Annotated in this window: 53 protein-coding genes (2 of these 53 running past the window's edge); 30 read left to right on the top strand and 23 right to left on the bottom strand. The window is 64.6% G+C overall.

What is annotated here, in order from left to right; all coding sequences use genetic code 11:
• The 7 genes from ACSH0F_RS02670 to ACSH0F_RS02640 all read left to right on the top strand — a co-directional run.
• A protein-coding gene (locus ACSH0F_RS02670; RefSeq protein ID WP_435199632.1) for a peroxiredoxin crosses the window boundary here: on the top strand, nt 1-362 show its 3' portion. The gene continues 112 nt to the left of window position 1, outside the view; 362 of the gene's 474 nt are visible here — the last part of the coding sequence; its start codon lies beyond the left edge, outside the window; it ends in the stop codon at nt 360-362.
• Nucleotides 362-1,234, top strand: a complete 873-nt coding sequence (locus ACSH0F_RS02665) for a ferritin-like domain-containing protein (protein ID WP_435199630.1) — start codon at nt 362-364, stop codon at nt 1,232-1,234. The genes ACSH0F_RS02670 and ACSH0F_RS02665 overlap by 1 nt, the downstream gene beginning before the upstream one ends.
• A 77-nt stretch (nt 1,235-1,311) precedes the next feature.
• Nucleotides 1,312-1,992 carry a M23 family metallopeptidase gene (locus tag ACSH0F_RS02660; protein ID WP_435199628.1) on the top strand — a complete coding sequence of 227 codons (681 nt, stop codon included), beginning with the start codon at nt 1,312-1,314 and terminating at the stop codon, nt 1,990-1,992.
• A gap of 168 nt (nt 1,993-2,160) precedes the next feature.
• On the top strand, nt 2,161-3,708 hold the full coding sequence (locus tag ACSH0F_RS02655) for an acyl-CoA synthetase (RefSeq protein WP_435199626.1): 1,548 nt from the start codon (nt 2,161-2,163) through the stop codon (nt 3,706-3,708).
• The gene (locus ACSH0F_RS02650; protein ID WP_435199625.1) at nt 3,708-5,009 is read left to right on the top strand and encodes a cytochrome P450; all 1,302 of its coding nucleotides are present in this window, start codon (nt 3,708-3,710) and stop codon (nt 5,007-5,009) included. Before ACSH0F_RS02655 ends, ACSH0F_RS02650 begins: the two co-directional genes overlap by 1 nt.
• Nucleotides 5,010-5,216: 207 nt before the next feature.
• On the top strand, nt 5,217-5,855 hold the full coding sequence (locus ACSH0F_RS02645) for a YqiJ family protein (protein WP_435199623.1): 639 nt from the start codon (nt 5,217-5,219) through the stop codon (nt 5,853-5,855).
• Between the two features lie 12 nt (nt 5,856-5,867).
• Nucleotides 5,868-7,628, top strand: a complete 1,761-nt coding sequence (locus ACSH0F_RS02640; protein ID WP_435199621.1) for a flotillin family protein — start codon at nt 5,868-5,870, stop codon at nt 7,626-7,628.
• A gap of 258 nt (nt 7,629-7,886) precedes the next feature.
• Here the strand turns inward: ACSH0F_RS02640 and galU are convergent, their stop codons facing one another.
• Nucleotides 7,887-8,792, bottom strand: coding sequence for a UTP--glucose-1-phosphate uridylyltransferase GalU (gene galU, locus ACSH0F_RS02635; protein WP_435199619.1), 906 nt, complete (start codon nt 8,790-8,792; stop codon nt 7,887-7,889).
• A 128-nt stretch (nt 8,793-8,920) separates the two neighbouring features.
• Between galU and murA the strand changes: the two genes are divergently transcribed.
• On the top strand, nt 8,921-10,204 hold the full coding sequence (gene murA, locus ACSH0F_RS02630; RefSeq protein ID WP_435199617.1) for a UDP-N-acetylglucosamine 1-carboxyvinyltransferase: 1,284 nt from the start codon (nt 8,921-8,923) through the stop codon (nt 10,202-10,204).
• A 70-nt stretch (nt 10,205-10,274) separates the two neighbouring features.
• A complete protein-coding gene (locus tag ACSH0F_RS02625; RefSeq protein WP_435199615.1) occupies nt 10,275-10,499 on the top strand; it encodes a hypothetical protein in 225 nt (74 codons plus the stop codon).
• A gap of 21 nt (nt 10,500-10,520) precedes the next feature.
• Here the strand turns inward: ACSH0F_RS02625 and ACSH0F_RS02620 are convergent, their stop codons facing one another.
• The 3 genes from ACSH0F_RS02620 to ACSH0F_RS02610 all read right to left on the bottom strand — a co-directional run bounded on the left by ACSH0F_RS02620 (nt 10,521) and on the right by ACSH0F_RS02610 (nt 12,498).
• Nucleotides 10,521-10,790: a ribbon-helix-helix domain-containing protein gene (locus tag ACSH0F_RS02620; protein ID WP_435199613.1), complete on the bottom strand. Its 270-nt coding sequence runs from the start codon at nt 10,788-10,790 to the stop codon at nt 10,521-10,523.
• Between the two features lie 92 nt (nt 10,791-10,882).
• Complete coding sequence (phbB, locus tag ACSH0F_RS02615) at nt 10,883-11,608, bottom strand: acetoacetyl-CoA reductase (RefSeq protein ID WP_435199611.1); 726 nt, start codon at nt 11,606-11,608, stop codon at nt 10,883-10,885.
• Between the two features lie 131 nt (nt 11,609-11,739).
• Nucleotides 11,740-12,498: a hypothetical protein gene (locus ACSH0F_RS02610; RefSeq protein WP_305931382.1), complete on the bottom strand. Its 759-nt coding sequence runs from the start codon at nt 12,496-12,498 to the stop codon at nt 11,740-11,742.
• A 347-nt stretch (nt 12,499-12,845) separates the two neighbouring features.
• Between ACSH0F_RS02610 and ACSH0F_RS02605 the strand changes: the two genes are divergently transcribed.
• From ACSH0F_RS02605 to holA, 4 genes are read left to right on the top strand one after another with little or no spacing between them, the layout of a single operon-like run.
• Entirely contained in the window at nt 12,846-13,286 is a 441-nt protein-coding gene (locus ACSH0F_RS02605; RefSeq protein ID WP_435199608.1) for a DUF3576 domain-containing protein, read from the top strand.
• Nucleotides 13,287-13,327: 41 nt separating this feature from the next.
• A complete protein-coding gene (leuS, locus tag ACSH0F_RS02600; RefSeq protein WP_435199606.1) occupies nt 13,328-15,844 on the top strand; it encodes a leucine--tRNA ligase in 2,517 nt (838 codons plus the stop codon).
• Complete coding sequence (lptE, locus tag ACSH0F_RS02595; RefSeq protein WP_435199604.1) at nt 15,844-16,332, top strand: LPS assembly lipoprotein LptE; 489 nt, start codon at nt 15,844-15,846, stop codon at nt 16,330-16,332. The genes leuS and lptE overlap by 1 nt, the downstream gene beginning before the upstream one ends.
• Nucleotides 16,329-17,375 carry a DNA polymerase III subunit delta gene (gene holA / locus ACSH0F_RS02590; RefSeq protein WP_435199602.1) on the top strand — a complete coding sequence of 349 codons (1,047 nt, stop codon included), beginning with the start codon at nt 16,329-16,331 and terminating at the stop codon, nt 17,373-17,375. The genes lptE and holA overlap by 4 nt, the downstream gene beginning before the upstream one ends.
• Here the strand turns inward: holA and ACSH0F_RS02585 are convergent.
• The 4 genes from ACSH0F_RS02585 to ACSH0F_RS02570 form a co-directional block, all read right to left on the bottom strand.
• Nucleotides 17,372-18,409, bottom strand: a complete 1,038-nt coding sequence (locus tag ACSH0F_RS02585) for a nucleotidyltransferase domain-containing protein (protein WP_435199600.1) — start codon at nt 18,407-18,409, stop codon at nt 17,372-17,374. The genes holA and ACSH0F_RS02585 overlap by 4 nt on opposite strands.
• A gap of 121 nt (nt 18,410-18,530) precedes the next feature.
• Nucleotides 18,531-19,094 carry an LptA/OstA family protein gene (locus ACSH0F_RS02580; protein WP_435200539.1) on the bottom strand — a complete coding sequence of 188 codons (564 nt, stop codon included), beginning with the start codon at nt 19,092-19,094 and terminating at the stop codon, nt 18,531-18,533.
• A 2-nt stretch (nt 19,095-19,096) separates the two neighbouring features.
• Nucleotides 19,097-19,768 carry an LPS export ABC transporter periplasmic protein LptC gene (gene lptC, locus ACSH0F_RS02575; protein ID WP_435199598.1) on the bottom strand — a complete coding sequence of 224 codons (672 nt, stop codon included), beginning with the start codon at nt 19,766-19,768 and terminating at the stop codon, nt 19,097-19,099.
• 24 nt (nt 19,769-19,792) lie between these two features.
• A complete protein-coding gene (locus ACSH0F_RS02570) occupies nt 19,793-20,410 on the bottom strand; it encodes a ribonuclease D (protein WP_435199596.1) in 618 nt (205 codons plus the stop codon).
• 149 nt (nt 20,411-20,559) lie between these two features.
• On the opposite strand from ACSH0F_RS02570, the gene ung reads away from it, so the two are divergent.
• Complete coding sequence (gene ung / locus ACSH0F_RS02565) at nt 20,560-21,240, top strand: uracil-DNA glycosylase (RefSeq protein ID WP_435199594.1); 681 nt, start codon at nt 20,560-20,562, stop codon at nt 21,238-21,240.
• Nucleotides 21,241-21,255: 15 nt separating this feature from the next.
• Here the strand turns inward: ung and ACSH0F_RS02560 are convergent, their stop codons facing one another.
• Nucleotides 21,256-22,035, bottom strand: a complete 780-nt coding sequence (locus ACSH0F_RS02560) for an SDR family NAD(P)-dependent oxidoreductase (RefSeq protein ID WP_435199592.1) — start codon at nt 22,033-22,035, stop codon at nt 21,256-21,258.
• A gap of 89 nt (nt 22,036-22,124) precedes the next feature.
• Between ACSH0F_RS02560 and ACSH0F_RS02555 the strand changes: the two genes are divergently transcribed.
• Together ACSH0F_RS02555 and ACSH0F_RS02550 are read left to right on the top strand one after the other, a co-directional pair.
• A complete protein-coding gene (locus ACSH0F_RS02555) occupies nt 22,125-22,907 on the top strand; it encodes an enoyl-CoA hydratase (protein WP_435199590.1) in 783 nt (260 codons plus the stop codon).
• A 70-nt stretch (nt 22,908-22,977) separates the two neighbouring features.
• Nucleotides 22,978-23,952, top strand: a complete 975-nt coding sequence (locus ACSH0F_RS02550; RefSeq protein ID WP_435199588.1) for a hypothetical protein — start codon at nt 22,978-22,980, stop codon at nt 23,950-23,952.
• On the opposite strand, the gene ACSH0F_RS02545 is transcribed toward ACSH0F_RS02550, so the two are convergent.
• The 5 genes from ACSH0F_RS02545 to ACSH0F_RS02525 all read right to left on the bottom strand — a co-directional run bounded on the left by ACSH0F_RS02545 (nt 23,941) and on the right by ACSH0F_RS02525 (nt 33,048).
• On the bottom strand, nt 23,941-24,435 hold the full coding sequence (locus ACSH0F_RS02545) for an AAA family ATPase (protein WP_435200537.1): 495 nt from the start codon (nt 24,433-24,435) through the stop codon (nt 23,941-23,943). The genes ACSH0F_RS02550 and ACSH0F_RS02545 overlap by 12 nt on opposite strands.
• A 19-nt stretch (nt 24,436-24,454) precedes the next feature.
• Nucleotides 24,455-25,891 carry a glutamate synthase subunit beta gene (locus ACSH0F_RS02540; RefSeq protein WP_435199586.1) on the bottom strand — a complete coding sequence of 479 codons (1,437 nt, stop codon included), beginning with the start codon at nt 25,889-25,891 and terminating at the stop codon, nt 24,455-24,457.
• The gene (gene gltB, locus ACSH0F_RS02535; RefSeq protein ID WP_435199584.1) at nt 25,891-30,561 is read right to left on the bottom strand and encodes a glutamate synthase large subunit; all 4,671 of its coding nucleotides are present in this window, start codon (nt 30,559-30,561) and stop codon (nt 25,891-25,893) included. Before gltB ends, ACSH0F_RS02540 begins: the two co-directional genes overlap by 1 nt.
• A 248-nt stretch (nt 30,562-30,809) precedes the next feature.
• Nucleotides 30,810-31,790: a hypothetical protein gene (locus tag ACSH0F_RS02530; RefSeq protein ID WP_435199582.1), complete on the bottom strand. Its 981-nt coding sequence runs from the start codon at nt 31,788-31,790 to the stop codon at nt 30,810-30,812.
• Between the two features lie 49 nt (nt 31,791-31,839).
• On the bottom strand, nt 31,840-33,048 hold the full coding sequence (locus ACSH0F_RS02525; protein WP_435199580.1) for a TIGR04063 family PEP-CTERM/XrtA system glycosyltransferase: 1,209 nt from the start codon (nt 33,046-33,048) through the stop codon (nt 31,840-31,842).
• Nucleotides 33,049-33,129: 81 nt separating this feature from the next.
• Here ACSH0F_RS02525 and ACSH0F_RS02520 point away from each other — a divergent pair, with 81 nt between their 5' ends.
• From ACSH0F_RS02520 to ACSH0F_RS02505, 4 genes are all read left to right on the top strand, one after another.
• On the top strand, nt 33,130-33,321 hold the full coding sequence (locus ACSH0F_RS02520; RefSeq protein ID WP_435199578.1) for a hypothetical protein: 192 nt from the start codon (nt 33,130-33,132) through the stop codon (nt 33,319-33,321).
• A complete protein-coding gene (locus tag ACSH0F_RS02515) occupies nt 33,314-34,696 on the top strand; it encodes a DUF5935 domain-containing protein (RefSeq protein WP_435199576.1) in 1,383 nt (460 codons plus the stop codon). The genes ACSH0F_RS02520 and ACSH0F_RS02515 overlap by 8 nt, the downstream gene beginning before the upstream one ends.
• A 111-nt stretch (nt 34,697-34,807) precedes the next feature.
• Complete coding sequence (locus ACSH0F_RS02510) at nt 34,808-35,257, top strand: MaoC family dehydratase (protein ID WP_278329160.1); 450 nt, start codon at nt 34,808-34,810, stop codon at nt 35,255-35,257.
• Between the two features lie 56 nt (nt 35,258-35,313).
• On the top strand, nt 35,314-36,492 hold the full coding sequence (locus ACSH0F_RS02505) for an acetyl-CoA C-acyltransferase (RefSeq protein ID WP_435199574.1): 1,179 nt from the start codon (nt 35,314-35,316) through the stop codon (nt 36,490-36,492).
• A 71-nt stretch (nt 36,493-36,563) separates the two neighbouring features.
• Here the strand turns inward: ACSH0F_RS02505 and ACSH0F_RS02500 are convergent, their stop codons facing one another.
• Nucleotides 36,564-37,322: a head GIN domain-containing protein gene (locus ACSH0F_RS02500; RefSeq protein ID WP_435199572.1), complete on the bottom strand. Its 759-nt coding sequence runs from the start codon at nt 37,320-37,322 to the stop codon at nt 36,564-36,566.
• A gap of 135 nt (nt 37,323-37,457) precedes the next feature.
• Here ACSH0F_RS02500 and ACSH0F_RS02495 point away from each other — a divergent pair, with 135 nt between their 5' ends.
• On the top strand, nt 37,458-38,060 hold the full coding sequence (locus tag ACSH0F_RS02495) for a DUF4126 domain-containing protein (protein ID WP_435199570.1): 603 nt from the start codon (nt 37,458-37,460) through the stop codon (nt 38,058-38,060).
• 5 nt (nt 38,061-38,065) lie between these two features.
• Here ACSH0F_RS02495 and ACSH0F_RS02490 read toward each other — a convergent pair whose 3' ends face one another.
• Nucleotides 38,066-39,304, bottom strand: coding sequence for a polyhydroxyalkanoate depolymerase (locus ACSH0F_RS02490; RefSeq protein WP_435199568.1), 1,239 nt, complete (start codon nt 39,302-39,304; stop codon nt 38,066-38,068).
• Nucleotides 39,305-39,467: 163 nt separating this feature from the next.
• Between ACSH0F_RS02490 and ACSH0F_RS02485 the strand changes: the two genes are divergently transcribed.
• The 5 genes from ACSH0F_RS02485 to ACSH0F_RS02465 all read left to right on the top strand — a co-directional run bounded on the left by ACSH0F_RS02485 (nt 39,468) and on the right by ACSH0F_RS02465 (nt 45,145).
• The gene (locus tag ACSH0F_RS02485; protein WP_435200535.1) at nt 39,468-41,294 is read left to right on the top strand and encodes an ABC transporter transmembrane domain-containing protein; all 1,827 of its coding nucleotides are present in this window, start codon (nt 39,468-39,470) and stop codon (nt 41,292-41,294) included.
• 123 nt (nt 41,295-41,417) lie between these two features.
• Nucleotides 41,418-43,562, top strand: a complete 2,145-nt coding sequence (locus ACSH0F_RS02480) for a M13 family metallopeptidase (protein ID WP_435199566.1) — start codon at nt 41,418-41,420, stop codon at nt 43,560-43,562.
• Nucleotides 43,563-43,644: 82 nt separating this feature from the next.
• The gene (locus ACSH0F_RS02475; RefSeq protein WP_435199564.1) at nt 43,645-44,454 is read left to right on the top strand and encodes an undecaprenyl-diphosphate phosphatase; all 810 of its coding nucleotides are present in this window, start codon (nt 43,645-43,647) and stop codon (nt 44,452-44,454) included.
• A 95-nt stretch (nt 44,455-44,549) separates the two neighbouring features.
• Nucleotides 44,550-44,804, top strand: coding sequence for a GlsB/YeaQ/YmgE family stress response membrane protein (locus tag ACSH0F_RS02470; protein ID WP_435199562.1), 255 nt, complete (start codon nt 44,550-44,552; stop codon nt 44,802-44,804).
• A 74-nt stretch (nt 44,805-44,878) separates the two neighbouring features.
• Entirely contained in the window at nt 44,879-45,145 is a 267-nt protein-coding gene (locus ACSH0F_RS02465) for a hypothetical protein (RefSeq protein ID WP_435199560.1), read from the top strand.
• A 110-nt stretch (nt 45,146-45,255) separates the two neighbouring features.
• Here the strand turns inward: ACSH0F_RS02465 and phhA are convergent, their stop codons facing one another.
• Nucleotides 45,256-46,212, bottom strand: a complete 957-nt coding sequence (phhA, locus tag ACSH0F_RS02460; protein WP_435199558.1) for a phenylalanine 4-monooxygenase — start codon at nt 46,210-46,212, stop codon at nt 45,256-45,258.
• Between the two features lie 59 nt (nt 46,213-46,271).
• On the opposite strand from phhA, the gene ppk2 reads away from it, so the two are divergent.
• Nucleotides 46,272-47,042, top strand: a complete 771-nt coding sequence (gene ppk2, locus ACSH0F_RS02455) for a polyphosphate kinase 2 (RefSeq protein ID WP_435199556.1) — start codon at nt 46,272-46,274, stop codon at nt 47,040-47,042.
• Here ppk2 and ACSH0F_RS02450 read toward each other — a convergent pair.
• The 6 genes from ACSH0F_RS02450 to ACSH0F_RS02425 form a co-directional block, all read right to left on the bottom strand.
• On the bottom strand, nt 47,039-47,905 hold the full coding sequence (locus ACSH0F_RS02450; protein ID WP_435199554.1) for an FAS1-like dehydratase domain-containing protein: 867 nt from the start codon (nt 47,903-47,905) through the stop codon (nt 47,039-47,041). The two genes, ppk2 and ACSH0F_RS02450, sit on opposite strands and share 4 nt — an antisense overlap.
• Nucleotides 47,905-49,149 (bottom strand): acetyl-CoA C-acetyltransferase, encoded by a 1,245-nt coding sequence (locus ACSH0F_RS02445; RefSeq protein WP_435199552.1) that lies wholly within the window; start codon nt 49,147-49,149, stop codon nt 47,905-47,907. The genes ACSH0F_RS02450 and ACSH0F_RS02445 overlap by 1 nt, the downstream gene beginning before the upstream one ends.
• Nucleotides 49,146-50,402 carry a CoA transferase gene (locus ACSH0F_RS02440; protein WP_435200533.1) on the bottom strand — a complete coding sequence of 419 codons (1,257 nt, stop codon included), beginning with the start codon at nt 50,400-50,402 and terminating at the stop codon, nt 49,146-49,148. The genes ACSH0F_RS02445 and ACSH0F_RS02440 overlap by 4 nt, the downstream gene beginning before the upstream one ends.
• Nucleotides 50,403-50,587: 185 nt before the next feature.
• Nucleotides 50,588-51,748: an acyl-CoA dehydrogenase family protein gene (locus ACSH0F_RS02435; RefSeq protein ID WP_435200531.1), complete on the bottom strand. Its 1,161-nt coding sequence runs from the start codon at nt 51,746-51,748 to the stop codon at nt 50,588-50,590.
• A 26-nt stretch (nt 51,749-51,774) separates the two neighbouring features.
• Complete coding sequence (locus ACSH0F_RS02430) at nt 51,775-51,990, bottom strand: hypothetical protein (RefSeq protein WP_278329173.1); 216 nt, start codon at nt 51,988-51,990, stop codon at nt 51,775-51,777.
• A gap of 95 nt (nt 51,991-52,085) precedes the next feature.
• Complete coding sequence (locus ACSH0F_RS02425) at nt 52,086-52,391, bottom strand: hypothetical protein (protein ID WP_435199549.1); 306 nt, start codon at nt 52,389-52,391, stop codon at nt 52,086-52,088.
• Nucleotides 52,392-52,515: 124 nt separating this feature from the next.
• Here ACSH0F_RS02425 and recQ point away from each other — a divergent pair, with 124 nt between their 5' ends.
• The 3 genes from recQ to ACSH0F_RS02410 all read left to right on the top strand — a co-directional run.
• Nucleotides 52,516-54,300 carry a DNA helicase RecQ gene (recQ, locus tag ACSH0F_RS02420; RefSeq protein WP_435199547.1) on the top strand — a complete coding sequence of 595 codons (1,785 nt, stop codon included), beginning with the start codon at nt 52,516-52,518 and terminating at the stop codon, nt 54,298-54,300.
• A 78-nt stretch (nt 54,301-54,378) separates the two neighbouring features.
• Nucleotides 54,379-55,269 carry an SPFH domain-containing protein gene (locus tag ACSH0F_RS02415; RefSeq protein WP_435200529.1) on the top strand — a complete coding sequence of 297 codons (891 nt, stop codon included), beginning with the start codon at nt 54,379-54,381 and terminating at the stop codon, nt 55,267-55,269.
• Nucleotides 55,270-55,291: 22 nt separating this feature from the next.
• A protein-coding gene (locus tag ACSH0F_RS02410) for a toxin-antitoxin system HicB family antitoxin (protein ID WP_435199545.1) crosses the window boundary here: on the top strand, nt 55,292-55,434 show its 5' portion. The gene runs 49 nt beyond the window's last position; the window shows 143 of its 192 coding nt (coding positions 1-143); it begins with the start codon at nt 55,292-55,294; the stop codon falls past the right edge of the window.

Genomic DNA, 55,434 nt, shown 5'->3' with positions numbered 1-55,434 from the left:
TCTACCCCAAGGACAACACCCCTGGCTGCACGACCGAGGCGAAGGATTTCACTGCGCTCAAGCCCGAGTTCGACAAGGCGGGCGTCGCCCTGCTCGGCGTCAGCAAGGATTCGCCCAAAAAGCACCAGAACTTCATCGCCAAGCACGATCTCACGGTCGATCTTGCGACCGATGCGGAAGAGGACGGGCTGTCCGATGCGCTCGGCGTGTGGGCCGAAAAGAAAATGTACGGCAAGACCTTCATGGGCATGGTCCGCTCGACCTATTTGCTGGGCGAGGACGGGTCGATCGCCCGCATCTGGCCGAAGGTTAAGGTTAAAGGCCATGCCGAAGAGGTGCTGAAGGCCGCGCGCTCCCTCTGATGGCCATGACGCTGACGTCCCCGCGCCAGACTGTAGCTGCCGCAATTTGTGCGGCGTTGCTGACAGCCGACCCGACGGCGAAGGTCTTCGCCGCGCGGCAGGTGGCGCGCGACTGGCGGCTGGACCGGCTCGATTTCGCCTTCGACGTCGCCATGCCCGACCGGCCTGCCTGGCCGGAAAATCTCGAACTCCTCCCGCCGCGCGAGATGCCCAAGCGCGGCAAGATGGGATCGCAGCGCAACCGCATCGCGCTGTGGCATTCGCTCGCGCATATCGAATTCGTTGCCATCGACCTTGCGCTCGATATGGCGGGCCGCTTCGGCGAATCTATGGGTGAGGGCTTCGTGTCCGACTTCCTCTCGGTCGCCGCGGACGAGGCGATGCATTTCGCGCTGCTCGCGCGAAAGCTGGAGTCGCTCGGCTCGGCGTATGGCGCGCTGCCGGTCCACGATGGCTTGTGGAGCGCAGCGCAGGACACGGCGCATGACGTGACCGCGCGGCTCGCGATCGTGCCGATGGTCCTCGAAGCGCGGGGCCTCGATGTAACGCCCGCGACGCTGGAGCGCGTGCGCGCGCAGGGTGACGAGAACGGCGCGAAAATCCTCCAGCGAATCCTTGACGACGAGATTCGCCACGTGGGCATCGGGTCAAGGCACTTCCACGAGCTGTGCGCCAAGCGCGACGAAAGCCCGCCCAAAACGTGGCAAAATCTTGTCCGAATTCACTTTTCGGGGGGTCTGAAGCCGCCATTCAACGACTCGGCGCGTTTGGCAGGCGGCCTACCGCTGGAGTTCTACGGGCCTATTGCCTCATTAACTTCTTCGCCGTTACCCAATACTCACGAGACGCCGGGGGGTTCCGGCAGTGACTGAAAAAAGCGATCGAACGTCAGGGACGGCGTGGACGATCGCAGGGAAAAGGCGCCCTGAGGCGTCGGACGGGTTTAGCAATGGCAAACAAGCGCACCACGCTTGCACTGGCGATCATGTCTGCAGGACTTACCATCGCCGCCGCACCGGCACATGCCGGCGAAACGAACACCGCCGCTGCAGTTGGCGCCATCGACATGTCGAAGGTTTCCGGCGTTACCGAGAAGGGTGACGACGCGCAGTTCCAGCAGCTGTTCGCCAAGTGGGAAGAACTGGATCGCCCCGCACCGGCGCAGGCGGTGGTTTCGGTGCCGAGCCGCATGCCGCTCGACGATACCCGCCTGACCAGCGATTACGGCATGCGCACCCATCCAGTGCTCGGCGGCCGTCGCTCGCACAATGGCGTCGATCTCGCCGCGCCGACCGGAACGCCGATCTACGCCACTGCCGACGGCTACGTCAGCAAGGCCGAGTGGTTCTCCAGCTACGGCAAGTATGTTTCGATCGAACATGGCGCAGACCTGCAGACGCGTTTCGCCCACATGTCGGACATCGCCGTTACTTCGGGGACGCGCGTCAAGAAGGGCCAGCTGATCGGTTACGTCGGTTCGACCGGCCGTTCGACCGGCCCGCACCTGCATTATGAAGTCCGCATCGCCGGCAAGCCGGTCAATCCGGTTCCCTACATGGTCGAATCGGAAGCGCAGCGCGCCTATGCCCTCGCCATGGGTGAAGGCGGCCAGGGCGGCGGCGACGAATAAGGCAAACGCCTTTCGGGATTGATGTAAAGGGGCTGCGGAGCGATCCGCGGCCCCTTTTCTCATGTGCCCCAATTTTCCTTGCTCATGTGTGCATGTCAGGTAGGTTTCATCCGGCAACCGGACGAGTCCCGCCGATAGATGCGGACCGGCCGAGAAGAGAGGAAGCCCATGCACCCGATCGTTCACGCGCAGGCGCGCCCCGACCATCCCGCCCTTATCATGGCCTCGAGCGGAGAGACCGTCACATACGGTGAGCTCGATGCCTATGCCAATCGCTTCGCCCAGCTGATGCGCGCGCGCGGATTGGGCCGCGGCGATCACGTCGCGATCTTGATGGAGAACAGCCCGCATTATCTCCAGATGGTCTGGGGGGCGCAGCGCAGCGGCATCATGATGGTGCCGATCTCCACCCGCCTGACCGCGCCGGAGATCTGCTACATCCTGCAGGACAGCGATACGAAGCTGCTGCTCACCTCGACCTATTTCGACGACGTGCTCGGCGACATCCGCGGCGAGTGCCCGGATATCCCCATGCTGATTGCTGGCGGCAAAGGCGACGAGAGACTGGAGGATGCGCTCGCAGCCCAGCCCGCAGAGCCGATCGCGGACCAGTTGCCCGGGCAGTACATGCTTTATTCCAGCGGCACGACCGGGCGGCCCAAGGGTGTGCGACCCGCGCCTCCGGCGGATGACGACATCCAGGCGGTGAACCCGCTCGTCGGCCTGGCAGTGATGGGGGCAGGCATGCCGGCCGATGGATCGATGGTCTATCTTTCGCCCGCGCCGCTCTATCACGCCGCCCCGCTCGGCTGGTGCACCACCGCGCATCGCCTCGGCGGCACGGTCGTGGTGATGGAGAAATTCGATCCCGAAAGCGCGCTAGCGACGATCGAGAAATACAAGGTGACCGACAGCCAGTGGGTGCCGACGCATTTCGTCCGCATGCTCAAGCTCGATCCATCGGTTCGCACGAAATACGATCTGTCGAGCCACCAGCGCGCGCTCCACGCGGCAGCACCTTGCCCGGTCCCGATCAAGCGCGAGATGATCGAATGGTGGGGACCGATCATCAACGAATATTACGCCGGGTCCGAAGGCATCGGCATGACGCTGATCAAGGCGGAAGACTGGCTCGACCATCCCGGCAGCGTCGGCAAGGCGATCCACGGCACACTGCATGTCTGCGACGAGAACGGCGAGGAAGTGCCTGCCGGACAGGACGGGCTGCTTTACTTCGAAAACGACCTCATCCCGACCTATCACAACGACCCGGAGAAGACGCGCGAGGCGATGCATCCTAAGGGCTGGATGACGCTGGGCGATATCGGCCACGTGGACGAGGATGGCTATCTCTACCTCACCGACCGCAAGAGCCACATGATCATCAGCGGCGGGGTGAATATCTATCCGCAGGAGATCGAAAACCTGCTCGTCACACATGACAAGGTGATGGACGCTGCCGTGATCGGCGCCCCCTGCCCCGATTTCGGCGAGAAGGTCGTCGCCGTGGTACAGCCGATGGATATGGGCGAGGCCGGCGACGAGCTCGAGACGGAGCTGCGCGATTTCCTCGCGCCCAGCCTCGCCAAGATCAAGATGCCCAAGCTGTTCGACTTCCGCCCCGACCTGCCGCGCGAGGCGAATGGCAAGCTCTACAAGCGCGAGCTGCGCGACGAGTACCAACGCAAGGCCGAAGAACAGACGGAGCAGGCGTGATGGCGACCAGGGACCGGCCCACGCTTGACCCCGCCACTGCCCGGACGGTCATCGATCCGGCCAGCTACGCCGCATGGGATCTGCTGCTCGATACGTTCGACCGCCTGCGCGAGGAAAATCCGGTCGCCTGGGTCGAATCGCAGAACGACCATGCCCATCCGCCTTTCTGGCTGGTCACCCGCTATGACGATGTGATGCGCATGTCGAAGGACAATGCGACCTTCCTCAACAACCCGCACACGGTGGTCTTCAGCCTGACCGAGGGGATCGAATTCGCCAAGGCGATGACCGGCGGCAGCGAACACCTCGTTGCCAGCCTCGTCACCTTCGACGGCGATACGCACCGTAAATATCGCAAGCTGACGCAGGACTGGTTCATGCCCAAGAACCTGCGCACTGTCGAAGACGAGATTCGCGGGATTGCGCAGGATGCAGTCGATCGGCTGATTGCGGCTGGGCCGGAAGCGGATTTCTGCAAGCTCGTCAGCGCGCCCTATCCGCTGCATGTCGTCATGCAGATCATGGGCGTGCCCGAGGAGGACGAGCCGCGCATGCTGATGCTGACCCAGCAGTTGTTCGGCGGACAGGACGACGATCTCAACCAGTCGGGCATCAAGGATTTGCCGCCCGAGGCCGTCACCCAGCTGGTGGCCGGAGCCGTCGCGGATTTCGAAGCCTATTTCGCCAAGCTGACGGCGGAACGGCGGGCTAATCCGACCGACGATGTGGCGAGCACGATCGCCAATGCAGTGATCGACGGGGAACCGCTCAACGATCGCGACATGATGGGCTATTACATCATCCTTGCCGCTGCCGGCCACGACACTACCAGCGCCAGCACGGCGGGCGCCATGCTCGCATTGGCGCAGGACCCCGAGCAATGGGCGCGGGTCAAGGCCGACCGGTCGCTGCTCGGCGGGATCGTCGAGGAAGCCATCCGCTGGACCACTCCGGTGCAGCATTTCATGCGCACGGCGGCGGAAGACACCGAAGTCGGCGGGCAGGCGATCGCCAAAGGCGACTGGCTGATGATGAACTATGTCGCCGCTAACCACGATCCCAGCGTGTTCGCCGATCCGCGCAAGTTCGATGCAGCGCGAAGCCCCAACCGCCACCTCGCCTTCGGGGCCGGCGCGCACCAGTGCCTCGGCCTGCATCTCGCCCGGCTGGAGATGCGCATCCTGTTCGAAACCCTGCTCGACCGGATCGACAGCATCGAACTGGCAGGCGAACCGGCACGGTCGAAATCGACTTTCGTCGGCGGTTTGAAGACGCTGCCGCTGCGCTTCACCGCCGCCTGAAGTCCCGACGCTCGCGGCGGGGTCGCGGTCCAAGTCGCGCCACAACTCGCGCCCAGTAATCGCGGCGAAAATCGTACGCGCGAATTCCGATTCTCCTCGCCAATTCGCGCGTTTTCTGCTAAGTGTTCCACATGGTTACAACAGTAGGACGACGCGCTTTCGGCCCGGTCGGAGACGGGTAGTCCTGCGCATTCGGAAGGGGGTCACATGACATTGCTCGAACCGCACAACCTGCCCTTTGCGGCGGCGTTGGTGGTGATGCTCGTCCTGGCCGTCGTCCAGCTGATCGGTGTCGCGGATTTGGGCGATGCGGATCTCGATGCGGGCGGCGATGCCGACGGCATGCCGGACGCCAGTATGTTCGACGGGCTGCTTACGCTGCTCGGCATCGGGCGCGTGCCGCTGACCATCTGGCTGGCGCTGTTCCTGTTGCTGTTCGCCGGCATCGGCCTGTCGATCCAGGAACTTGCGGAAAGCCTCACCGGCAGCCCGCTCTATAGCTGGCTGGCGGCCCTGTTCGCCGGGGTGGCAGCCGTACCCGTGACGGGCGTCTTCGCGCGGCCGCTGGGGCATGTGATGCCCAAGGATCACACGACGGCCGTCAGCACGGAAAGCCTCATCGGACGCCGGGCGACGATCACCGACGGTGTGGCGCGCGTTAACTCGCCCGCCCGCGCCAAGGTGAAGGACATCCATGGGCAGACCCATCACGTGATGGTGGAGCCGCACGAGGTATCGTCCGAAATCCACGCCGGTGACGAGGTGCTGCTCGTCCGCCGCGAGGGCAACCAGTTCTATGCGACCGCGCTCGCCGAGCGCCGCCTGTCGCCAACTCACAGTTCGTAAGAAGGAGGGGTAATGGAAAGTATCTTAGGTTTGTCGGTAGTATGGTTCGGCGGTCTCGTCGTCCTCGGACTCATCATTCTCACATTTTTCCTCAAGATGTACCGCCGGGCATCCAAAGAGACGGCATTCGTGCGGACAGGTGTCGGCGGCGAAAAGGTCGTGATGAACGGGGGAGCACTCGTCTTCCCAATCTTTCATGAGACCATGCCGGTGAACATGAACACGCTGGTGCTTTCGGTCATCCGCCGCGACGGCGAAGCGCTCATCACGCTCGACCGCCTGCGGATTGATGTGAAGGCGGAATTCTATGTCCGGGTGAAGCCCGATAGCGAGGCTATCGCCATGGCCGCGCAGACGCTCGGCCAGCGCACGATGCAGCCGGAAATGCTGAAGGACCTGGTCGAGGGCAAGTTCGTCGATGCGCTGCGCTCGGTCGCGGCGGGGATGACCATGAACGAGCTGCACGAACAGCGTGCCGACTTCGTCCAGAAGGTGCAGCAGGTTTCGTCCAACGATCTCGCCATGAACGGGCTGGAACTGGAGTCGGTCTCGCTGACCGGGCTCGACCAGACCAGCATCGAGCACTTCAACGCCAACAACGCCTTCGACGCCGAAGGTCTCACCAAGCTGACCGAGCAGATCGAGGCGCGCAAGAAACTGCGCAACGATATCGAGCAGGATACGCGCGTGCAGATGGAGGCCAAGAACCTCGAGGCCGATGCGCGCAGCTTCCAGATCAGCCGCGACACCGAATATGCGCGGCTGGAGCAGGAGCGCGAGGTCGAGGTCCGGCGTGCCGCGCAAAGCTCGGAAATCGCCCGCGAACAGGCCGAGCGGACCCGCGAGGCCGATGCTGCGCGGATCGAGGCGAAGAAGCAGGTCGACGCCCAGCAGATCGAGGCCGACCGGCTCGTCGAAGAGGCGCGGATCGACCAGCAGCGCGCGCTCGAGATCGCCCGGCAGGAGCAGCAGATCGCGGTCCAGAACAAGTCCCGCGAGGAAAGCCAGGCCAAGGCCGAAGCCGACGAGGCGCGTGCCAAGGCGGTCGCTGCCGAAGAACAGGTCGCAACCAGCCGCGAAACCGAAATCGCCGAGCGTCAGAAGCGCATCGAACTGATCGAAGCCTCCAAGCAGGCGGAACGCGATGCGATCAGCGTCCGCGTCGAGGCCGAGGCGGAGAAAGACGCCGCCACCAACCGCGCCGAAGCGCTGCGCCTCGAAGCGCAGGGCGAGGCCGAGGCCGAGAAGCTGCGGGCCGAAGCCGCCCGCGTGCGCTTCGAAGTTGAGGCTGCCGGTCAGCGGGCGATCAACGAGGCGGCGAACATCCTCTCCTCTGACCAGATCAGCCTGCAGACCAAGCTGGCGCTACTCAAGGTCATGCCCGACCTGGTGCGCGAGAGCGCCAAGCCAATGGAAGCGATCGAGAGCATCAAGATCGTGCAGGTCGACGGCCTCACCAACGGTGGCGGCAAGTCGTCCGGCGGTGCGGGCGGACCGGGCGGCGGCTCGGGCAACCTCGCGACCGACGCGGTCAGCGCAGCGCTGGCCTACCGCGCGCAGGCCCCGGTCCTCGACGGGCTGATGAAGGAGCTGGGGCTGGACGGCTCTTCGCTCGACGGGCTGGTGAAGGGTCCGGCGCAGGCCGAGGCTCCCAAGAAGACCCCGCGCCTCGCCGAAGTGCTCGACGACATTGCCGAGCAGGTGGAGGAAGTCGACACCAAGCCCGACACATCGGCCAAGCCAAAGAGCGAGCGCGACAAGCCGGACGCCTGAGCTACGGTAACATCAAATACGAAGGGGCGCTTCGGCGCCCCCTTTTGTTTGCATGCGCTCGAATTCGGGCTGTCCTACAGCCGAAGGCCAGTGCTAGCCGGCAAGTCAATCGCTGGCGCGACTTCGAAGGGGTGCCCCCCCGGGGGAGGGTCCCCAAAACCCTCGCGGCAAGTCCAAGTAAAAGTGCTTAAACTACAATGGTATAAGGCTGAGCGTCGTCGGGCGACAGGGTGTCGCCTTTGTCGCCCAAGTGTCGCCCTATTCGGCCAGCAACCGCTCGGCCATGGTGCGAATTTCGGCGCCCATGTCATCGCGCTCCAGCGCCAGCGCCAGCGTCGCTTCGACGAAGCCGGTCTTGCTGCCGCAGTCGAAGCGGCGGCCGGCAAAGGTCACGGCGTGGAAAGCCTGGTTGCCGATCATCCGGGCCATGGCATCGGTCAGTTGGATTTCTCCACCCGCGCCCTTTTCCTGGTCTTCCAGCACGCGCATCACTTCGGGCTGGAGGATGTAGCGGCCGGAGATGATCTTGTTGGACGGCGCATCCGCGACGGGCGGCTTCTCGACCAGGCCGGTAACCTCGGTGAGCGTGTCCGACTTGGTTTCGCCCGGTGCGATCACGCCATAGCTGGAAACCTCGTCCTGGGGCACTTCGAGCACCGAGATCAGATTGCCGCCGACTTCGTTGTAGGCGTCGACCATCTGTTTCATGCAGCCGGTCCCGCCGCCCTTCTGCGCGACCATCAGTTCATCGGGCAGAAGGATGGCGAAGGGCTCGTCGCCAACGATGGCACGGGCGCACCAGATCGCGTGGCCGAGACCCAGCGGCACCTGCTGGCGCACGGTGATGATATCGCCCGGCGTCGCGCGTGTCGGGTCGAGCACGGTCATGTCCTTGCCGCGCTCTTCCATGGTCGATTCAAGCTCGTAGGCGACGTCGAAATGTTCGACGATCGCGGTCTTGCCACGGCCGGTGACGAAAATGATCTGCTCGATCCCCGCCTCGCGCGCCTCGTCCACCGCATACTGGATCAGCGGGCGGTCGACGATGGGGAGAAGCTCCTTAGGGATGGCCTTGGTCGCGGGAAGGAAGCGAGTGCCCAGGCCGGCGACGGGAAACACCGCCTTCCTGATCGGTTTATGCTGCGAAGTTTCGTGGTGGGTCATGGGCGAGGGCGTAGGTCCGCTATCGAAGGGGGTCAATTGCCATAGGTTAAGCGCGCGGCCCCGCTGGACGCTTTTTGTAACAACGGTGTGACGCTTGCCAGCAGCGCGCGTGCGACTAAGGAGACGGCATGGACAAACTGATCGTACGCGGCGGCAATCGCCTTTCCGGGACCATTCCCATTTCGGGCGCGAAAAATGCCGCGCTCACGCTGATACCCTGTGCACTGCTGACCGAAGAGGCGGTGACCCTGCGCAACCTGCCGCGGCTGGCGGATATCGATGGCTTCCAGCATCTGATGACGCAATTCGGCGTCAGCCACACGATTCCCGGCAAGCGGCCGGAGGAATTCGGGCGGAACGTCACGCTGGAGGCCATGCGCATCACCAGCTCGGTCGCGCCTTACGATCTCGTGCGCAAGATGCGCGCCTCGATCCTCGTACTAGGCCCGCTGCTGGCGCGCACCGGCGAAGCGACGGTTTCGCTACCCGGCGGCTGCGCCATCGGCAACCGGCCGATCGACCTGCACCTGAAGGCGCTGGAAGCGTTCGGCGCGCAGATCGAACTGGCGCAAGGCTACGTGAAGGCCAGTGCACCCGATAGCGGCCTGCCGGGCGGTGATTTCGATTTCCCGGTGGTGTCGGTCGGTGCGACCGAGAATGCGGTGATGGCCGCGGTACTGTGCAATGGCACCAGCGTGCTGCGCAATGCCGCGCGCGAACCGGAAATCGTCGACCTGTGCAATCTGCTCACCGCCATGGGTGCGGAGATCGAGGGGGTGGGTACATCCGAACTGACGATCCACGGCGTGAAGAAGCTCCACGGGGCGACTTATCGCGTCATGCCCGACCGGATCGAAGCCGGGTCCTACGCCTGCGCCGCAGCGATCACGGGCGGCGAGGTGATGCTGCAAGGCGCGGATGCGGGCGACATGGGCTCGACGTTGCATGCCTTGCGTAACATCGGTGTCGAGGTCGAAACCGAGAAGGATGGCGTGAAAATCGCCGCCAACGGACCGCTCAAGGCCCACAATCTCACAACGGCGCCTTTCCCGGGCCTGGCAACCGACATGCAGGCGCAGCTGATGAGCCTGTTGTGCAAGGCCGAAGGTACCAGCATTCTCAAGGAAACGATCTTTGAGAATCGCTTCATGCATGTGCCCGAACTGGCCCGGATGGGCGCGGATATCGAAACCGAAGGACGCACCGCGATCGTGCGCGGTCCCTGCGAGCTGACCGGGGCGGAAGTCATGGCGACGGACTTGCGCGCTTCGATGAGCCTGGTGATCGCCGGGCTGGCAGCACAGGGTGAGACGACGGTCCGTCGCCTCTACCACCTCGACCGCGGTTACGAGCGGCTTGAGGAAAAACTCCAGCTGGTCGGCGCTGATATCGAACGTGTGGGCGACGACTGAGCACAACCTCAGGACCTTTCCCGCCGCGCGCTCGTTGTTTTGGGGTAACCCAATTCAAGGAGTCGTAATCATGTTGCTCAAGCTTCTCGCCCTCGGCGGCCTCGGCTATGCCGGATATCGCTATTACGAAAAGATTCGTGTCGATGAAAACGGCGTCGCATTTGCCGGCGGCGAACCGGAAGGCTCGTTTCGCAATGCCGGGTCAGCGTCGACCGCCTCGCACGACCGGATGAGTTCGACCGACGAAGCGCTCGACGAGACATATCCGGCAAGCGATGCCACCGCGAAGTACTGACGCGGCACGATCAGTTTCCGGCTAGTTGCCGGACGGAAGAGCGGCAGGAGCGATCCAGCCGCTTTTTTCGTGGGTGACCAGCCAGATCCGGATCGCACCGGCGAGGCCGGGTGGATTGTCGGCCTGAATACGCTCGGCGTCGATCTCCGCGACCAGCGCATTGATCGACTGCGCGCGGGCATACGCCGCCTTGCCAAGCATTTCCCAGAACAGCGGCTCGAGACTGATCGACGTACGATGCCCGGCGATGCGGACGGAGTATTTCTTCGGCGGATGGTAAGGGGGAATCATCGCGCTCCCCTTACAAACCACGAGCCCCCGCGCCCACGAAATTTTTGGCTAGGGTGGCCAGCGGTGGCACCCGGTTCGCAGGTTCGCGGCGCTTAATACATATGCTGCCCGCCGTTGATGCTCATCGTCGAGCCGGTGACGAATTCGGCATGCTCGGAGCACAGGAAGCTCACGCCGCGCGCGATCTCGCTCGCCTTGCCGAGGCGGCCGACGGGAATCTTGGCGACAATCTTCTCCAGCACCGGCTCGGGCACGGCGGCGACCATGTCCGTGTCGATATAGCCCGGAGCGATGGCGTTGACCGTAATGCCGAAGCGCGCGCCTTCCTGCGCCAGCGCCTTGGTGAAGCCGTGGATGCCGGACTTGGCGGCGGCATAATTGACCTGGCCGTATTGCCCTGCCTGCCCGTTGATCGAACCGATGTTCACAATGCGCCCCCAGCCGCGCTCCTTCATCCCGGGAAAGCAAGCCTTGGCCATATTAAAGCATCCGCCAAGGTTTGTACGCATGACTGCGTCCCAATCCTCGTAGCTCATCTTGAGGAGCGTGCCGTCGCGCGTGATGCCTGCATTGTTGACGACGATGTCGATCGGTCCGTGCTTTTCTTCGACGGTCTTGCACGCGGCTTGCACGGCCTCGTAATCGCCGACGTCGAACTTGACCGTCGGGATGCCGGTGTCGTCGGTGAACTTCTTCGCCGCATCGTCATTGCCGGCGTAGTTCGCGATGACGGTGTAGCCACGCTCGTCACGTAGCCGTTCGCAGATCGCGCGCCCGATTCCGCGCGTTCCTCCGGTTACGATAGCAACACGTCCCATATTTCGCTCTCCCAAGCTTTCCGTAGCGTTTGCAACGGTCTTGGCAGAGAATCGATAGCACGCAAAGCCATTCGGCGGCGCGAGGGCTCCGAACAATCGTATTCAATCTGTTGGGGAGGGCTAAAGCCCGATCAGAAGCGCAGCTGCGTCCCGACGTAGACGGCCTGGTCGTCCTCGACCCCGTCGGTCAGCGGCGAGAGGCGATTGCGATCCTGAGACAGGCGGACACCTGCGGTCACGTTGAGATTGCCCTTCACACGATACGAACCCTGCAGATCGACGCTCTGTTCACCGAGGCCTTCCAGGGTGCGGGGCGAGCGTCCGGCCTTGCTGTCGCTCTCGATCGCAAGGCGCGATCCGAATCGACTCGGCTTGCCGGAGGTTTCTTCCGCCGGGCGATAGGTCGACAGGTCGGGCATCGACAGATCACGTACGCCAGTTGGCAGCGTCGCAGTCTTCTCCGGCTGGGCGAAGCCCTGATAACCGCGGGCGATGCCCAGATTGTAGCGAGTCGGCGCGATTTCGAGCGCGCGCTCCCGGCCCTGCTCTGCACCGACGGAGGTGGGCGCGGTGCGGAAGGAAATCGCCCGTGCAGTCGCATCGTCGACCCGCACGGCCACGGTGACCGTGCGCTCGGCCTGGCGCTGGATCTTGGTGGCGGGAGTGAAGCGTAAGCCATCCTCGCCGATGATCGCGGCGACCTGGCGGGCCAGCTGCGGATCGATATTGGCGGGGGTGAAAGGCAGCGATACGATATCGGCCGCTTCGATCGCGCTATTACCTGTGCCGACCGCAAGGCCCGCGCCCGGAATGGCCAGTGCAAGCCCGGCAGCGGCCAACGCCACGGGGATCGCCCGCCTTGCGCTGATGCTGTTGACCTTGCGTCCCATTATCCGTTCACTCTTCCCTGTCGGCGGCCATCGGAAATATCGGAATTTACCGAACAGGGCCTTAATGTACCCTGACGCGACTCGTTCCGCAGCCGTTATCGTTTTGGCAATCTATGGACGCATTGCACGCATGGCCAGCTTTTCCACAGGGCCCGCCTTTCGATTGCGAGAAAGTGTTGCGCTTTGCCCACAAAGGCTTCGGCGGCCTGGAAATTCAGGACGCATTCACGGCTGCCCGTGGCAGAACGGTGCGGGCGGTTGGGAAAACTTGCCCGTGCCCTCTCAGGCTTTATAGAGCCGGAAAGAACATCGCCGTGGAAGAGCGGCTGGAAATGCTAAGGATGAACATGAGCGCCAATCTCCCCCCCCCTGCCACCCTCGCCATGGCGCTGGCCGCCAGTGCCACTCTTGCAGCCTGCGGTGGCGGCGAGCGGCCCGAGGCAGATCTGGCCGCCTCGCAGGTCACCACGATCGGGGTGAATTCCTACCTCTGGCGCGCCTCGCTCGAAGCCGTCAGCTTCGCCCCGCTGCTGCAGGCGGACAGCAATGGCGGCGTGATCGTGACCGACTGGTACGCCAACCCCAGCAATCCGGGCGAGCGCGTGAAGGTGACGATCACCATCCTCGACCAGGATCTGCGCGCCGATGCGCTGCGGGTCGCCGCCAGCCGCCAGGTCGCGCAGGGCGGTGGCTGGGTCGATGCACCGGTGCAGGCCGCGACCGTACAGAAGCTGGAAGACATCATCCTGACCAAGGCGCGCGAATTGCGCCGCCAGGCCGTCAGCTAAACCGCCTTTAAATCACGCGCAAAACGGGTAAGGCCGCTCGCATGAGCAGCGATACCCGTTTCGATCCCGCCAGTGCCGATGCGCGCTGGCAAAATGCGTGGGAGGAGGCGCAGACCTTCCGCGCCGACAGCGATTCTCCCAAGCCCAAGAGCTACGTGCTGGAGATGTTTCCCTATCCTTCGGGGCGCATCCATATCGGCCACGTGCGCAATTACACGATGGGCGACGTGCTGGCACGCTACAAGAAGGCGACCGGGCACGAGGTGCTGCACCCCATGGGATGGGACGCCTTCGGCATGCCGGCGGAAAACGCCGCGATGGAGAAGGGCGTGCATCCGGGCGGCTGGACCCGCGACAATATCGAGCACATGAAGGCGCAGCTGAAGCGCCTCGGCTTCGCGCTCGATTGGAGCCGCGAGCTGGCGACCTGCGAGCCCGACTATTACGGCCACGAGCAGGCGCTGTTCATCGACCTGTACGAAGCGGGCCTCGTCTATCGCAAGGAGAGCGAGGTCAACTGGGACCCGGTCGACATGACCGTGCTCGCCAACGAGCAGGTGATCGATGGTAAGGGCTGGCGCAGCGGCGCGGAAGTCGAGAAGCGCAAGCTCAACCAGTGGTTCCTCAAGATCACCGACTTCGCCGAGGAACTGCTGGAGGGCCTGGGGAGCCTCGAGAACTGGCCCGACAAGGTCCGGCTGATGCAGGAAAACTGGATCGGCAAGTCGAAGGGTCTCGAATTCAGCTTCGACCTGTCCAATGGCGAGAAGCTGCCGGTCTACACCACGCGCCCAGACACGATATTCGGCGCGAGCTTCGTCGCGGTCGCCGCCGACCATCCGGTGGCGCAAGCGATCGACAGCGAGGAAGCGCGTCAGTTCATCGCGCTGTGCAAGCGCGGCGGCACGACGGCTGCCGAACTCGAAACCGCGGAAAAGCTAGGCTTCGACACTGGCATCACCGCCAAGCACCCCTTCACCGGCGCGGATTTGCCGGTCTACATCGCGAACTTCGTGCTGATGGATTACGGCACCGGCGCCATCATGGCGGTGCCCGGCCATGACCAGCGCGACTTCGAATTCGCGACGAAATACGACCTCGCCATTCCGCGCGTCGTTGCCCCAAGCGTCGAAGAGGCTGGCAAGCGATTCGATGGCGAGGCGGAGGCGGGCGAGGGTGTGATCGTCAATTCGGATTTCCTCGACGGCATGAGCGTCGAGGACGCCAAGCGCGAGATCATCCGCCGCATCGAGGAGCAGGGCCGGGGACAGGGCAAGACCGTCTGGCGCCTGCGAGACTGGGGCGTCTCTCGCCAGCGGTATTGGGGGACGCCCATCCCCTTCATCCACTGCGATGCCTGCGGCGTGGTGCCCGCGCCCAAGGAAAGTTTGCCGATCACCTTGCCCGAGGATGTCGATTTCCAGACGCCCGGCAACCCGCTGCTGCGCCATGCGACGTGGAAGCATGTCGATTGCCCCAAGTGCGGCGGCAAGGCGGAGCGCGAGACCGACACGCTCGACACTTTCGTAGACTCAAGCTGGTATTTCCTGCGTTTCGCCAGCCAGCCCGACGACAGGCCCTTCGACGCTGAGGAAGTCGCGAAGTGGCTGCCGGTCGAGCAGTATATCGGCGGCATCGAACATGCGATTCTGCACCTGCTCTACGCCCGCTTCTGGACCCGCGCGCTGGCGCATATGGGGCGGATCGAGGTGAAGGAGCCATTCGGCTCGCTCTTCACACAGGGCATGGTCACGCACGAGACCTACAGCCGGAAAAAAGGCGGCAAGACCGTCTATTACGCGCCTGACGAAATCAGCCGCGAGGCCGATCGCGCGCTGCTGACTGCCGATGGCGGCGAGGTCGAGATCGGCCGCGTCATCAAGATGTCGAAGTCGAAGAAGAACGTCGTCGACCCCGACACGATCATCGACAGCTACGGCGCAGACGCAGTGCGCTGGTTCATGCTTTCCGACAGCCCGCCCGAACGCGACCTGCCGTGGTCGGAAGCAGGGATCGAGGGTTGCAGCCGCTTTGTACACCGGTTGTGGCGGCTGTTCGCGGCGCATGACGCTGGCGCGCAGGGCGAGGACAAGGCGCTCGACCGCAAGACGCACCAGACTGTGGCTGCCGTCGCGGACGACATTGAGGCGCTGGGGTTCAACAAGGCGGTTGCGCGCATCTATGAACTCACCGGCGCGGTCGAAAAGGCAGCGTCTTCGGCCAGTCGCTCCGCTGCAATCCGCACATTGGTCCAGCTGGTCGCGCCGATGATGCCGCACCTTGCCGAGGAAGCCTGGGCGGGCATAAGCATGGACGGTCTCGTCGCCGACGCGCCCTGGCCCGAAGTCGATCCGGCGCTGCTGGTCGAGGACGAAGTCACTATCGCGGTCCAGCACAAGGGCAAGCTGCGCGACACGCTCACCGCTCCGAAGGGCGCGGCGAAGGAGGATCTCGAAGCGATGGCGCTGGCATCTGAGAAGGTGCAGCGTTCGATCGACGGCGCCGAAATCCGCAAGATCATTGTCGTGCCCGACAGATTGGTGAATATCGTCACGTGATGCGCGCGCTTCTCGCCTCTTTCTCCGCCCTGCTGCTGACCGCTTGCGGCCTTTCGCCCATGTATGCGGGCGGCGGCGATGGCGCAGTGGCGCGCGGACTGGCCGCAGTCGATGTCGCGCCGATCGAGGGGCAGGCCGGTTGGCTGGTTCGCAACGCGCTGAACGACCGGCTAGGCGCGGCAGGCGCGGCCAGCCCGCAATATCGCCTCGACGTCCGGCTCGATGATCAGCTCGAAGGGCTCGCCATCCTGCGCGACGATACCGTCAGCCGCGAGCGGCGCACCTTGCGCGCGCGCTACCAGTTGATCGACCTTGCCAGCGGAGAGATCGTACTGGATGCGACCGCGGGCTCCGATGCCGGGATCGATGTCGTCTCCAGCGAATATGCCACCATTGCCGCCGAGCAGACCGCGCTCGAGAATCTGGCCGAGGATGTGGCGCAGCGGATCGTGACGCGCGTGGCGCTGACGCTGCGCGGGGACTCGTGAAGCTCACCAGCAAGGATTTCGCTGCCAAGGGCCGCAACGCTGCGCAGGACTGCGGCGTGTTCTTCTTCTGCGGCCAGGACGAAGCCGGGGCGAGCGCGGCCGCCAGCGATCTCGCCAGCTGGCTACCCGAACCGGGCGAGCGCGTGGAAATGAGCGGCGCCGACTTGCGCGGCGATCCCGCCCGGCTGGGCGATGAAGCACGCTCTACCTCGCTGTTCGGCGACAAGCGCCACATCTGGGTCAGGGCCAGCGGCGACGAGGCGCATGATGCTTTGAAAACGCTGCTCGAAACCGGCGACATGGGCGCGGGCGAAGCGTGCCCAGTCATTGTCGTCGCCACATCCGCCACCGACAAGTCGCGCTCCGCCAAGCTGCTCGAAAAGCGCAAGGATGCCGTCGTGGCGCTGTTCTACCCGCCCGACCTACGCTCGGTTTCGCAGAGCGTGCGCGCGATGGGCGATGCGGCGGGCGTGCGGCTCGGCGGCGATCTGGCGGAGCGCGTGGCACGCGGCGCCAATCTCGATGTGCGGCTGGCGCAAAGCGAAGTGACCAAGCTCGCCACCTATCTCGACGCCAGCCCGCAGAGCCCGAAACCCGCGACCGCCGAAGACCTCGACGCGGTCGGCGCGGTGAGCGAGGAGGACGGCTTCATGCCGCTCGTCAACGCGGTGATGGGCGGACAGAGCGCCAAGGTCGCACCGGAGATTGCGCGGATGAAGCAGCTCGGCCTTAACCCGGTCGGCGTGCTGCTGGCGTTCGAGCGGCGCGCGGCGCAACTGGCCCGGATCGCGGCGGCGCTGGGATCGCGCGGCTATGGCGATCTCGACAAGGGAGAGAAGGCGCGGCTGGGCATCTTCTGGAAGGAGGATCGCGAGATTGGCCAGCAGGTCTCGCGCTGGCGCGGCAAGGGGCGGCTCGACCGACTGACGCATGGCCTCACCAAGATGCATCGCGATTTGCTGACCAACAGCCAGGCTGCCGAGCTGTTGCTTGCGCAGGGCCTCACCAATATCGCCCAGCTGGCAGGTGCCGGGCGTCGTTAAGCGCGGAGCCAGTCGTCGAGCCGGGCGACCGCATCGTGTCGCATGCGATCGCCGGGTGTTGCGCGCTTGGCGAAGGTGTTGCGGACTTCGCCCCCGACCCAGCTGCCATACTCGGCCAAACTGTTGTAACGCTCGCGCCGAGCCAGAACGCGGCGAAGTTTCTCGCCCACGCCGATGTCCCTGCGGGTCAGCTTGGCTGTAGCGATGTCGCTCTCGCGAGCGTCAAGCGGTTTTCCGATCAAGGTCGGCACGTCGGATAGCATCTCCTCCGGCAATATGACGGGACATGCGAATGCCTCCGCCGTTCCGGACTGCGTCCACCGATCGGCGGCGTTGATGCAAAGCGCCGCATGGCGGGCCCACCCCTCGCGAGCGGCGCGATCCCACAGGGTGGGCAGGTCCAGCGCGTCGGCCTTCTCGGCCAGCGTGGCGAAATCCAGCAGCATCAGGGGTCCGCCGTCGAAGCGATGGAATGCGGCATGGACCGCCAGATGCATCACATTGTCTATTGGGGAGAGCACGAACAGGCCCGGCATGGCTGCGCTCTCGACACGCCGCTCGAGCAGGCCGATGGGATGCGACGGCATGCGCCCGTCGTCGTCCCACAGCCGCGTGTGGATTTCGACCACATGTCCCTCGCGCGAAGCAAGTGCGGGCAGGTGTTTGAAGCGTGCCGTCCATTCCTCCAGCGGCAGCGCCGTCTCCTCGCATTGCTCATAGCCGAGGGCGAGCAGTCGAGTACGGGCCTCCAGCGCACGGTCCTGCGGAACGAGAATGTCGAGATCGCGCAACGGCCGCATTCCGGGTTCGGGATAGGCCGTCCACGCTAGCCACGCCCCCTTCAGCGCGACCATCGGAATGTCCGCCTCAGCCAGATCTCGCGCGATGCGGGCAAGTTCTGCTCGTTTGGCAAGCGCGGCAAGTGTCGAGGTGCGGAAGCTTCCGGCCCATCCCCTGCGGATGCTGTTCGGGATTATCCGCTCCCCGCCGCGAAGCCGGTGAAGGGCCGGGCGGCAGCGATGGTCGTCTGCCAACCGGTCGAGCACTTTTCAGTCGTTCGCCGATAGCCCGCGCCAGTGCTCATCGTCGAGCGGTCGTCGGCCGACCAGCTCGGTCAGCCGCAAATCGATCGTCAGCCCCTCCATGGGCTGCGCCTCAGTTCTCGGGGACGGAGAAGGTCCCGGTCACGCGGCCACCCGAAGTGGTCGAGCTTTGTCCGGTGACCGAAGACGAGCGGCTCGCGCTGCCGTCCACGCTGGAGACGCCGCTCGCAAGGTCGATAACCAGTCGCCCGCCGTTCAGCGTGTCGCCGCCGCGATTGAGGCGGACGTTGCCGGCCATGGTGATGATCCGCCGGTTGAAGTCGTAGACCGCAGTGTCGCCGCGTGCCCGCTCGTTGCCGCGCTGCACATCGACGCCGCCGGTGGCCATGATCCGCTGGATCTGGAGGCTGCCCGCGTCCGAATAATTGACGATGGTGCGACCGGCGTTGAGCGCCAGTCCGGCCTGCGTGATGCGGACGCTACCCGACAGCACCACGCGGTTCTGCCGGTCCTGCAACTCGATCCGGTCGGCGGCGTAGGAAACGGGCGCGTTGGAATTGTGCCCCGCGATCGCCTGCGCCTGCAATTGCATCCCGCCGACGGCAGCAAGTGTGGCCAAAAAACCGGCGATGCCCCAGCGGGTCATGGTGGGAACGAGCTTGGTCATTTCGGGCATCCTCAATTCGGCATTCTCAGCTTTCCGGGCACCATGCGCAAGCGCGCATTGCCGGACAGGGAAATAGTGCGGGCTTCGAGATCCGCATCGAGGCGATTCCCGCTGAAGGTCCCTGCGGGAATGGCTCCCTCGACACCGCCTTCGCCGGTCACGGTCTTCTCCGCAAGGTTCACCGACACGCCGCGCGCCACCATGCGATAGCCATCGGCAGCCACCATCAGCAGCGGGCCGTTCACCGACACGATCTGATCGTCGAGTTCATATTGCCCGCCATTGGCAGAGACGCGCGCAGGCCCGTCGTTCAGCAGCAATCGGGCGACCAGATCGTTCATCCGCACGATGCCCTCCGCGCTCGACCGCTGCACCGCCTCGCCGGCGGTCAGCGAGAACGGACGTCCGTCATTGTCCTCGCCGCGATAGAGCGCATTATCGACCCGCAAGCGCTCATCGATCACTGCGACCTTGTCCCGGTCGAGCAGGAAACTGATCTCGCCACGCGGGCTGAGCGGCGTGATGACCATGAAGGCCGCGAGCACGCCCACTGCCATCGGAAGTGCCTTGGCCAGGAAACCCACGAGCTTGTCGTGCGACCCACCGGGCTCGGCCCAGTCCTGCCGCCGGCCCCGCAGCGCCTTCGCATCGTCCGTTTCGATCCTGCGCTGCCGGAACACCATGGCGAGGGCCTGCCCTTTCGCGCCTTACGCGTGGCTGAAGATGTCGTGATCCGCCCAGCCGGCGATATCGAGACGGGCGCGAGTGGGCAGGAAATCGAAACAGGCCTGCGCCATGTCCATTCGGCCTTCGCGTTCGAGCCGCCGATTCAATTCCTCGCGCATGCGATGGAGGAAGCGGACGTCGCTCGCCGCATATTCGCGCTGCGCCTCGTTGATGTCCGGACCGCCCCAGTCGGAGCTTTGCTGGACCTTGGACATGCTCTCGCCGAGCAGTTCGTCGACCAGGTTCTTGAGCCCGTGCCGGTCGGTATAGGTGCGCACCAGCTTGCTGGCGATCTTCGTGCAATAGCAGGGCGCAGCCATCACGCTGAGGTAATGCTCGATCGCCGCGAGGTCGAAGCGCGCGAAATGGTAGAGCTTGAGTCGGTTCTGGTCGCCCAGCACAGCCTTGAGATTGGGCGCATCGTAATTGCTCTCCGGCCCGAAGCGGACGAGATGCTCGTCGCCCTGGCCATCGCTGATCTGCACCAGGCACAACCGGTCGCGCTTGGTAATCAGCCCCATCGTTTCGGTATCGACAGCTACGGGGCCATCGGCGAGCACGCCTGCGGGGAGGTCTTCTTCGTGGAAATGCACTGCCATGGGCCGGAGCCTTAGGCCGATTGGGGATTGCTGGGAAGGGGTGCTGGTTCATCGGTGTGCCTGTCTCTATCCCTTTCGGTCGCGAGCGAAGTGACGGGGCGGAAACGTCCACGTCTCGCCGCTTCGCTCGATCCCGCAGGACGATGGCCTTGGCAGAAACCATACCCGATAGCTGGAAACCGGCGCTCGACCCGGTCCTCGATAGCGAGGAAGCGCGGCGGCTCGGCGGGTGGCTGCGCGCCGAAGAGGACGCCGGCAAGACGATCTACCCCCCACGCGGTTGTCGTCTCAGGGCGTTGGAACTTACTCCGCTCAATGCGGTCAAGGTCGTCATTCTCGGGCAGGACCCCTACCACGGTCCGGGGCAGGCGATGGGTCTGTGCTTCGCCGTGCCCGAAGGCGTGAAAATCCCACCGAGCCTCGTGAACATCTACAAGGAGCTGGGAAGCGATCTCGGCATTGTGCGGCCCACGCATGGCGATCTGTCGGTCTGGGCGCGGCAGGGGGTGCTGCTGCTCAACAACGCGCTGACGGTCGAGGCGGGGCGGGCGGGCAGCCATGCCGGGCGCGGGTGGGACGCCATCACCGATGCCTGCGTTGCAGCAGTCGCGGCGCGCCCGGAGCCGAGCGTTTTCATCCTCTGGGGCAGCCATGCGCAGGCCAAGGCCAAGCGCATTCCCGGATTGCGCGATGGGAGGCATCTCGTCATCGAAAGCCCGCACCCCAGCCCGCTATCTGCCCGTCGCGGCTTCTTCGGGTCGAAACCGTTCAGCCGGACGAATGCGTTTCTCGAAAGCCGAGATCGCGGCGCTATCGACTGGCGGCTGTAGTTTTCGGCAGGCCGTTCAGAAAATCGAATAACCCCCGTCGATTACCACCGAATCGCCGGTGTGGAACTTGCTGGCATCCGAGGCGAAATAGACGGCGATGCCGGCGAAATCCTCGCCTTCGCCCCAGCGGCGCATGGGGACGCGGCCGATGGCCTTTTCGTTGAATGCGTCCCAGTTTTGCAGGCGCTCGGTCATTTCGGTAGCGATCCAGCCGGGCAGTACCGCATTGGCGCGAATGCCGTGACGGGCGAGCTCCACCGCCGTGCCGCGCACCATCGCCAGCACCCCGGCCTTCGTCGCGGCATAGGCTTGGTTCTGCGGCGCGCCGTGAATGGCCGACACGCTGGAGGTGACCAGCAGCGAACCACCCTTCTCGCCGTTCTCCGAGCGCTCGACCATGTGTTTCGATGCTTCGCGGAAGGTCCAGAAAACGGCGTCGAGATTGACCGTAGTGACCTTGCGCCACTGTTCGGTGGTCTGCTCGGTGAGCGGGGCGCCGCCGCCGACGCCCGCATTGGCGATGCAGGTGTCGATCCGGCCGAGGCGCGACAGGCTTTCCGCCATGGCATCGACAACGGCCTGCTCGTCGGACACGTCGACCTCCAGCGCCTCGACGCGTGTGCCATGCGCCTTTAGCCGCTCAAGAGCGGAGGCGTTCTTGGACGCGTTGCGCCCCCAGATGGCGACATCGGCCCCGGCGGCGGCGAGCCCTTCGGCCATGCCCAGCCCGATGCCGCCGTTGCCGCCGGTCACCACGGCCATCTTGCCGGTGAGGTCAAAGGGTTGGAATGCCATCTGCGCGTCTCCTCTCGTGTCTCTCGCGCGCACTCAACGCGAGTGACGGGCCGATTGCAAGCTGCAACCTATCCGCTAGGCTGGGCCGCATGACCGATCTCATCCTCACCGAAATGGCCGACGGCATCGCGACCGTTACTCTCAACCGCCCCGAAGCGATGAATGCGCTGTCGAAGGCGCTGCGCCGCCGGCTCTACGAGGTGATGACCGCGCTCGACGCCGATGACGAAGTGCGCGCAGTGATCCTGACCGGAGCGGGAGAGCGCGCCTTTACGGCCGGCCTCGACCTCAAGGAACTCGGCAGTGAGGAAGGCGCGCTGGGCGCTGCCAATGCCGAGGGCGCGGACGAAAACCCGGTCAAGGCAATCGAAGTCTGCCGCAAGCCGGTGATCGGCGCGATCAATGGCGTGGCAATTACCGGCGGCTTCGAGGTTGCGCTGGCCTGCGACGTGCTGATCGCCAGCACCAATGCGCGGTTTGCCGATACACATGCGCGAGTCGGGATCGTGCCGGGCTGGGGCCTGTCGCAAAAGCTCAGCCGCATGATCGGCATCAGCCGCGCGAAGGAATTAAGCTTCACCGGCAATTTCCTCGACGCGGAAACAGCCGAGCGCTGGGGGCTCGTCAATCGCGTGGTCGCGCCCGAAGAGCTGCTGGCGGAGGCACGCCGCATCGCCGCCGACATGGCGAGCATCGATCCGGCTTTCCTCGCACAATACAAGGCGTTGATCGACAAAGGCTATGCGGCGAGCTTCGGCGAGGGGCTGGCGATCGAGCACAAGCTGTCTTCCGCAAAGAACAGCGCGGTTAGCCCGGAGGAAGTCGAGGCGCGCCGGGCGGCGGTGCAGGCGCGGGGCCGCACGCAAGGCTGATGCGCCTGGCGCAACAGGCGGTGCCGGCTAAGCGTTTCGCCTGACTTGGGGAAAGGTGTAGGAGGTGGACATGGAACGGCAGCTCCCCGCCCGCCTGATCCGCCTCGCGCCGATTGTCCTCCCCCTGCTTGCCATAGCGCTGGCGCGCGCGATGACTTTTACGGACTGGGCAGCGGCCAATGCCGTACTCGCCGCGCTGCTGTTCGCGTGGATCGTCGCCGACAGCCTGCTGCTCGCAACCATCGCGAAGGCCGAAAACCGCAAACCCGGCCTGCGCGCGATGTTGGGCGCAGGCGCAGCGGCAAGCGTTATCGTGCTGGTCGGCGCCGCCGCGCCGGTGGGCGAAGCGATCTACGCCATGCCTCCGCTACTCGCTGCTGCCGCTCTGACACTGGCGCTGTTCGTGGCGTGGTGCGGCGCGCTGATCGTCCGTGCGTTGGCTGGCGGTGCCTCTGTCGAGGAGGCCGCCGCGCTCGTCCTGCCGCCCAAGCTCGTCCGCTTCATGAGCGCCGAGTCGCGCATCATGCGCCTCGCGCTTTGGGGCTGGCGACGCGGGCAGGACATTCCCGCGGGCACGCAAGGCTTCTCCTATCACCGCTTCCTGCTGCCGATGATCTATGTGTTCATCGCGCTGCAGGCGATCGAGCTGGCGGTGATGCATTTCCTGCTGATGATCTGGTTCGGCCTCGGCATTGCGGGCGGCTTGTGGATCGTCGGCCTGGCGCAAGGTTTCCGCATCCATCCGGTGCTGCTGGCCGAGCAGGGCCTGCGCGTCCGCAGCGGCGGGACGGTGGACCTGCTGGTGCCCTACGATGCGATCGCGGGCGTCATGCCCAGCTTCGGTGCTGAGCAGGTCAAGGCGGCAGACACGCTCAACCACGCGGTGCTGTCCTGGCCCAATGCGATGCTTGAGCTGGATCGCGAACTGACGGTGCGCCCGCTACTTGGAGCGGAGCAGCGAGTCCGCCGGATCGCCCTGCGGATCGATGAGAGCGCCGCATTTCTCGCCGCGCTGGCCGAGCGTGCACCCCAGCTACGCGGTTAGATTTGCCAGCACGAAATCGGCGCGCCCTGCGACGCCGACGAGTGGTAGCTCGACGGGCTCGTATCCGAGTGCCGGAAGCAGCGATGCCAGGTGGTCATATTCGGCGACCGCAGCTTCGAAATCGTGCCGCCGCGTCGAATCCTGCGCGTAGATTTCGGGCCAGGGCGGTGCGAGAAACACCCTGCTGCAATAAGGCCGATCCGAAGCGAGCGCCTCTGCAACCATCGGCCCTCTGTCCCGCTCCAGTCCGGCAAGCGCGTCGATCAGTCCGCGATCGTAGAACACCGGCCGTGTGGCCTCTGCGTGCCAGCCGAGATCGGCGCGGGCCATGTCCGCAGCGGCGTCAAGAAAGCCGCGCAGATCGCTCCATGGTGTGATGCCCGCCGCGATCAGGCGCCGCCCAGGTTCATGCACGACGGTGTGGCCGCAACGCTCCAGTTCATCGAGCAGCGTCGACTTGCCGCCGCCCGAACAGCCGGTAATCAGGATGTCGGCTACGCGCCTAGCGCGGCAGCTGGGTCTCGCCCATCAGCGCCTTGTCGACCGCATGAGCCGCCTGCCGGCCCTCGCGGATCGCCCACACGACCAGGCTCTGCCCGCGCCGCATGTCGCCGCAGGCGAACACGTTCGGCTCGCTGGTGAGGTACCACTCGGTGTCCGCCGCCACATTGCCGCGCCCGTCGAGATCGACGCCTGCCCGGTCGAGAAGGCCGCGCCGCTTGGGCCCGGTAAAGCCCATCGCCAGCAGGATGAGGTCGGCTTTGAGCGTGAACTCGCTGCCTTCGATTTCCTGCATCTTGCCGTCTTTCCACTCGACACGGACGCATTCGAGCCCGGCGACATCGCCGTTCTCTTCGACGACGCGCTTGGTCAGCACGGCCCAGTCGCGGTCGACGCCCTCTTCGTGGCTCGACGAGGTACGGAGCTTTACCGGCCAGTCGGGCCAGGTCAGCGCCTTGTCCTCGTGCTCGGGCGGCTTGGGCATGATTTCCAGCTGCGTGACGCTGGCCGCGCCTTGGCGGTTGCTGGTGCCGACGCAGTCGCTGCCGGTGTCGCCGCCGCCGATCACGATCACGTGCTTGCCGGTTGCCGTGAGCGAGCCACGCGGCGCGGCGCGCACTTCGTCGTCGCCGGCATTGCGCTTGTTCTGCTGGGTCAGGAATTCCATCGCGAGGCGAACGCCGTTTAGCTCGGAACCCGGAATGTCGAGCATGCGCGCTTCTTCCGCGCCGCCGGCGAGGACGACCGCGTCGAAATTCTCCTGCAACGCCTGGAAGCTGACTTCGACTCCCACCTCGCTGCTGGTGCGGAACTGGACGCCCTCGGCTTCCATCTGCACCGCGCGGCGGTTGATGAGGTGCTTCTCCATCTTGAAGTCGGGAATGCCGTAGCGAAGCAGCCCGCCGATGCGGTCGCTCTTTTCGAATACGGTGACGGCGTGGCCGGCGCGCGCCAGCTGTTGTGCGCAGGCGAGCCCGGCGGGGCCGCTGCCGATCACGGCGACCGATTTGCCGCTGCGCTTTTCCGGCAATTGCGGCTTGACCCACCCTTCCAGAAAGCCGCGATCGATGATCGCGCATTCGATCGACTTAATGGTTACCGGGCTGTCGATGAGGTTCAGCGTGCAAGCCGCCTCGCACGGAGCAGGGCAGACGCGGCCGGTGAACTCTGGGAAGTTGTTGGTCGAGTGCAGGACCTCGAGCGCGTTCCTCCAGTCGTCTTCATAGACGAGGTGGTTCCAGTCCGGGATGATGTTATTCACCGGACAGCCGTTGTGGCAGTAGGGAATGCCGCAATTCATGCAGCGCGCCGCCTGCTTGCGGAGCTGGTCTTCCGACAGCGGAACGACGAATTCCTTGTAATGGTTCAGGCGTTCTTCTGGATCGCGATAAGTGCGATCCTCGCGCTCGTATTCGAGAAAGCCGGTTTCCTTGCCCATTATTCCGCAGCCTCCATCGCTGCATTTTCGCGTTCGTCTTCGAGGGCCTTGAGCGCCTTGGCGTAGTCGCGTGGCATGACCTTGCGGAAATGCTTGAGCTCGCTAGCCCAGTTGTCGAGCAGCGCCTTCGCCTTGGCCGAACCGGTGTGCAGCTGGTGCCGCTCGACGAGGATCTTGAGCCGCGCGGCATCGTGATAGAGCGGGTCGCCCATGCCTGCATCGTCGACCGACCGGCCGCGCTGCTGCGGTTCGCCCCAGCTTTTCTCCGCGCCTTCGCCATCGCCGGGCGTCACATCGAGCAGATCGACCTGGGCATGGTTCAGGAGCTTTTCGAAATTGCCTTCGGGATCGTAGACATAGGCGATCCCGCCGCTCATGCCCGCGGCGAAGTTGCGGCCCGTGCTGCCGAGCACGCAGACCACCCCGCCGGTCATGTATTCGCAGCCGTGATCGCCGGTGCCTTCGACAACTGCGACCGCCCCCGAATTGCGCACGCCGAATCGCTCGCCTGCGACGCCTTCAAAATAGGCCTCGCCCGCGATGGCGCCGTAAAGGACGGTATTGCCGACGATGATGTTGTTGCCGGGCTTGCGCGGAGCTTCGTCCGGCTGGCGCACCACGATGCGGCCGCCCGACAGACCCTTGCCGACGTAATCGTTGGCATCGCCCGTCAAGCTCAGCGTGACGCCGTGAGCCAGCCATGCGCCGAAGCTTTGGCCCGCAACACCGGTGAAATCGATTTGGATCGTCTCGGGTGCCAAGCCGGCATGCCCATGCGCCTCGGCGATCCGGCCCGACAGCATCGCGCCGACGGTGCGGTTCACATTGCGGATGGTGCGCGTCAGCTGGACCGCCTGACCGCTTTCAATGGCGGGCTTGCAGGCTTCGATCAGCTCGACATCCATGGCTGCCGCGAGGCCATGGTCCTGAGTTTCGGTGTGATAGGGCTTGCGCCCATCCTCCAGCGGCACGGCATGGAGAATGCGCTTCAGGTCTACTCCATGCGCCTTCCAGTGCCGCTCCACCCGGCGCATGTCGATCCGCTCGACGCGGCCGATCATTTCCTCGACCGTGCGGAAGCCCATGGTCGCCATGATCTGGCGCAGCTCTTCCGCGACGAAGAAGAAGTAAGTGATGACGTGCTCGGGCGTACCGACGAAGCGCTTGCGCAGCACCGGGTCCTGCGTCGCGACGCCGACCGGGCAGGTGTTGAGGTGGCACTTGCGCATCATGATGCAGCCCGCCGCGATCAGCGGGGCAGTGGCGAAGCCGAACTCGTCCGCGCCCAGCAGCGCGCCGATGGCAACGTCGCGACCAGTGCGTAGCCCGCCGTCGACCTGCACCGCGATGCGGCTGCGCAGATCGTTGAGCAGCAGTGTCTGCTGCGTTTCGGCAAGGCCGATTTCCCAGGGGGACCCGGCATGCGTCAGGCTGGTCAGCGGGCTCGCGCCTGTACCGCCTTCATAGCCCGAGATGGTGATATGGTCCGCTTTGGACTTCGAAACGCCCGCCGCGACCGTGCCGACGCCGACCTCGGAAACCAGCTTTACCGAAATACGGCTCTTCGGTTGCACGTTCTTGAGGTCGTGGATCAGCTGCGCCAGATCCTCGATCGAGTAGATGTCGTGATGCGGCGGGGGCGAAATCAGGCCCACGCCCGGGGTCGAGTGCCGCACCTTGCCGATGCGCTTGTCGACCTTGTGACCGGGCAGCTGGCCACCTTCGCCGGGCTTGGCCCCCTGCGCCATCTTTATCTGGATATCGTCCGAATTGACGAGATATTCCGTGGTCACGCCGAAGCGGCCACTCGCCACCTGCTTGATCCGGCTGCGCATCGAATCGCCATTGTCGAGAGGGACGAAGCGCTCCGGCTCCTCGCCGCCTTCGCCGGTATTGGACCGCCCACCCAGACGGTTCATGGCAATGGCTAGCGTCGAATGTGCCTCGTGGCTGATCGAGCCGAAGCTCATCGCGCCCGTGCTGAAACGCTTCACGATCTCGACCGCCGGTTCGACCTCGTCGATGTCGAGCGGCTGCTCCGCCGGGGTCAGCTCCATCAGCCCGCGGATGGTCAGCAGGCGTTCGCTCTGCTCGTTTACCGAGCGGGCGAATTCCTCGTAATTCTTCGCATCCTTGCCGCGCACGGCGTGTTGCAGCTGCGCGACCGATTGCGGCGTCCAGGCATGCGCCTCGCCGCGGATGCGATACTGGTAGATGCCGCCGACATCGAGCATGCCCTTGTAGAGCGGGCTGTCGCCATAGGCCTGCGCATGGCGCATCACGGCTTCTTCCGCCACTTCCTTCAGGCCGATGCCCTCGATCGTGGTCGCAGTGCCGGTGAAATAGGTGTCGATGAAGTCGGAATTGAGTCCGACCGCGTCGAAAATCTGCGCGCCGCAATAGGACTGGTAGGTCGAGATGCCCATCTTGGACATGACCTTGAGAATGCCCTTGCCGATGGCTTTCACATAGTTCTTCGCGACATCACCCGGTTCGAGGTCGGGGAAGCGATCCGCGCGCAAATGCTCCAGCGTCTCGAAGGCGACGTAGGGGTTGATGCCTTCCGCGCCATAGCCTGCCAGCGCACAGAAATGGTGCACTTCGCGGGCCTCGCCGGTCTCGATGACGAGGCCGGTCTGCATCCGCAGGCCCTGGCGCACGAGCTGGTGGTGCACCGCTGCCGTGGCCAGCAGGGCGGGCATGGCGATCCGGTCCGGCCCCTGCCCCCGGTCGGACAGGATCAGGATATTGGCATCGCCGAGCACCGCCTCGGTCGCGGCCCAGCACATTTCCTTCAGCGCCATGGCGAGGCCGTCGGCCCCGGTGCTCGCATCCCAGGTGATGTCGATCGTGGCGGTGCGGAAAGCACCGTCGAGCGCGACTTCGACCGAGCGGATCTTGGCGAGATCCTCGTTCGTCAGGATCGGCTGGCTGACTTCGAGGCGTTTGTGCGTGCCGCCGTCGCGGCCCAGCAGGTTGGGGCGCGGACCGATCATTGAAAGCAGGCTCATCACCAGCTCTTCGCGGATCGGGTCGATCGGCGGGTTGGTCACCTGAGCGAAGTTCTGCTTGAAGTAATCGTAAAGCGGGCGGCTGCGGTCGGACAGCACGGCAATCGGCGTATCGGTACCCATCGACCCGATCGGGTCCTCGCTGCCACGCGCCATCGGTTCGAGGAAGCGGGAGATGTCTTCCTGCGTATAGCCGAACGCCTGCTGGCGCGTCAGCAGGTCGCTGGCCGAAAGGGAGCCTTCTGCCGCGGGAAAGTCTGACAGCTCGGCATCGATATGGTCGAGATCGGCGAGCTTGTACTGCGCCTTCTTCAGCCACGCCTCGTAGGGCTCCGCCGCGGCGAGGTGGGCTTTGACCTCCTCGTCCTCGACGATGCGGCCTTCCTCGAGGTCGATCAGCAGCATCTTGCCGGGCTGGAGGCGCCACTTTCGGGTAATGTCCTCGTCCTTGAACGGAAGCACGCCGCTTTCCGAGGCGAGGACGACGAGGTCATCCTTCGTCGTGCACCAGCGCGCCGGGCGCAGGCCGTTGCGGTCGAGGCAGGCACCGATCTGGCGACCGTCGGTGAAGCACACCGCCGCCGGGCCGTCCCATGGCTCCATCAGCGCGGCGTGATATTCGTAGAAAGCGCGGCGCGCCGGATCCATCAGCGTATTCTTCGCCCAGGCTTCCGGCATCAGCATCATCATCGAATGCGCGAGGCTGTAGCCGCCGGTGACCAGCAGTTCGAGCGCATTGTCGAGGCAGGCCGTGTCCGACTGGCCATGCGGGATCAGCGGCCACATCTTGTCGAGGTCCGCGCCCAGCAGGTCGCTTTCCATCGTGCGGCGGCGCGCTTCCATCCAGTTCACATTGCCGCGAACCGTGTTGATCTCGCCATTATGCGCCATGAAGCGATAGGGGTGCGCCAGCCGCCAGCTGGGGAAGGTGTTGGTGCTGAAGCGCTGGTGGACGAGGCCCAGTGCGGACACGCAATCGGAATCGCGCAGATCGTCGTAGAAACTGCCGACCTGGTTGGCGAGCAGCAGGCCCTTGTAGACGACGGTCCGGCTGGAGAAGCTCGGGATATAGGCAGTCGAAAGGGTCGGGATGCCGTGCTTCTGCTCCAGCGCTGCAAGCGGGTTCAGCGTCTGCTTGCGGATGACAACCAGCTTGCGCTCGAACGCGTCTTGGTCGGTGCAATTGATGCCGCGCGCGATCACGCACTGCCGGATGACCGGCATGGAATCGACCACCGCCTTGCCGAGCCCGTCCAGCGTGACAGGGACGTCGCGCCAGCCGATGACGCGCTGGCCTTCCTTCTCGGCGAATCGCTCCAGCTGGCGCTCGACGAATTCACGCGCTTCGTCGGCTTGCGGCAGGAAGCACATCGCCACGGCGTAATCGTCCGGCGCTGGGAGGTCGTAATCCCTCGCCTCCGCCCATTTGCGGAACAAGGGATCGGGGATTTGCAGCAGGATGCCCGCACCATCGCCGAGCAGGGGGTCCGCACCGACCGCGCCGCGATGGTCGAGATTGGCGAGGATTTCGAGCGCCTGGGTGACGATGCCGTGGCTTTTCGCGCCCTTGATATGCGCGACCATGCCGACGCCGCAGGCATCGTGTTCGTTGCGGGGATCGTAAAGACCACCATGATCGAGGGGCGGCTGACTGCCCATAAGCGAAGCGTCCTCCTCCGTGCCCGCCCGTCCGCTTCCTCAATGAAGCGAACCGGGGACAGGTTTCCAGGTGCCCTGTCGGCACCGCAAAATTGCGCGAAGCCTCGTCATGGCGGGGCGCTCGCCATTTTGCAACTGCGAAGAGAGTAGCATTATTTCACCTACGCGAAGATTTCCGCACGGATTGGCGCCATGGAACTGCTCAATCGGATTGAAAATTCGTGCCTGCGGCGGTCGCGGCGTGCGGCTCAGGGCCGCTTGCCGACCTGCGACAGACGCTCGAGCGCGCTTTTCAGACTGGCTTGCGTATCTTCTTCGTCCTCGCTCTCGGCCGATGCCGCAGGGGCGGTGCGGTCGGCTTCGCGGCGCAGGAAGGCGATCACAGGGTCGGCATCGGGAGCAATCGGTAATGCGTCCCCGTCCTCTGCCTTGCGCTGGGCGGCGAGGGCCCGTTCGAGCCGTTCGGTCAATTCGCTCAGCGACAGGTCGCCCGTCGCTTCGCTGCGCGGCGGGACGGGCTGGGTTTCCTGCTCGGCCGCCTCGAGCATATCGGCGGTAGTTACTGTCGGCTCTTCAAGCTCTTCCGAGCCGTGCCCGGACCCGACGTCGAACCACTCGTCCGCAGTGTCGGGTTCGGCATCTCGATCCTCATCGTCGGGTTCGAGTTGGCCGCACTCCGTGGCGGCTTCCACCTCTTCGAATTCGGCGTCGACCGGTTCGGCGGTGACGATGGCGTCGCGCTCGATATCGGCTTCGGTTTCGAGACCGTCTTCGGTCAAATAGTCGCGGGGATTGAACATCCGGCGAGAAGTTTCCTCAGGCAGCACCACTTCTGGCTCTTCGCCTGTATCATCGTCAGCCAGCCACACAGCGTCTTCGCTCGGTTCGCTGTCGCCATAGGCGCCGTCCCCGGGATCAACGGGCGGCTCGGCCAGTTCGGCATCGGCGCTTTCGTCGGAAAGCTTTTTCGCCTTTGCCCCCGAAACGCGCTTGGCGATCGCGACGCCGACTAGCAGGCCGAGGATGCCGGCCAGAACGCTCAGGACCAGCTTGGCCGCAAGGGCATTGCCGACCAGCGCTTCGATCCCCAGCCAGCTACGCAGGTTGGCGTGGACAGCGTCGGGCATGACGAACAGGCCACCGGCCAGCAGTACGGCGAAATAAAGCCCCACCACCCATGGAAAGGCGGGATGGCTGCTGATCGGCATTCTGGTCTCGGTGCCGCTCATCTTTCGTCGTCGTTCCTTCGCAAAAGTGCGTGCGAGCATTCCGGCTCGCCTACCTGGCTCTTGCGCTTAGCAGTTTTTGGTAAACGCCGAGATAACGATCCACGTTCCGCGCCCAGTCGTGGTTCTGGGCCACATGGCTGCGCGCTGCTTCGCGCATGGCAGGCCAGCCGGTTTTCGCCTCTACCAGCCCGGCGAGCGAATTGGCGAGTGCGCTGGGGTCGTCGGGCGGGAAGAGCATGCCCGTCTCACCATGAGCGATAAGCTCGCGATGGCCGCCGACATCGCTCGCCGCCACGATCCGGCCTTGCGCCATCGCCTCGAGCGGCTTGAGCGGGGTGACCAGTTCGGTCAGTCGCGAACGTTTGCGCGGATAGGCGAGGATATCGATCAGCGAATAATAGCGTTCGACCTCGCCATGCGGGACTCGGCCAGTGAAGACTATCGCATCTGCCGCCGGTGACGCCGCTGCCTGTGCCTGCAAAGCATCCTCCATCGGCCCGCCGCCGACCAGCAGCAGCTGGGCTTGCGGATGGTGCTCGCGCAGCATGGGGAGGGCGGCGATAAGGTCGTCGAGCCCTTCGTAGTCGTAAAAGCTGCCGACAAAGCCGATCACCGGTCCACTGCCGATGCCGATCTCGTCAGCGAGTGCGTCCTCGCGCGGGACCGGTTCGCCGAACAGCGTCAGGTCCACGCCATTGGGCGACAGGCCGATTTTCGCGCCGTCGTGCCCTCGGACGACGAGATCGTCGCGCAGGCCCTTGGCGATGGTGAAGACCGCGTCGGCCTCGCGCACCACGCGATCCTCCAGCCAGCGCGTCAGCCGGTATTTGAGCGATCCTTCGCGGCCCGTGCCATTGCCGACCGCAGCGTCCTCCCAGAACGCTCGTATTTCATAGACGAACGGGAGGCCAAGGTGCCTTGCCGCACGCAACCCCGCCATGCCGCAAAGGGCCGGCGAGTGGGCGTGAACGACATCCGGCTGCCACTCCGCAGCGAGCGTCTCGATCGCTTCTCGCAGCGCCTCGATCTCGCGCCATTCGCGAAGGCCGGGAGGGCCGGGCGGACGTCCGAAGGTGCGATGGAAGGTCAGGCCCTCCGCCTCCTCCATCGCCGGGCCCGCTGCCGTATGTCGCGGTCCGGTTATGCCGCGCACTTCCAGCCCCGCCGCTTTCTGCGCCTTCATGATCGCGCGGGTGCGGAAGGTGTAGCCGGAATGCAGCGGCAGCGAATGGTCGAGGATGTGAAGGACGCGTGTCATTTGTACAGGCTTGTGACACAACAGGCTTAAGAGCGCGTCAACCGTAAGCTGGTAGTGGCCGCGCAAAGGACGGACCGCAGCTTGATCGACTATATCGCCCTCGGATTGACGCATGCGCTGATCATGCTGGCGCTGCTCCACGTGCTGGTGCGGCCCGATCTCGACCACGAGGATCCGCTGGCGGACGAGCCGGAGACTGTCCCGCCGCCGCCGCCATCGCCGCGCGACAAGCGGCGGGCGCGGCTGGCCGGTAAGCGGGGCGGCAATGCTTGATATCGCGTTGTTCCTGACGGTGGCGATCATGCTGGCCATGGGGATCAGGCGGCCCTTCATCTGGGTGCTCGCCTATCTCTATATCGATATCCTCGCGCCGCAGAAGATGAGCTGGTCGCTACTCCAGTCGCTGCCGATTTCGCTGATCGCCTTCCTCCTCGCTTTTGCCGGGTGGATGATCGGCGATACCAAGGCGAACACGCAGTTCACTGTGCGCCAGGGCATCCTGCTGGCGCTGCTCGGGTGGTGTTTCATGACGCTGCAATGGGCCGATTTCCCGGATTCGGCGCAGGCGAAATGGGACTGGGTGTGGAAGGCGCTGGTGTTCGGCATCTTCCTGCCGGTGACGCTGATCACGCGGCTGCGGATCGAGGTGGCGACTCTGGTCATGGTGCTGACGGCAGGCGCGATCATCATCTCCGCCGGCATGAAGACCGTGCTTGGCGGCGGGGGCTATGGCGACCTCTACCTGTTCGTGAACGACAATTCGAACATGTACGAAAGCTCCACCCTGGCGACGGTGGCGATCGCGATCATCCCCATCATCCTGTGGCTGGCGAAGCATTCGACAATATATCCGCCCGACTGGCGCGTAAAGACCTTTGCCACCCTGCTGATCTTCGCCTGCCTGACGATCCCCGTGGGGACCGAAGCGCGCACTGGCCTCGTCTGCATCGCCGTGCTCGGTGTTCTCATGCTGCGCGATGTGAAGAAGCGCATGCTTTACCTCTCCGGCGCGGCGGTGCTCGGGCTTGCTGCGCTGCCGTTCCTCCCGGCGAGCTATTACGAGCGCATGTCGACTCTGGGCTCGGTCCAGCAGGACCAGTCGGCTTCCACCCGCATGCAGGTCTGGGGCTGGACGCTCGACTATGTTTCGGAGCGGCCTTTGGGTGGCGGCTTCGACGCCTATCGCGGCAACAGCTTTACTTACAACCTACCGGTGGTCGAGACCGACGGCACTACGACCTCGGTGGAGTACAAGGAGATCACCGACGGCGGGCGGGCCTATCACAGCTCGATCTTCGAGATGCTCGGCGAACAGGGCTGGCCGGGCCTCTTCCTGTGGCTGGCCTTGCACGCCATCGGCCTGTGGCAGATGGAAAAGATCCGCAAGCGCTGGCGCGAACGTAAGGCGGCGGGCGAGCAGTGGCAGGCACCGCTCGCCAGCGCATTGCAGTTCGCGCAGATCGTCTACCTAGTCGGCGCGACCTTCCAGGGGATAGCCTTCCAGCCTTTCGTCCTGATGCTGGTCGGCCTGCAGATCGGCCTGTGGACCTATTGCAAGAAGCGCGAGTCGGCGAAGGTCGAGCTCGCCCGCAAGGCCGCGCGCGACGCCCGCCGCGCGGCTGCCTCGGCCAATCCCGCGATGCCGTAAGGGCAGCATCGGCGCGGTTGCGCCGGTCCTGTCCATGCGCCATGAGTCGCGCCGCACGCGCGGCTGCGGAGTCGCGCAAACCCCAGGATTTCGCGAAGAGGAGACGCGTCTATGAGCCCGCAGGAACTGGCAGAGAAAGTCGGCGAGAATATCGGCACCAGCGAATGGGTCGAGATGAGCCAGGAGCGCATCAACCAGTTCGCCGATGCGACCGGCGATCACCAGTTCATCCATATCGACGAGGAAAAGGCCAAGATGACGCCGTTCGGCGGCACCATTGCGCATGGCTTCCTGACCCTGTCGATGATCCCCTATCTCGGCGCGAATTCGGACATGCCGAAGATCGACGGCGTGAAGATGGGCGTAAACTACGGCGGCAACAAGACGCGCTTCATCAGCCCCGTCCGCAGCGGCAAGCGCATCCGCGGCCACTGGAAGCTGGTCGAAATGATCGAGAAGCGCCCCGGCCAGTGGCAGCAGACCAGCGAGATCACGATGGAGATCGAAGGCGAGGACAAGCCCGCCCTGATCACCGAATGGATCACCCAGCTTTTTGTCTGATTTCCCCCTCCTCCCCAAGAGGCATCGGACCCCAATAGCAATTCAAGGAAATACCCATGCGTGACGCAGTCATCGTCTCCACCGCCCGCACCGCCATCGGCCGCGCCTACAAGGGCGGGTTCAACGACACCAAGGGCCCGACGCTCGGCTCCTACTCCCTGAAGCCCGCGATCGAGCGCGCCGGTATCGAAGCCGGCGAAGTCGACGATGTGCTGTGGGGCGCCGCGCTTCAGCAGGGCACGCAGGCCGGCAACCTCGCCCGCCAGGTCGCGCTGCGCGCCGGTTGCCCGATCGGCACCAGCGGCATGACCATCGACCGCCAGTGCTCTTCGGGCCTGATGAGCATTGCCACGGCGGCGAAGCAGATCATCACGGATCGCATGGACGTGGTTGCCGCCGGCGGCCAGGAAAGCATTTCGCTGGTCCAGACCAAGGAAATGCGCGTGATGCCCGATCCGGAGCTGATTGCGATGCACGGCGCCATCTACATGCCGATGTTGCAGACCGCGGAAACGGTCGCCCAGCGCTATGGCATTTCGCGCGACGCGCAGGACGAATACGCCCTCCAGAGCCAGCAGCGTACTGCCAAGGCGCAGGAAGAAGGCCGCTTCGACGACGAGATCGTGCCCGTCAGCACCACCCACAAGGTGCAGGACAAGGAAACCGGCGAGATTTCGGACGTCGACATCACCATCGCCAAGGACGAGGGCAATCGCCCCTCGACCACGCTGGAAGGCCTGCAGGGTCTGAAGCCGGTGATGGGTGAGGGCACCACGATCACGGCCGGCAACGCTTCGCAGCTGTCGGACGGCTCCTCGGCCAGCGTGCTGATGGAAGCTAAGGTCGCCGAACAGCGCGGCCTCGAACCGCTCGGTCTCTATGTCGGCATGGCAGTCGCCGGGACCGAGCCCGACGAGATGGGCATCGGACCGATCTTCGCAATCCCCAAGCTGCTCAAACGCTTCGACCTCAGCGTCGACGACATCGGCATCTGGGAACTGAACGAAGCCTTCGCGGTGCAGGTGCTCTACTGCCGCGACAAACTCGGCATCGATAACGACAAGCTGAACGTCAGTGGCGGTTCGATCTCGATCGGTCACCCCTACGGCATGACCGGCGCACGCTGCACCGGCCACGTGCTGCTCGAAGGCAAGCGTCGCGGTGCCAAGTATGGCGTCGTCACCATGTGCGTCGGCGGCGGCATGGGCGCAGCGGGTCTGTTCGAGATCTTCTGACGGCGCTCAGCGAGTTTTGAACTTAGGAGGGGAGCGGGCGACCGCTCCCCTTTTTCGTGAGGGCTGCCGCCTCAGCGCCGCGCGATGCGGCCCGAGCCGTTGCGTTCCTTGCGCAGGATGCGCTCCGCCGAACGGTAGCGGATTTCGCCCGAGCCGTTGAGCACGGCATCGAGTTCGCCCACGTCGCCCGCCTCGATCGTGCCGGAGCCGTTCAGTGTCGCGTCCAGCTTGCGCAGGGAGCCCATGCGGATTTCGCCCGAGCCTTCGATGTCGGCATCGACGTAGGACAGTCGCGCGGGGGCAAGGTCGATATCGCCGGAGCCACCGATCAGCGCGCGGACATCGCCCACTACGCCGCCCAGTTCGATATCGCCCGACCCGCCGATCGAAAGGTCGATCGCGCGGGCGTTCCACCCGTCGAACCGCACGTCGCCGCTGGCATTGATTGCGACCGCATCGAGGCTGGGCACGGTCAGTACGGCGCGGATACCGATCCGAGTGCGGAAGCTGCCGGCGGTGTCGAGCGACAACGTCCCGCCCCCGCTGCGCGCGCGGACCAAATCGATGAGATTGTCCTCGGCGGTAATCACCAGCGACCGGCTCGCGCCCTGGCGGATGACGACATCGACCGGTCCGTCGATCGCCAGTCGGTCGAAGCTGCCGATCGCGCGGTTCTCGGTCACGAGCTCACCCGAACCGGTGATCTGGGTGTCGCCGTAACCGTAAGTCGAGTCCTTCCAACCGCCGTTGTCACCCGCTGTCGCACCGCCGCAGGATGCCAACGCGACGAGAGCGCTGCAGGTCGCAGCCAAAATCGTGAATATCCTCATTTTCGATCTCCCATATGTTTACAGATGTAAACGTTAGGGCATCGAGGGAGCGGCAGTCAATTCGCGCATCGGCGCTCCGTCGGGCCACGAATGGCGTTGGACGAAGTGCGCCGTTCAGGCTTATGCTGCGCATCCATGGGCATCATGGAAATCATCGGCATCGCAGGAAGCGTCAGCCTGCTGGCCGGCTGGCGGCTCTATCTCTGTATCTTCGCCACTGGCCTCGCCATGCGGATGGACGTGGTGCCCCTGCCCGAGCATCTCGCCAGCCTCGATGTGCTCGCCAGCCCGTGGGTGATGAGCATCGCCGCGCTGGCTGCCGTGGCGGAGTTCTTCGCCGACAAGGTGATGTGGCTCGATTCGATTTGGGACGCGGTGCACACCTTCGTGCGACCGATCGGCGGCGCCCTTCTCGCGCTGGCCATCGTCGATCCGTCGGACCCGACAGTGCAGGTCGTCGCGTTCCTGCTCGGCGGCGGTGCCAGCTTTGCTGCGCACGCAGGCAAGGCCGGCGCCCGCGGCGTGGTCAATGCGAGCCCCGAACCGGTCAGCAATGTCGCCGTATCGACTGCCGAGGACGTGGCGACCGTCGGCCTGCTTTATCTCGCCTACGAATTCCCGCTGATTGCAGCGGGGATCGCGGTCGTGTTGCTCGGCCTGACGATCTGGCTGCTGGTGATTGCCCGGCGCATTATCGGCAAGTTGTTCGGGCGCGGCAAGGAACCACCGGTCGCCTAGGCCATCTAGCCATGCGCGGCGATGAATTCCTCGACCACCGGGGCGATTTTGGTGCGCCAGCGGCTGCCGTTGAAGATGCCGTAGTGGCCTGCGCCTTCCGCCATGAAGTAGCGTTTCTTCGATACGTCCAGGCCCGGCGTCAGCTCCAGCGCGGCGCGCGTCTGGCCTAACCCCGAGATGTCGTCGCGCTCGCCCTCGATCGCGAGGATCGCGGTGTCGGCGATATCGCCGAGATCGACGCGCTTGCCGCGATGAGCAAAGGTTCCGTTCGGCAAGGCATGGTCCTGGAAGACGACTTCGACGGTCTGGAGATAGAATTCCGCCGTCATGTCGGCGACGCTGCGATACTCGTCGTAGAAATCTTTGGTCGCCTGCGCGCTTTCCTCGTCGCCGGCAGTGAGGTGCTTGAACATCTCGTAATGGCTCATCAGGTGATTGCCGAGATTCATGCTCATGAAGCCGGCCAACTGCATAAAGCCGGGATAGACCCGCCGCCCCGCACCGCGATACTGCATCGGCACGGTAGCGATGACATTGTGGCGGAACCACTCGATCGGGCGATCCATGGCGAGGTCGTTGACCGTGGTGGGCGAACAGCGCGTGTCGATCGGGCCGCCCATCATGGTGAGGGTCTTGGGCGCGCAGGGGTGCTTGTCGCGGTTCATGATCGCAGTGGCGGCGAACACCGGCACCGACGGCTGGCAGACTGCCATCACATTAGCGCCTTCACCGATATGCTCGAGGAAGCCGATGACGTAATCGATGTAATCGTCGAGATCGAACTCGCCCTCGTGCAGCGGGACCGTCTTGGCATCGGCCCAGTCGGTCACGAAGACGCGGTAGTTCTGCAGCATCCGCTCCACCGTGCCGCGCAGCAGCGTAGCAAAATGGCCGCTCATCGGCGCGACCACCAGCAGGCGCGGCGCATCCTCGGGAAGGCTCTCTCGATAAAATTCCTTCAAGTCGCCGAACGGGCGATTGATGACGGTTGCCTCGATCACCGGATCGGCCTTGCCGTCCACTTCGACCGCCTCGATACCCCAGGCGGGCTTGCCGTAGGGTGCGGCGGCATGGGCAAAAACTTCCAGCGCGCTCGCAGCAGTCGAGCCCAGGCCCATATAGCCCATCGGGCCGACATAATTCATCGGGTTCGACGGGTTGGAGAGCATCTCCGCCCCGATCGAAGCCCAGGCGCTAGCGGAATTGAGCCAGCTGCGCTGGAGTTCGTAGGCGTGGTATAACATGTTCGTCCCCTGCTGGCCGGTGGTTCGTCTTTTACCGTGCCGCGACCTGAAAGTCGGGTATCCTGACGTCTGTGCGCCCATTGTGCAATGCACAAGGGAAGGAAATGTGCCGAATACCGCGTCCGCTGTGGATTTTCGCGTCCGCCGCGCTTAGGTGAGCCGCATGTACGGGCCGGCCAATACTGCACCGCGGAAAAAGCGGTTGTTCCAGCGCAAGGCGCGCGGGGACGAGGCGCAGCCGCGGTCGCTGAAGCCGCTGCGCATGGTCTGGCAGTCGGCGAAGCGATACCCCGGCCATGTCGCCCTGGCGATCCTCGCATTGTTCATCACCGCCGGCGCGACCCTGGCCATCCCGGCAGGGTTCAAGATGGTGATCGACCGCGGCTTTGCGGAGGGCGGCAATGCGGACGAAATGCGCTTCTGGTTCCAGTCGCTGCTCGGCATCGTCGGCGTGCTCGCGGTGGGCACGGCGATGCGGTTCTATTTCGTCAGCTGGCTGGGTGAGCGTGTCGTCGCCGACATTCGCCTGCGTGTGCAGCGCAACTTGCTGCGGCTCGCTCCGGGTTTCTATGAAGAGAATAGCCCCAAGGAAATTTCCAGCCGGATGACCAGCGACACGGCGCTGATCGAGACGGTGGTCGGCACCACGATTTCGGTGGCGCTGCGCAACACGCTGATGGCGATCGGCGGGACCGCCTATCTCTTCTGGCTCGTGCCGAGCCTCACGATGGGATTGTTCTTGGTAATCCCGGCAATCGTCGTCCCGATCACCTATTTCGGACGGCGCCTGCGCAAGGTCAGCCGCACCAGCCAGGACCGGGTGGCCGATATCGGCGCCATGGTGACCGAGGTGCTGTCCGCGATGAAAATCGTGCAGGGCTTCAACCAGGAAAGTCGCGAGCACGAGCGCTTCGAGGCCGCCGTCGAGCGGACCTTCATCGTCGCCAAGCGGCGCGTCATCATCCGCGCGATCATGACCGCAGTGGTCATTCTCTGCGTCTTCGGCGGTATCACGCTGCTGGTCTGGCGCGGCGCGGAGGCCGTGGGCGAGGGCACTATATCGGGCGGGACGATAGCCGCATTCGTGCTGACGGCGGGCCTCGTGGCAGGTGCCTTCGGCGCGCTGACCGAGGTTTATGGCGACCTGCTGCGCGGATCAGGGGCGGCCAGCCGCCTCGCCGAACTGCTCGAGGAGACGCCGACCATCACTCCGCCGGCCCGCCCGCAGACCCTGCCGGAGCCGCCACGCGGCAGCCTGTCGTTCCGCAATGTGACATTCCGCTACCCCACCCGGTTGGAGGCACCGGCACTGATCGACTTCAACCTCGAAGTCGAGCCGGGCGAAACGGTCGCCATCGTCGGCCCATCAGGGGCGGGCAAGTCGACCATTTTCCAGCTGGCCGAGCGCTTCTACGATCCGCAGGCCGGCTCCATCCGCCTCGATGGCGTGCCGCTGACCGGCGCGGATCCGGCGGAAATCCGCCGCCGCATGGCCTACGTCCCGCAGGAAGGCGTGCTGTTCAGCGCGAATGCCCGCGACAATTTGCGCTATGGCAATTGGGACGCGAGCGACGAGGCAATCTGGTCCGCCGCGCGGGCAGCCAATGCGGCGGAGTTTCTCGAGAAGCTGCCCAAGGGTCTCGATACTTACCTCGGCGAGAGCGGCACGCAGCTATCGGGCGGGCAGCGCCAGCGGCTGGCCATCGCTCGCGCACTTCTGCGCGATGCGCCGATCCTGCTGCTGGACGAAGCGACCAGTGCCCTCGATGCGGAAAGCGAACGGCTGGTCCAGGATGCGCTCGAGCACCTGATGGCGGAGCGCACCACGCTCGTTATCGCCCACCGCTTGTCGACCGTGCGGGCTGCGGATCGCATCGTGGTGATGGAGGACGGACGCATCGTCGAGCAGGGCACGCATGACCAGCTTTCGGCGAACGGCGGGCTTTATGCGCGGCTCGCGAAGTTGCAATTCGTGCTCGAAACTGCCTGATTCCTCGCTCAAAGCGTTGTTTGAGCCGATAAACTGCATCGCACGCGCGACGAAAGCTGTTAGTTAATGATTATCCGATTCCGGCCCCCCGGCCGGGTGACTGCGATTGGGAGACTGCACATAATGATCCGTACCATGCTTGCCGCCGGTGCGAGCGCTCTTGCGCTCGGCCTGGCGACCCCGGCCCTCGCCGACGACCATACCGAAGCCAACATGGCCGAGGAAACCAACGAACTGCCCACCATGAGCTTCGGCGAATGGGGCTTCGATCCGGCGACGCTTTCCCCGGATGTCGATCCGGGTGACGACTTCTTCGCCTATGCGAACCAGGAATGGCTCGACGCCAACCCCCTGCCTGCCGAATTCAGCAGTTTCGGCGCCTTCAACCTGTTGCGCGAAAAATCCACTAGCGACGTGAAAACGCTGGTGGACGAACTGAACGCCAAGGACCCGGCCTCGCTGACTGCGAATGAGAAGCGGATCGTGGCGGTCTACGATTCCTACCTTGATACGGATGCTATCGATGCCGCGGGCATGTCTGCCGCCCAGCCGTATCTGGAGCGTATCCAGGCGGCCGACAGCATTGACGCGCTGCTGACGCTGTGGGCGACTCCGGGATACCCTTCGCCTCTTGGAGGCGGCGTGAATGTCGATGCAAAGGAAACCGATCGCTACTCGGTCTATCTCAGCTCCGGCGGCCTCGGCCTGCCCGATCGCGATTATTATACCGACACCAGCGAGAAGGGCGAAAACATCAAGGCGAAGTACAAGGAGTACCTCACCTTCCTGATGGGCAAGGCCGGTTACGAGGATCCCGCTGCAGCCGCGATGGCGGTCTACGGCTTCGAGGACACGATCGCCCGCACGATTTCGAGCGACCGCGCGGCCAGCCGCAATGTCGACCTGTTCTACAATCCCTTCACCCCCGCCGAACTCGGCGAGCTTGCGGGCGATTTCCCGATCGAGACCATGATCGAGGCCTCGGGCTTCGGTGAGGCGGATCGCTTCGTCGTGACCAACCTGCGTCCGAGCGCGGAGCGGGCCGAGGAAATCGGCCTCGACGCCGAAGCCATGGCGAAGCTTGGCAAGGGCTTCACCGGCATGCTCGAACTGCTCGGAACGACCGACCTCGCCACGCTCAAGGCGTGGACGATCAAGGAATTCCTCGACAACAACGCCGCCATCCTCGGCTCCGACATCGATGAAGCCGACTTCGCGTTCTACGGTACGCTGCTGCGCGGCACGCCCGAACAGCGCCCGCGCTGGAAACGCGCCATCGGCGAGACGGAAAGCCAGTTCGGGGAACTGCTCGGCGCATCCTATGTCGAGCGATATTTCCCGCCCGCCAGTAAGGAAGCGATGGACGAGCTGGTCGCGAACCTGCGCATCGCACTCGCCGAATCGCTCGCCGAGATCGACTGGATGAGCGAAGCTTCGAAAGAGCAGGCCATGGCCAAGCTCGACAGCTTCGATCCGAAGATCGGCTATCGCGACAATCTCGAGACTTACGAAGGTCTCGATGTGAAGGCGGGCGATCCGCTGGGCAACCGGATGGCGGCGGCACACTGGGCGTGGCGCGACATGCTCGACAAGCTGGGCGGCCCGATCGACCGCACCGAATGGGGCATGCTGCCGCAGACGGTGAACGCCTATTACAACCCGCTGAAGAACGAGATCGTTTTTCCTGCCGGTATCCTGCAGCAGCCGTTCTTCGGTCCGAATGCGGACCCCGCGGTCAATTACGGTGCGATCGGCGGCGTCATCGGACACGAGATCGGCCACGGTTTCGACGACCAGGGATCGAAGTTCAGCGCTACCGGCGCGCTCGAGAACTGGTGGACGGACGAGGATCGCGCCAATTTCGACGGCCTGACCGATGCGCTGGTAGAGCAGTACAACGGCTTTTGCCCGCTCGACGATGGTGAAACCTGCGTCAACGGCCGCCTCACGCTGGGCGAGAACATCGGCGACCTCGGCGGTCTCTCGATGGCCTACCGCGCCTACAAGCTGGCGACCGAGGGCAAGGACGTGCCGGTGATCGACGGCCTGACCGGCGACCAGCGCTTCTTCCTCGCCTGGGCACAAGTCTGGCGTACGGCCCAGCGGGACGACGCACTGCGTCAGCAGCTGCGCACCGATCCGCACAGCCCGCCCTATTACCGTGTGAACGGCGTCGTGCGGAACTTCGACGAATGGTATGAAGCGTTCAACGTGACGCCGGAGGACGATCTCTACCTGCCGCCGGAAGAGCGCATCCGCATCTGGTAACAGCGCGGCTTGCCGCAAAAACATCGAACGGGCGGGGCGGGTCACTTGACTTGTCCCGCCCTTTCTTCATGCACCGGCGGCAATGAACACTACCATCACTGCCATTCTGCTCGGTATTCTCGAAGGTCTGACCGAATTTCTTCCGGTATCATCGACCGGGCACCTGATCCTCGCCCAAGGGTTTTTCGGCTACGATCCCGCTCAGTGGAGCCAGTTCAACGTCGTCATCCAGCTAGGTGCCATCCTCGCGGTTGTCGTTTCCTACTGGTCTCTATTCTGGCGAATGGGCACCGGTTTCCTCAGATGGGAAACCGAGTCGGTACGTTTCGTGCGAAATATCGTCCTAGGTTTCGTACCGGCGGCGATCATCGGTTTGCTCGCTAAGGATACCATCGATGTCATGCTCGGGAGCCCGGTGGTTGTTGTTGTGGCGCTGGTTCTGGGAGGCGTCGCCATTCTGGTCCTGGAAAAGGTTATCCCGCCAAGCGAAGACACCGGAGTTGCCGCACTGTCCTGGAGGGTCTGTTTGGCAATCGGCCTGGCCCAATGCCTCGCGATGATACCCGGCACCAGCCGATCCGCGTCGAGCATCCTGGGGGCGCTGGCGATGGGGGTGGGCAGGAAGACTGCAGCTGAGTTTTCATTCTTTCTTGCTGTCCCGACGATGCTCGGGGCGGCGACGGTAAAGATTTTCGATGATCCGGCTCTGTTGTCAGGCACCGCGGCCATCGGATGGGCGGAAATCGCGTTGGGCTTCACCGCCGCCTTCCTGACCGCTCTGGCAGTCATTCGGCTGTTCGTTGCTTACGTCGCAAAGCACGGCTTCGCTCCCTTTGCCTGGTATCGCATTGTGATCGGTAGCATCGGATTCTACTGGTTCGTCCTCGCGTAATCAGTCGCCGCCGTCGAATTTCGGACATAAAGTCTGGAACCAAACATGACAGCAAACCTTATGGGGCTGAATGTAGTAACGAAGGAATGCCTGACATGGGTCTCCTCATCCTGATTGTCGTGGGCGCCATCCTAGGATGGCTTGCGACAATCGTTCTCAGGATCGAAGACGGCCGCACCATTGCGATGAACGCAGGTGTCGGCGTCCTCGGATCACTGCTCGCCGGCCTTGTTGCCAGCGGCGGATCCGTGGTCGGCGCGGTCAGCGGCATCGCCCTGTTGTGGGCCGTTGTCGGAGCTGCCGTTGCAATCGGCATTTTCAATTTCGTGCGCCAGCGTGCCTATCAATAAGCGATAGACTGCAATCGTACCACGAAAGGAGCCGCCGCATGTTGCAGCGGCTCGCCAATACAAGGGGAATAAACATGAAGTTCAACAAGACCACGATCGTCGCGTCGGCCGCCGCTCTCAGCCTCGGCCTCGCAGCATGTGACGGCCCGACTGAAGAGGCCATGGAAGATAACGCAGAGATGCAGGAATCGGAACTCGACGCACAGGCTGAAGCCATGGAAGACGCCGGCGCTCCGGAAGCCGAAGTCGAAGCTATGGAAGACCAGGCTGATGCCGTGGAAGACCAGGGCGAAGAGATGGCCGACACCGTCGGTGAGGAGATGGACGGCAACGAGATGTAATCTCGTTTGCGAAGTCTTTGCGGCCAAGCTCCTGTAGTTTGGTCGAAGCAAGACGGCCCCGGAGCGATCCGGGGCCGTTTTCGTCTGGCAGATCGGCTATGCCCGAATGATCAGACCGCTTTTGCACCGCTCCCGCGTCCGCCGCGTAGCGTGTATTCCAGCGTGCCTTCGTTGACCACGTAATCGACGTCGATCAACGCCGTATTGGCATAGGTAAAGCCCGGGCCCAGGCTGCGATAGAGCTTGTCGAAATCGCGCTCCACCGTCTGGCGGTAGAGATCCTCGAAGCTCTCGATCACGAAATAGGTCGGCTGCAGATCGCTGATCACGTAATCGGTGCGCATCACGCGGTCGACGTTCAGCATTATGCGGTTGGGGCTCTGCGCCTCGGTCGCATAGACCACTTCCGTCGGCCCCGAGAGGATGCCTGCGCCATAGGCACGAATGTCGCCCGGCGCTTCCTGAAGCAGGCCGAACTCGACCGTGTACCAATATAGCGCGCCCAGCGCCTTCAGCCGGTTATAGCGCATCGCCTTCCACCCGGCGCGGCCGTATTCCTGCATGTAATCGGCATAGACCGGATCGGTCAGCATCGGCACATGGCCGAACACGTCGTGAAAAACGTCCGGCTCCTGGATGTAGTCGAAAGTCTCGCGCGTCCGAATGAAGTTGCCCGCGGGGAACCGGCGATTGGCGAGGTGCCAGAAGAACACGTGATCGGGGATCAGCATCGGCACGGGCACCACGCTCCACCCGGTGAGCTTGTCCAGCTCTTCGCTCAGCGTGCCGAATTCGGGCACACCGCCGCGCCCGAGATCTAGTTTTTCGGTGCCCTCCATGAAGGCCGTCGCCGCCCGGCCGGGCAGCACCTTCATCTGGCGCGCGAAAAGATCGTCCCAGATCGCATCGTCTTCGCTGTCGTATTCGGTCTGCTTCGGCTCCAGCCAGTCCTCGCCGACATGCTCGGGCCGTTTGAGCGGAGCGGTGAATACATCTGCCGGAAGGTCCGGCAGCCGGCTAAAGTCCTGTTCGGAACCTGCCTGTTCGTTATCTGTAAGTGTCGCCATATCGTTACCGGTGATACTGGGTTTGCGTCCTTTGTTCAAACGAAGCCGGAGATCGCCCGATGAAACGCAAGCAATACGAAGCCGCGCTCGATCCGATGGAGGAGGAACTCGTCGGCATGGCCCGTTGGGCGCGCACGACCGGGCAGCGGATCGTGGTGCTGTTCGAGGGCCGCGACACCGCAGGCAAGGGCGGCGCGATCAAGGCGGTGCGCGAACGGCTCAATCCGCGTCAGTGCCGCGTGGTGGCGCTTTCCAAGCCGACCGAGGCCGAACAGACGCAATGGTATTTTCAGCGCTATGTCCAGCACCTGCCCAGCGCGGGCGAGATCGTCCTGTTCGATCGCAGCTGGTACAATCGCGCCGGGGTGGAGCAGGTGATGGGCTATGCCTCGCAGGCCGAGGTCGACGCATTTCTGGAACAGGCGCCGGTGTTCGAGAAGATGCTGATCGATGACGGCATCCTGCTGTTCAAATACTGGCTGACCACCGATCAGGCACAGCAGGAAGAGCGGCTGCGCGAACGGTTGGAAGATCCGCTGAAGCGCTGGAAGCTGTCGCCGATCGATCTCGCCGCGCGCGCAAAATACGATGCCTATACGGCGGCGCGCGAGGCCATGCTGGCCGCGACGCATACCGAGCATGCGCCCTGGACCCTAGTGGATTTCAACGACCAGAAACGCGGCCGGCTGACGCTGGTGCGCGACCTGCTCGACCGTTTGCCCGACACGCATGTCGACCCGCCTGCGATCGATTTTCCCGAGCTGGGCCGCGATCCGTCCACGGAAAGCTATTCGGTGCTAAAGCCCATTGCGCCCTATCCGCTGGACTAGGCGAGGCTGGCTCGGGCCTTCAGGCACTCGCGCCCGTCGGCGGCAATCGCAGCGAGTTCGATGCCCGCTTCGCCCTGCCGCAGCGCCAGATGGAGCGGCTCGTCTGCAATCGCCGGGCTGATCGCGCGGAAACCGAAGCTGGCGAGGCGATTGTCGCCGAACTCGCGCGCCGCCAATTGCAGCAACAGGCTCGCCATCAGCGGCCCGTGCACCACCAACCCGCGATAGCGCTCCACATCACGCGCATAAGGCGCATCGTAATGGATGCGGTGGGTATTGAAGGTCAGCGCGGAATAGCGGAACAGCAGGCGGGGATCGGGCACCAGCATTAGATGCGCGTCCCAATTCGCCGGGTTGAATGAACCCCCTGTCGTAGGCGGGCTGAGCGGCGCGTCGCTTGCTGCCGCCTCGCGATAAACCAGCGTCTGTCGTTCGGTAACCGCCAGCGCTCCATCGGCGCTGGTGCGGTGATCGACATCGACGAAGACGAGCGTGCCGCTGCGCCCCGATTTCTCCTCGATCGACGCGATGCGGGACACGCGCTCGATCTGCGCGCCGATGGCGATGGGCGCATGGAACTGCATCTTGCTCGCCGCCCACATCCGGCGCGGGAGCGGTACCGGCGGAAAGAAACTGTCGGCACTGTCGCTGCGCTCGGGGTGACCATCCTCGCCCAAGGCTTCGGTCGGCGCATCCGGTGTGCAAAGACACAGATGGATCCCCTGCGGCATCGCACCGTCGTCGGGAGCCGGAAGATCAAAGGTGCCCGCCCAGCGCGCTGCAAGCGCCGGGTCGAGCCGGTCGTGCGAAACCTGCTCGCGCCCCAGCCAGTCGGACCAGTCCTGTGCGGCGGCGTCGCTCATCAGGCCGCCCGTTCGAAGATCGCAGCCATGCCTTGGCCGCCGCCGATGCACATGGTTTCGAGACCATAGCGGACTTCGCGGCGCTGCATCTCGTGCGCCATATCGGCGAGGATGCGGATGCCGGTCGCGCCGATAGGATGGCCGAGCGAAATGCCCGAGCCGTTTACGTTCACGATCTCGCGGCGACTGTCGTCTTCGGCAAAACCCCAGCCTTTCAGGACGGCAAGGGCCTGCGGCGCGAAGGCTTCGTTGAGTTCGATCAGGCCGATGTCGTCCCAGCCCATGCCGGTGCGCTCGAACAGCTTCTCGACCGCCGGGACCGGGCCGATGCCCATGCGACTGGGGTCGCAACCGGCCGCGCTCCAGCTGTTGAACCACAGGATCGGTTCGAGGCCGAGTTCCTCGATCTTGTCTTCCGCCACCACGAGGCAGGCTGCCGCGGCGTCGTTCTGCTGGCTGGCATTGCCTGCCGTCACGATGGCATCGGGATCGCGCTTCAGATCGATGGCGCGCAATTTGCCCAGCGTCTCCATGTCGGCATCGGCGCGGAAGCCTTCGTCCTTTGTGAAGACGACCGGATCGCCGCGGCGCTGCGGGATCTCGACGGGGACCAGCTGCTCGTCGAACTTGTCCTCCTCCCAGGCCTTGGCGGCGTTCTGGTGTGAACGGACGGCAAAGGCATCGGACGCCTCGCGCGAAATATCGTAATCCTTGGCGAGATTCTCGGCGGTCTCGATCATGCCGGTGATGACGCCAAAGCGCTCGATCGGCTGGCTCATCAGCCGCCCGCGCGTCAGCCGGTCCCACAACACCATGTCGCCCATGCGCGCGCCCATGCGGGCTTTGGTGGTATAGTGCTCGACATTGGACATGCTCTCGACGCCGCCCGCCAGCACGCAATCGGCGACGCCGGTCTGCACCATCATCGCCGCCGTCGCGACGGCCTGCAGGCCCGAGCCGCAGCGCCGGTCGAGCTGGAAGCCGGGCACTTCGATCGGATAGCCTGCCGCCAGCCAGCTCCAGCGCCCGATGGCCGGTGCCTCGCCGCTGCCGTATCCCTGGCTGAAGACGACATCGTCCACGCGCATCGGATCGACTCCGCTGCGCTCGACCAGCGCCTTGATGATGATTGCGCCCAGCTCCCCCGCCTCAAGCGGGGCGAGCGTGCCGAGGAACTTGCCCACCGGCGTGCGCAGCGGCTTGCAGATGGCGACGCGGCGGAGGGACTGGCTGGGTGACGTCATGGCATGATCCTGGTTTTGGAATAGTCGTGGTTATCGTCGCTCGGGGCGGCGACGCCGCTGTCCATCAGCTTGCCGATCGCTCCGGAGGACAGGCCGAGCGTGTCGGCCAGCACCTGTTCGGTGTGTTCGCCGAGATAGGGCGCACGTTGCGGCTCGCCACGCGGCTTGTCGGGGATGTTGGCGAAGCTGCGGGCGACCGGATAGTCGAAACCGCTCGGATTGTCCGGCGTGCGCCCGAACAGCGGATTGTCGCCCACCAGCTGCGGGTCCTGCGCCGCCTCGTAAGGCGTGCGATAGCGCTCGTAGGTCGTGCCCGCCGCCGCCATGCGCTTTTCGAGCTCGGCATATTCGTGCTGGCCGGCGACGGACTGGAACAGGCCGAGCAGCCGGTCGCGGTGCTGGAAGCGGGGCGTGTCGCCATCGGCGAAGCGCACGCCGAGCTCTGCCTCGAGCGCGGCGATCTCGTCTTCCAGCCCGAAGGCTTCGACGATGCCGTGCCATTGCTTGGCGGTGAGCGCTGCGACCATGAAACGCACGCCGTCGCGGGTGATCATGTCGCTGCCGAATGCGCCCCAGATGGCGTTGCCGAGCCGCTCCCGGTCGCCGCCGCGGAACAGCATTTCGGCTATCGTGCCGCTATTGGCGAGCGTGCCGATGGCGACGTCGCCCAGCGGCACGCGGATTTCGGCGCCTTCGCCGGTAGCGTCACGGTGGCGGAGCGCCGCGAGCAGGGTGAAGGCGCAATAGGCACCCGTGAGAAAGTCCCAGGCCGGCATCAGCTGGTTGACCGGGGGCGCGGTTTCCGGGTCCCAGTCGGCGGGGCCGGTCATCAGCGGATAGCCGCTGGCGGCATTGACGGTGAAATCCATCGCCTGGCGGCCGTCATGCCAGCCCATGATGCGGACGGAGATCATGTCCTCGCGCGCTTTTGCCATGGCGGCGTGGCTGAGGAAGCTCTTTTCCGGCAGGTTGGTGACGCATTGACCCACAGCGCTGGCGAGTTCGACGCACAGCTCCCGCCCTTCGCCGCTGCGCAAGTCCAGCGCGACCGATTTCTTCGCGCGGTTGAGGTTCTCCCACGCCAGCGAGCGGCCGTTGTCCGCCAGCATGAAGCGATCATAATCGAGCCCGCCGTCCTTGTGGTCGACGCGGATGACCTCGGCCCCGAACTGCCCGCAGTACAGGCCGACCGTCGGCGAGGCGACGAAGCTGGAGACTTCGATGACGGAGAGACCGGAGAGGAAGTCGTACATTTTAGTGGCGTGCGCTGACGACATCCGTCGTCAGCTTGCGGCTGTTCCATCCCGCTCCCCCACCCGGCCACCCATAAGATACCGTGCCGTGGGTGGCCGGGTGGGGGAGCGGGACGGAACAGCAAGGACCGGACGGATGTCCGGTCCGCTCGCAAAAAAGACTCGGGAGCAGGCTCAACATCAATTCACATCCCCTTCGCGAAATCCCGCATCATGTGCTTGGCGATCTGGAGCTGGAGGATCTGCGTCGTGCCCTCATAGATGCGGTAGATGCGCGCGTCGCGGAAGAAGCGCTCGGCATCGTATTCGGCGAGGTAGCCCGCGCCGCCATAAACCTGCACCACCCGGTCGACCACCCGGCCGCACATCTCGCTGGCGAAGACCTTGAAAGCGGCGGCGTGCTTCACCGTGTTCTCGCCCCGATCGACGCGCGCGGTCACATCCGCCATCATCGCTTCGGCGGCGTAGATCTCGGTCCAGCTTTCGGAGAGCATCTGCTGGATCAGCTGGAAATTCGCGATCGGCTCGCCGAAAGCCTTGCGTTCGTTTGCATAACGCACCGCGCTGTCGAGAGCGCGCCGGGCATAACCGGTGCTCGCCGCGCCGACCGAAATGCGCCCGTTGTCGAGGCTCATCATGGCGAAGCGGAAGCCTTGGCCAGTCTCCCCGCCAAGCAGGGCGTCGCCCGGCACATGAACATCGTCAAGCATGATGTCGGCGATATGGCTGCCGGCCTGGCCCATCTTCTTGTCCGGGCTGCCGACCGACACGCCGGGCGCATCCATCGGCACGATGAAGGCGCTGACGTGAGCGTTCTTGGGCTGCGCGTCCTTTTCGGTGCGCGCCATGATCAGGCCGACATCGGCGTAGGGCGCGTTGGTGATGTAGCGTTTGGTGCCGTTGAGGATCCAGCCGTTGCCGTCGGGATCGGGTTTGGCGAAGGTCGCCATGGCCGCGCTGTCGGACCCGCTGCCGGGCTCGGTAAGGCCGAAGCAGGCGATCGCGCCCTCGGCGATCTTCGGCCACCATTCGGCTTTCTGCGCATCCGTACCGCCGTTCTTGATCGCCGAATTGAACATGCCGACATTGATCGAGAAGATGCTGCGGAATGCCGGGGCGGCATAGGCCATGGTCTGCACGACCTTGGCATATTGCGTGACGTTGAGGCCTGCGCCGCCATAATCTTCCGGCACGGTCAGGCCGAACAGCCCCATGTCCTTCATCTCGTCGATGATTTGCGGTGGAAGCGCATCGTTTTCGATGACGTCTTTCTCTGCCGGGATCAGCCGTTCGCGCACATAGCGGTCGAGCTGTTCGAGGAACTGGTCGAAGGTGTCCGGGTCCATGCCAGGATTGTCGGCTGCTGCTACGGTCACTGGGTCGGGGTCTCCTGCGGTGTATCTGTCATGTCGGCTTCGCCCTCCTCGCCCAGTGCGTCGGGCGGCAGGCGGCGCTCGTCGATCATCGAGGCCGCATCGTCGAGCGCTTCGGCCTCGCTGGCCGATATTGCCCGCACGTCCTGCGGCTCGTCGCCAGAGCAAGCGATGAGGGCGGCGGTGCTGCAAAGCGCGAGGGCGAGTCGGATCATACCGCAGCTTTAGCTGCTCGGGGGCGACATGCGAAGAACGTTACGTAACTCCGGCCTGGCGGGGGTACGGCGTGCCACACCCCCGCGCCGAAAGCTCAATTTTCGAAGTCGTCTTCGCTCATCGCATCCATGGCGGCTTCGGCGGTGGCAGCGGCATTGTCGCCCGCTTCCTGCACCGATGCGGCTTCCGCTTCGGCGGCGGCACCATCGCCGGCGGTGGTGACGGGGTCGGCTTCCATGGCTGCCGGGTCTTCCACCGGCTCTTCATCGACGTCCTGCAGCGCCTCTTCGGCGGGGATTTCGACCGTGTCGGCTTCGGCTTCGGTCGATGCATCTTCGGAACTGCCGCAGGCGGCCAGGGCGAAAGTGGCGGTCGCAGCCAGGGCGATACGCAGGTTCATGGTGGTTTCTCCTCTAAGAAGCATTGGATGTCGCAGGGTGTTAAGCGCGACTCCCGCATATGGAGCAAGGGGAAAATGCCCGCGCGCCGGTTGCGCCTTAGGCCGCAGGCGGCAATCAGGGGATATGGTCGAAACCGCCATTCCCCTGCTCGACTCCGCGCGCGAGCGATTGAAAGCTGTTTTCGGCTTCGACGGTTTTCGCGGGCGACAGGCGGAAGTGGTCGAGCGCGTACTCTCCGGCCAGTCCACACTGGCCGTGATGCCGACCGGGGCGGGCAAATCGCTCACCTACCAGCTGCCCGCGATAATGCTGGACGGTACCTGCGTGGTCATCAGCCCGCTAATCGCGCTGATGCACGACCAGCTGCGCAGCGCGCGCGCCAACGGGATTCGCGCGGCCACGCTGACCAGCGCCGATGCCGACTGGCGCGAAACGCAGGATGCCTATCGCGCCGGTGAGCTCGACTTGCTTTATGTCGCGCCCGAACGGGCCAGCCAGCCAGCCTTTCGCGAGTTCCTGGGCGCCGCACCGCTCGCGCTGTTCGCCGTGGACGAGGCGCATTGCGTTTCCGAGTGGGGGCACGATTTCCGCCCGGACTATCGCATGCTGCGCGGAATGATGGATGCCTTTGCGGACGTTCCGCGCCTTGCGCTGACCGCGACTGCCGACAGCCAGACCCGCCGCGACGTAATGGCGCAGCTGGGCATTCCCGAAGACGGGCTCGTGCTGGCGGGTTTCGACCGGCCGAACATCCGCTACGCCATACGCCTTCGCGACAATCCGGTGCGCCAGCTCGCCACGCTGATGGCCGAGCAGCCGGGACCGGGCATCGTCTATGCGCCGACCCGCCGCAAGGTGGAGGATCTCGCCGAGAAGCTGGGCGCGGCAACGGGCAGGCCGGTGCTGCCGTACCACGCCGGGCTCGACCCGCAGACCCGCGCCGCCAACCAGGCCGCCTTCGTCGCGAGCGAGGACATGGTCATCGTCGCGACCGTCGCCTTCGGCATGGGGATCGACAAGCCCGACGTGCGCTTCGTTGCCCATGTCGGCGTGCCCAAGTCGATCGAAGGCTATTACCAGGAGACGGGCCGCGCCGGGCGGGACGGCGATCCGGCCCTCGCGACCATGTTCTGGGGCGCAGGCGATTTCGCCGCTGCGCGCCAGCGGCTGGCCGAGGTCGACGAGGCGCGGCGCGGGGCGGAGATCGCGCGGCTCAACGCGCTCGCCGGACTGGTCGAGACCGCCGAGTGCCGCCGCGCCGTCCTGCTGCGGCACTTCGGCGAGGACCCGCCGGCCGAATGCGGCAATTGCGACAACTGCCTCGAGAAACCCGGCGTCACCGATGTGACCGAGCTGGCGCGCAAGCTGCTCTCCGCAGTCTACCGCACGGGGCAGAGCTTCGGCATGGGGCATCTGCAAAAGGTCCTCACTGGCAGCGAGGACGAGCGGGTGCGCCAGCGCGGGCACGACCGGCTCAGCGTGTTCGGCATCGTGGAAGGCGAGGATGCGCGCCTGCTCCAGCCGGTGGCGCGGGCCTTGCAGGCGCGCGGCGATCTCGTCGCGACCGAGCATGGCGGGCTCGCACTCGGCGGATCGGCGCGCGCGATCCTGAAGGGGGAGAGCGAGGTCGAGATCGTCGTCCCGCCGAAACGCAGCAAGCGGCGGCGCAGCGACAGCACGCCCAACCCGGTCGGCGATCCGCTGTTCGATGCCCTGCGCGAACTGCGCCGCGAGCTGGCGATCGAGGGACAGGTCCCGCCCTATGTGATCTTCCACGACGCCACCTTGCGCGAAATGGCCGCGCAGCGTCCGGCTTCGCTCGCCGCGCTGGGCCAGCTGCCGGGTGTCGGGGCGAAGAAGCTCGGGGCCTATGGAGAGCAGTTCCTGCGCACCATCGCTCGCCATTGACGAGCCAATGCTGGCGATATAAAGATGATATCATAATTATATCGGAGGTGAATCGTCGTGACATTGGAACTCAGGGGAATGAAGACGAGCCGCGAGAATGCGGCGACGTCTTACAATGGCTATATAATGCTGATCGTGCTGGCGGCCTTGCTGGCCTTTGCGGCTATTGCGCTGCCGGGCATGGCGCCGCCGTCGGGTGCGGAGAAAGCGGCCAAGCTGATGTTCGTAGGCACGCTGGTGGTGACGGTGCTGGCGCTGTGCATCGTCGCGGCAGGCTTCTTCATGATCCAGCCCAACCAGGCGGCGGTAATCACGTTGTTCGGCGAATATCGCGGCAGCGAGCGGACCGAGGGACTGCGCTGGGTCTGGCCGTGGATGATGCGCAACAAGATTTCCGCCCGCGCGCACAATATCCATTCGGAGCGCGTGAAGATCAACGATCTGCGCGGCAACCCGATCGAAATCGCCTGCAACGTCGTTTGGCGCGTGCAGGATACGGCGCAGGCCAGCTTCGATGTCGACGACTACAAGGAATTTGTGAACATCCAGATAGAGGCGGGGCTACGTACCGTCGGTTCACGCCACCCCTATGACGATTTCGAGGACGAGGAAGTGACGCTGCGCGGCAGCGCCGATGTCGTAAATCAGGAGCTGCTCGAAGAACTGAACGACCGGCTGAAGGTCGGCGGCGTGGTGGTGGACGAGGCGGGCCTGACCCATCTCGCCTATGCCAGCGAAATCGCCAGCGCCATGCTCAAGCGCCAGCAGGCCGATGCGATCATCGCCGCACGCAAGAAGATCGTGCTCGGCGCGGTCGGCATGGTCGAGGATGCGCTGGTCAAGCTGAGCCAGGACAATATCGTCGACATGGACGACGAACGGCGCGCGACCATGGTGTCCAACCTGATGGTCGTCTTGTGCGGCGAGAAAGATGTCGCGCCGGTCGTGAACGCCGGCTCGCTCTACTAGGCGGCTTGGCAGAGCGCGTCCGATGGCGAAAAAGGCCTTTGCCCTGCGGCTCGACCCGGCGGTTCACGCCGCGGTCGAGCGACTGGCCGCGGACGAGTTGCGCAGCGCCAACGCCCAAATCGAAATGCTGCTGCGCGAAGCGCTCGACCGGCGCGGCATCGCGGT

The organism is Qipengyuania sp. 902, from assembly GCF_051195295.1.
In the GTDB taxonomy this organism is placed as follows: Bacteria; Pseudomonadota; Alphaproteobacteria; order Sphingomonadales; family Sphingomonadaceae; genus Qipengyuania.
The sequence above is the reverse complement of the archived record's forward strand: the minus strand, read 5'-3'. Positions and strand labels throughout refer to the sequence as shown.

Excerpts from the sequence above, each read along its gene's own strand:
- ACSH0F_RS02650 (WP_435199625.1), top strand. The coding sequence starts at position 3,708 with ATGGCGACCAGGGACCGGCCCACGCTTGACCCCGCCACTGCCCGGACG.
- ACSH0F_RS02570 (WP_435199596.1), bottom strand. The coding sequence starts at position 20,410 with ATGGCAGTGCATTTCCACGAAGAAGACCTCCCCGCAGGCGTGCTCGCC.
- recQ (WP_435199547.1), top strand. The coding sequence starts at position 52,516 with ATGGTCGAAACCGCCATTCCCCTGCTCGACTCCGCGCGCGAGCGATTG.
- lptC (WP_435199598.1), bottom strand. The coding sequence starts at position 19,768 with ATGGTGTTCCGGCAGCGCAGGATCGAAACGGACGATGCGAAGGCGCTG.
- ACSH0F_RS02470 (WP_435199562.1), top strand. The coding sequence starts at position 44,550 with ATGGGTCTCCTCATCCTGATTGTCGTGGGCGCCATCCTAGGATGGCTT.
- ACSH0F_RS02485 (WP_435200535.1), top strand. The coding sequence starts at position 39,468 with ATGTACGGGCCGGCCAATACTGCACCGCGGAAAAAGCGGTTGTTCCAG.
- ACSH0F_RS02450 (WP_435199554.1), bottom strand. The coding sequence starts at position 47,905 with ATGAGCGACGCCGCCGCACAGGACTGGTCCGACTGGCTGGGGCGCGAG.
- ACSH0F_RS02425 (WP_435199549.1), bottom strand. The coding sequence starts at position 52,391 with ATGAACCTGCGTATCGCCCTGGCTGCGACCGCCACTTTCGCCCTGGCC.
- ACSH0F_RS02515 (WP_435199576.1), top strand. The coding sequence starts at position 33,314 with ATGCTTGATATCGCGTTGTTCCTGACGGTGGCGATCATGCTGGCCATG.
- ppk2 (WP_435199556.1), top strand. The coding sequence starts at position 46,272 with ATGAAACGCAAGCAATACGAAGCCGCGCTCGATCCGATGGAGGAGGAA.
- ACSH0F_RS02480 (WP_435199566.1), top strand. The coding sequence starts at position 41,418 with ATGATCCGTACCATGCTTGCCGCCGGTGCGAGCGCTCTTGCGCTCGGC.
- ACSH0F_RS02605 (WP_435199608.1), top strand. The coding sequence starts at position 12,846 with ATGAGCGCCAATCTCCCCCCCCCTGCCACCCTCGCCATGGCGCTGGCC.
- phbB (WP_435199611.1), bottom strand. The coding sequence starts at position 11,608 with ATGGGACGTGTTGCTATCGTAACCGGAGGAACGCGCGGAATCGGGCGC.
- ACSH0F_RS02550 (WP_435199588.1), top strand. The coding sequence starts at position 22,978 with ATGGAACGGCAGCTCCCCGCCCGCCTGATCCGCCTCGCGCCGATTGTC.
- ACSH0F_RS02660 (WP_435199628.1), top strand. The coding sequence starts at position 1,312 with ATGGCAAACAAGCGCACCACGCTTGCACTGGCGATCATGTCTGCAGGA.
- ACSH0F_RS02500 (WP_435199572.1), bottom strand. The coding sequence starts at position 37,322 with ATGAGGATATTCACGATTTTGGCTGCGACCTGCAGCGCTCTCGTCGCG.
- ACSH0F_RS02525 (WP_435199580.1), bottom strand. The coding sequence starts at position 33,048 with ATGACACGCGTCCTTCACATCCTCGACCATTCGCTGCCGCTGCATTCC.
- ACSH0F_RS02505 (WP_435199574.1), top strand. The coding sequence starts at position 35,314 with ATGCGTGACGCAGTCATCGTCTCCACCGCCCGCACCGCCATCGGCCGC.
- ACSH0F_RS02510 (WP_278329160.1), top strand. The coding sequence starts at position 34,808 with ATGAGCCCGCAGGAACTGGCAGAGAAAGTCGGCGAGAATATCGGCACC.
- phhA (WP_435199558.1), bottom strand. The coding sequence starts at position 46,212 with ATGGCGACACTTACAGATAACGAACAGGCAGGTTCCGAACAGGACTTT.
- ACSH0F_RS02645 (WP_435199623.1), top strand. The coding sequence starts at position 5,217 with ATGACATTGCTCGAACCGCACAACCTGCCCTTTGCGGCGGCGTTGGTG.
- ACSH0F_RS02430 (WP_278329173.1), bottom strand. The coding sequence starts at position 51,990 with ATGATCCGACTCGCCCTCGCGCTTTGCAGCACCGCCGCCCTCATCGCT.
- ACSH0F_RS02415 (WP_435200529.1), top strand. The coding sequence starts at position 54,379 with ATGAAGACGAGCCGCGAGAATGCGGCGACGTCTTACAATGGCTATATA.
- ACSH0F_RS02665 (WP_435199630.1), top strand. The coding sequence starts at position 362 with ATGGCCATGACGCTGACGTCCCCGCGCCAGACTGTAGCTGCCGCAATT.
- murA (WP_435199617.1), top strand. The coding sequence starts at position 8,921 with ATGGACAAACTGATCGTACGCGGCGGCAATCGCCTTTCCGGGACCATT.
- galU (WP_435199619.1), bottom strand. The coding sequence starts at position 8,792 with ATGACCCACCACGAAACTTCGCAGCATAAACCGATCAGGAAGGCGGTG.
- ACSH0F_RS02560 (WP_435199592.1), bottom strand. The coding sequence starts at position 22,035 with ATGGCATTCCAACCCTTTGACCTCACCGGCAAGATGGCCGTGGTGACC.
- ACSH0F_RS02435 (WP_435200531.1), bottom strand. The coding sequence starts at position 51,748 with ATGGACCCGGACACCTTCGACCAGTTCCTCGAACAGCTCGACCGCTAT.
- ACSH0F_RS02640 (WP_435199621.1), top strand. The coding sequence starts at position 5,868 with ATGGAAAGTATCTTAGGTTTGTCGGTAGTATGGTTCGGCGGTCTCGTC.
- ACSH0F_RS02540 (WP_435199586.1), bottom strand. The coding sequence starts at position 25,891 with ATGGGCAAGGAAACCGGCTTTCTCGAATACGAGCGCGAGGATCGCACT.
- leuS (WP_435199606.1), top strand. The coding sequence starts at position 13,328 with ATGAGCAGCGATACCCGTTTCGATCCCGCCAGTGCCGATGCGCGCTGG.
- ACSH0F_RS02495 (WP_435199570.1), top strand. The coding sequence starts at position 37,458 with ATGGGCATCATGGAAATCATCGGCATCGCAGGAAGCGTCAGCCTGCTG.
- ACSH0F_RS02530 (WP_435199582.1), bottom strand. The coding sequence starts at position 31,790 with ATGAGCGGCACCGAGACCAGAATGCCGATCAGCAGCCATCCCGCCTTT.
- ACSH0F_RS02555 (WP_435199590.1), top strand. The coding sequence starts at position 22,125 with ATGACCGATCTCATCCTCACCGAAATGGCCGACGGCATCGCGACCGTT.
- ACSH0F_RS02580 (WP_435200539.1), bottom strand. The coding sequence starts at position 19,094 with ATGCCCGAAATGACCAAGCTCGTTCCCACCATGACCCGCTGGGGCATC.
- ACSH0F_RS02475 (WP_435199564.1), top strand. The coding sequence starts at position 43,645 with ATGAACACTACCATCACTGCCATTCTGCTCGGTATTCTCGAAGGTCTG.
- ACSH0F_RS02440 (WP_435200533.1), bottom strand. The coding sequence starts at position 50,402 with ATGTACGACTTCCTCTCCGGTCTCTCCGTCATCGAAGTCTCCAGCTTC.
- ACSH0F_RS02465 (WP_435199560.1), top strand. The coding sequence starts at position 44,879 with ATGAAGTTCAACAAGACCACGATCGTCGCGTCGGCCGCCGCTCTCAGC.
- lptE (WP_435199604.1), top strand. The coding sequence starts at position 15,844 with ATGCGCGCGCTTCTCGCCTCTTTCTCCGCCCTGCTGCTGACCGCTTGC.
- gltB (WP_435199584.1), bottom strand. The coding sequence starts at position 30,561 with ATGGGCAGTCAGCCGCCCCTCGATCATGGTGGTCTTTACGATCCCCGC.
- ACSH0F_RS02445 (WP_435199552.1), bottom strand. The coding sequence starts at position 49,149 with ATGACGTCACCCAGCCAGTCCCTCCGCCGCGTCGCCATCTGCAAGCCG.
- ACSH0F_RS02655 (WP_435199626.1), top strand. The coding sequence starts at position 2,161 with ATGCACCCGATCGTTCACGCGCAGGCGCGCCCCGACCATCCCGCCCTT.
- ACSH0F_RS02610 (WP_305931382.1), bottom strand. The coding sequence starts at position 12,498 with ATGGGACGCAAGGTCAACAGCATCAGCGCAAGGCGGGCGATCCCCGTG.
- ACSH0F_RS02620 (WP_435199613.1), bottom strand. The coding sequence starts at position 10,790 with ATGATTCCCCCTTACCATCCGCCGAAGAAATACTCCGTCCGCATCGCC.
- ACSH0F_RS02625 (WP_435199615.1), top strand. The coding sequence starts at position 10,275 with ATGTTGCTCAAGCTTCTCGCCCTCGGCGGCCTCGGCTATGCCGGATAT.
- ACSH0F_RS02490 (WP_435199568.1), bottom strand. The coding sequence starts at position 39,304 with ATGTTATACCACGCCTACGAACTCCAGCGCAGCTGGCTCAATTCCGCT.